This window comes from Streptomyces sp. NPDC005263, from assembly GCF_042872365.1.
GTDB lineage: Bacteria > Actinomycetota > Actinomycetes > Streptomycetales > Streptomycetaceae > Streptomyces.
Map to the genome: position 1 here is coordinate 57,672 of NZ_JBIAKJ010000010.1, position 57,361 is coordinate 115,032.

49 protein-coding genes and 2 pseudogenes (2 of these 51 only partly in view) are annotated in these 57,361 nt (G+C 71.2%); 34 read left to right on the forward strand and 17 right to left on the reverse strand.

The window, feature by feature from the left end; genetic code table 11:
• The 3 genes from ACFYRY_RS34980 to ACFYRY_RS34990 all read left to right on the forward strand — a co-directional run.
• A protein-coding gene (locus tag ACFYRY_RS34980; protein WP_389155027.1) for a DUF742 domain-containing protein crosses the window boundary here: on the forward strand, window positions 1-247 show its 3' portion. 218 nt of this gene lie to the left of the window's left edge; 247 of the gene's 465 nt are visible here — the last part of the coding sequence; its start codon lies beyond the left edge, outside the window; the stop codon is at window positions 245-247.
• Window positions 228-848, forward strand: coding sequence for an ATP/GTP-binding protein (locus tag ACFYRY_RS34985; protein WP_389155030.1), 621 nt, complete (start codon window positions 228-230; stop codon window positions 846-848). The genes ACFYRY_RS34980 and ACFYRY_RS34985 overlap by 20 nt, the downstream gene beginning before the upstream one ends.
• Before the next feature lie 159 nt (window positions 849-1,007).
• On the forward strand, window positions 1,008-2,564 hold the full coding sequence (locus ACFYRY_RS34990) for a cytochrome P450 (protein WP_389155033.1): 1,557 nt from the start codon (window positions 1,008-1,010) through the stop codon (window positions 2,562-2,564).
• On the opposite strand, the gene ACFYRY_RS34995 is transcribed toward ACFYRY_RS34990, so the two are convergent.
• The gene (locus ACFYRY_RS34995) at window positions 2,558-3,547 is read right to left on the reverse strand and encodes a pseudouridine synthase (RefSeq protein ID WP_389155036.1); all 990 of its coding nucleotides are present in this window, start codon (window positions 3,545-3,547) and stop codon (window positions 2,558-2,560) included. The two genes, ACFYRY_RS34990 and ACFYRY_RS34995, sit on opposite strands and share 7 nt — an antisense overlap.
• 175 nt (window positions 3,548-3,722) lie before the next feature.
• The gene (locus ACFYRY_RS35000; protein WP_389155039.1) at window positions 3,723-5,255 is read right to left on the reverse strand and encodes an amino acid permease; all 1,533 of its coding nucleotides are present in this window, start codon (window positions 5,253-5,255) and stop codon (window positions 3,723-3,725) included.
• A gap of 365 nt (window positions 5,256-5,620) precedes the next feature.
• Between ACFYRY_RS35000 and ACFYRY_RS35005 the strand changes: the two are divergent.
• Window positions 5,621-5,861 (forward strand): annotated as a pseudogene (locus ACFYRY_RS35005) (ABC transporter permease); the annotation flags it as partial.
• A 49-nt stretch (window positions 5,862-5,910) separates the two neighbouring features.
• Here ACFYRY_RS35005 and ACFYRY_RS35010 read toward each other — a convergent pair.
• Together ACFYRY_RS35010 and ACFYRY_RS35015 are read right to left on the reverse strand one after the other, a co-directional pair.
• Entirely contained in the window at window positions 5,911-6,756 is an 846-nt protein-coding gene (locus ACFYRY_RS35010; RefSeq protein ID WP_389155041.1) for a siderophore-interacting protein, read from the reverse strand.
• A gap of 142 nt (window positions 6,757-6,898) precedes the next feature.
• Complete coding sequence (locus ACFYRY_RS35015; protein ID WP_389155044.1) at window positions 6,899-7,828, reverse strand: 5'-3' exonuclease H3TH domain-containing protein; 930 nt, start codon at window positions 7,826-7,828, stop codon at window positions 6,899-6,901.
• Between the two features lie 303 nt (window positions 7,829-8,131).
• On the opposite strand from ACFYRY_RS35015, the gene ACFYRY_RS35020 reads away from it, so the two are divergent.
• From ACFYRY_RS35020 to ACFYRY_RS35045, 6 genes are all read left to right on the forward strand, one after another.
• Window positions 8,132-9,211 carry a glycine betaine/L-proline ABC transporter ATP-binding protein gene (locus ACFYRY_RS35020; RefSeq protein ID WP_389155046.1) on the forward strand — a complete coding sequence of 360 codons (1,080 nt, stop codon included), beginning with the start codon at window positions 8,132-8,134 and terminating at the stop codon, window positions 9,209-9,211.
• On the forward strand, window positions 9,204-11,819 hold the full coding sequence (locus ACFYRY_RS35025; protein WP_389155049.1) for an ABC transporter permease/substrate binding protein: 2,616 nt from the start codon (window positions 9,204-9,206) through the stop codon (window positions 11,817-11,819). Before ACFYRY_RS35020 ends, ACFYRY_RS35025 begins: the two co-directional genes overlap by 8 nt.
• A 488-nt stretch (window positions 11,820-12,307) precedes the next feature.
• A complete protein-coding gene (locus tag ACFYRY_RS35030; RefSeq protein WP_389155052.1) occupies window positions 12,308-12,874 on the forward strand; it encodes a helix-turn-helix domain-containing protein in 567 nt (188 codons plus the stop codon).
• Window positions 12,874-13,593: a helical backbone metal receptor gene (locus tag ACFYRY_RS35035; protein ID WP_389155054.1), complete on the forward strand. Its 720-nt coding sequence runs from the start codon at window positions 12,874-12,876 to the stop codon at window positions 13,591-13,593. Before ACFYRY_RS35030 ends, ACFYRY_RS35035 begins: the two co-directional genes overlap by 1 nt.
• 172 nt (window positions 13,594-13,765) lie before the next feature.
• Entirely contained in the window at window positions 13,766-14,713 is a 948-nt protein-coding gene (locus ACFYRY_RS35040; RefSeq protein ID WP_389155057.1) for a LysR family transcriptional regulator, read from the forward strand.
• Window positions 14,650-15,093 carry a hypothetical protein gene (locus ACFYRY_RS35045; RefSeq protein ID WP_389155059.1) on the forward strand — a complete coding sequence of 148 codons (444 nt, stop codon included), beginning with the start codon at window positions 14,650-14,652 and terminating at the stop codon, window positions 15,091-15,093. Before ACFYRY_RS35040 ends, ACFYRY_RS35045 begins: the two co-directional genes overlap by 64 nt.
• A gap of 15 nt (window positions 15,094-15,108) precedes the next feature.
• Here the strand turns inward: ACFYRY_RS35045 and ACFYRY_RS35050 are convergent, their stop codons facing one another.
• Together ACFYRY_RS35050 and ACFYRY_RS35055 are read right to left on the reverse strand one after the other, a co-directional pair.
• Window positions 15,109-15,798, reverse strand: a complete 690-nt coding sequence (locus tag ACFYRY_RS35050) for a gamma-glutamyl-gamma-aminobutyrate hydrolase family protein (RefSeq protein WP_389155062.1) — start codon at window positions 15,796-15,798, stop codon at window positions 15,109-15,111.
• Window positions 15,799-15,937: 139 nt separating this feature from the next.
• Window positions 15,938-16,672 (reverse strand): FadR/GntR family transcriptional regulator, encoded by a 735-nt coding sequence (locus ACFYRY_RS35055; protein ID WP_389155064.1) that lies wholly within the window; start codon window positions 16,670-16,672, stop codon window positions 15,938-15,940.
• An 86-nt stretch (window positions 16,673-16,758) separates the two neighbouring features.
• Here ACFYRY_RS35055 and ACFYRY_RS35060 point away from each other — a divergent pair, with 86 nt between their 5' ends.
• From ACFYRY_RS35060 to ACFYRY_RS35075, 4 genes are read left to right on the forward strand one after another with little or no spacing between them, the layout of a single operon-like run.
• Window positions 16,759-18,129: a glutamine synthetase family protein gene (locus ACFYRY_RS35060; protein ID WP_389155066.1), complete on the forward strand. Its 1,371-nt coding sequence runs from the start codon at window positions 16,759-16,761 to the stop codon at window positions 18,127-18,129.
• A 9-nt stretch (window positions 18,130-18,138) separates the two neighbouring features.
• A complete protein-coding gene (locus ACFYRY_RS35065) occupies window positions 18,139-19,518 on the forward strand; it encodes an aldehyde dehydrogenase family protein (RefSeq protein WP_389155069.1) in 1,380 nt (459 codons plus the stop codon).
• On the forward strand, window positions 19,515-20,297 hold the full coding sequence (locus ACFYRY_RS35070; protein ID WP_389155072.1) for a 3-oxoacyl-ACP reductase: 783 nt from the start codon (window positions 19,515-19,517) through the stop codon (window positions 20,295-20,297). Before ACFYRY_RS35065 ends, ACFYRY_RS35070 begins: the two co-directional genes overlap by 4 nt.
• Before the next feature lie 26 nt (window positions 20,298-20,323).
• Window positions 20,324-21,226: a DUF2510 domain-containing protein gene (locus tag ACFYRY_RS35075; RefSeq protein ID WP_389155602.1), complete on the forward strand. Its 903-nt coding sequence runs from the start codon at window positions 20,324-20,326 to the stop codon at window positions 21,224-21,226.
• A 15-nt stretch (window positions 21,227-21,241) separates the two neighbouring features.
• Here ACFYRY_RS35075 and ACFYRY_RS35080 read toward each other — a convergent pair whose 3' ends face one another.
• Window positions 21,242-22,444 (reverse strand): amino acid deaminase/aldolase, encoded by a 1,203-nt coding sequence (locus ACFYRY_RS35080; RefSeq protein WP_389155075.1) that lies wholly within the window; start codon window positions 22,442-22,444, stop codon window positions 21,242-21,244.
• A gap of 1,707 nt (window positions 22,445-24,151) precedes the next feature.
• On the opposite strand from ACFYRY_RS35080, the gene ACFYRY_RS35085 reads away from it, so the two are divergent.
• From ACFYRY_RS35085 to ACFYRY_RS35095, 3 genes are read left to right on the forward strand one after another with little or no spacing between them, the layout of a single operon-like run.
• Window positions 24,152-25,003 carry a hypothetical protein gene (locus tag ACFYRY_RS35085; protein WP_389155077.1) on the forward strand — a complete coding sequence of 284 codons (852 nt, stop codon included), beginning with the start codon at window positions 24,152-24,154 and terminating at the stop codon, window positions 25,001-25,003.
• Entirely contained in the window at window positions 25,000-26,250 is a 1,251-nt protein-coding gene (gene mycP, locus ACFYRY_RS35090; RefSeq protein ID WP_389155080.1) for a type VII secretion-associated serine protease mycosin, read from the forward strand. Before ACFYRY_RS35085 ends, mycP begins: the two co-directional genes overlap by 4 nt.
• A complete protein-coding gene (locus ACFYRY_RS35095; protein ID WP_389155605.1) occupies window positions 26,247-26,624 on the forward strand; it encodes a VOC family protein in 378 nt (125 codons plus the stop codon). Before mycP ends, ACFYRY_RS35095 begins: the two co-directional genes overlap by 4 nt.
• Window positions 26,625-26,628: 4 nt before the next feature.
• Here the strand turns inward: ACFYRY_RS35095 and ACFYRY_RS35100 are convergent, their stop codons facing one another.
• Window positions 26,629-27,705: a serine hydrolase gene (locus ACFYRY_RS35100; protein WP_389155083.1), complete on the reverse strand. Its 1,077-nt coding sequence runs from the start codon at window positions 27,703-27,705 to the stop codon at window positions 26,629-26,631.
• Between the two features lie 150 nt (window positions 27,706-27,855).
• On the opposite strand from ACFYRY_RS35100, the gene ACFYRY_RS35105 reads away from it, so the two are divergent.
• Window positions 27,856-28,587, forward strand: a complete 732-nt coding sequence (locus ACFYRY_RS35105) for an SseB family protein (RefSeq protein ID WP_389155086.1) — start codon at window positions 27,856-27,858, stop codon at window positions 28,585-28,587.
• Between the two features lie 103 nt (window positions 28,588-28,690).
• On the opposite strand, the gene ACFYRY_RS35110 is transcribed toward ACFYRY_RS35105, so the two are convergent.
• Entirely contained in the window at window positions 28,691-29,065 is a 375-nt protein-coding gene (locus ACFYRY_RS35110; RefSeq protein WP_356771802.1) for a DUF1844 domain-containing protein, read from the reverse strand.
• A 338-nt stretch (window positions 29,066-29,403) separates the two neighbouring features.
• Between ACFYRY_RS35110 and infC the strand changes: the two are divergent.
• The 9 genes and pseudogenes from infC (at window position 29,404) to ACFYRY_RS35155 (ending at window position 39,510) form a co-directional block, all read left to right on the forward strand.
• Window positions 29,404-30,103, forward strand: a pseudogene (gene infC, locus ACFYRY_RS35115) (translation initiation factor IF-3).
• 110 nt (window positions 30,104-30,213) lie between these two features.
• Window positions 30,214-30,408, forward strand: a complete 195-nt coding sequence (gene rpmI, locus ACFYRY_RS35120; protein ID WP_356771804.1) for a 50S ribosomal protein L35 — start codon at window positions 30,214-30,216, stop codon at window positions 30,406-30,408.
• 90 nt (window positions 30,409-30,498) lie between these two features.
• Window positions 30,499-30,882: a 50S ribosomal protein L20 gene (gene rplT, locus ACFYRY_RS35125; RefSeq protein ID WP_356771806.1), complete on the forward strand. Its 384-nt coding sequence runs from the start codon at window positions 30,499-30,501 to the stop codon at window positions 30,880-30,882.
• A 183-nt stretch (window positions 30,883-31,065) separates the two neighbouring features.
• Window positions 31,066-31,926 (forward strand): TrmH family RNA methyltransferase, encoded by an 861-nt coding sequence (locus ACFYRY_RS35130; protein ID WP_389155090.1) that lies wholly within the window; start codon window positions 31,066-31,068, stop codon window positions 31,924-31,926.
• A 65-nt stretch (window positions 31,927-31,991) separates the two neighbouring features.
• The gene (locus ACFYRY_RS35135) at window positions 31,992-33,128 is read left to right on the forward strand and encodes an ATP-binding protein (RefSeq protein ID WP_389155093.1); all 1,137 of its coding nucleotides are present in this window, start codon (window positions 31,992-31,994) and stop codon (window positions 33,126-33,128) included.
• Window positions 33,129-33,268: 140 nt separating this feature from the next.
• Complete coding sequence (gene pheS, locus ACFYRY_RS35140; RefSeq protein WP_389155096.1) at window positions 33,269-34,390, forward strand: phenylalanine--tRNA ligase subunit alpha; 1,122 nt, start codon at window positions 33,269-33,271, stop codon at window positions 34,388-34,390.
• Complete coding sequence (gene pheT, locus ACFYRY_RS35145) at window positions 34,390-36,900, forward strand: phenylalanine--tRNA ligase subunit beta (protein ID WP_389155099.1); 2,511 nt, start codon at window positions 34,390-34,392, stop codon at window positions 36,898-36,900. The genes pheS and pheT overlap by 1 nt, the downstream gene beginning before the upstream one ends.
• A gap of 647 nt (window positions 36,901-37,547) precedes the next feature.
• A complete protein-coding gene (locus tag ACFYRY_RS35150; protein WP_389155102.1) occupies window positions 37,548-38,888 on the forward strand; it encodes a transcriptional regulator in 1,341 nt (446 codons plus the stop codon).
• A 76-nt stretch (window positions 38,889-38,964) separates the two neighbouring features.
• Entirely contained in the window at window positions 38,965-39,510 is a 546-nt protein-coding gene (locus ACFYRY_RS35155; RefSeq protein ID WP_389155105.1) for an NUDIX hydrolase, read from the forward strand.
• 26 nt (window positions 39,511-39,536) lie between these two features.
• Here ACFYRY_RS35155 and ACFYRY_RS35160 read toward each other — a convergent pair whose 3' ends face one another.
• Entirely contained in the window at window positions 39,537-39,794 is a 258-nt protein-coding gene (locus tag ACFYRY_RS35160) for a hypothetical protein (RefSeq protein ID WP_389155108.1), read from the reverse strand.
• Window positions 39,795-39,975: 181 nt separating this feature from the next.
• Window positions 39,976-40,851 carry a 3-hydroxybutyryl-CoA dehydrogenase gene (locus ACFYRY_RS35165; protein ID WP_389155111.1) on the reverse strand — a complete coding sequence of 292 codons (876 nt, stop codon included), beginning with the start codon at window positions 40,849-40,851 and terminating at the stop codon, window positions 39,976-39,978.
• A gap of 171 nt (window positions 40,852-41,022) precedes the next feature.
• Between ACFYRY_RS35165 and ACFYRY_RS35170 the strand changes: the two genes are divergently transcribed.
• Window positions 41,023-42,243 (forward strand): glycoside hydrolase family 10 protein, encoded by a 1,221-nt coding sequence (locus tag ACFYRY_RS35170; RefSeq protein WP_389155114.1) that lies wholly within the window; start codon window positions 41,023-41,025, stop codon window positions 42,241-42,243.
• Between the two features lie 13 nt (window positions 42,244-42,256).
• On the opposite strand, the gene ACFYRY_RS35175 is transcribed toward ACFYRY_RS35170, so the two are convergent.
• The gene (locus ACFYRY_RS35175) at window positions 42,257-42,451 is read right to left on the reverse strand and encodes a DUF1918 domain-containing protein (RefSeq protein WP_389155117.1); all 195 of its coding nucleotides are present in this window, start codon (window positions 42,449-42,451) and stop codon (window positions 42,257-42,259) included.
• Window positions 42,452-42,542: 91 nt separating this feature from the next.
• Window positions 42,543-43,460, reverse strand: coding sequence for a DMT family transporter (locus tag ACFYRY_RS35180; protein WP_389155120.1), 918 nt, complete (start codon window positions 43,458-43,460; stop codon window positions 42,543-42,545).
• Between ACFYRY_RS35180 and ACFYRY_RS35185 the strand changes: the two genes are divergently transcribed.
• On the forward strand, window positions 43,459-44,955 hold the full coding sequence (locus ACFYRY_RS35185; RefSeq protein ID WP_389155123.1) for a PLP-dependent aminotransferase family protein: 1,497 nt from the start codon (window positions 43,459-43,461) through the stop codon (window positions 44,953-44,955). The genes ACFYRY_RS35180 and ACFYRY_RS35185 overlap by 2 nt on opposite strands.
• Window positions 44,956-44,996: 41 nt before the next feature.
• Window positions 44,997-45,590 (forward strand): histidine phosphatase family protein, encoded by a 594-nt coding sequence (locus tag ACFYRY_RS35190; protein WP_389155126.1) that lies wholly within the window; start codon window positions 44,997-44,999, stop codon window positions 45,588-45,590.
• Here ACFYRY_RS35190 and ACFYRY_RS35195 read toward each other — a convergent pair.
• Complete coding sequence (locus ACFYRY_RS35195; protein WP_389155129.1) at window positions 45,572-46,015, reverse strand: DUF6314 family protein; 444 nt, start codon at window positions 46,013-46,015, stop codon at window positions 45,572-45,574. The genes ACFYRY_RS35190 and ACFYRY_RS35195 overlap by 19 nt on opposite strands.
• 171 nt (window positions 46,016-46,186) lie before the next feature.
• On the opposite strand from ACFYRY_RS35195, the gene ACFYRY_RS35200 reads away from it, so the two are divergent.
• The 3 genes from ACFYRY_RS35200 (at window position 46,187) to ACFYRY_RS35210 (ending at window position 52,958) form a co-directional block, all read left to right on the forward strand.
• On the forward strand, window positions 46,187-48,670 hold the full coding sequence (locus tag ACFYRY_RS35200) for an alpha-L-arabinofuranosidase C-terminal domain-containing protein (RefSeq protein ID WP_389155132.1): 2,484 nt from the start codon (window positions 46,187-46,189) through the stop codon (window positions 48,668-48,670).
• Between the two features lie 237 nt (window positions 48,671-48,907).
• Window positions 48,908-51,460, forward strand: coding sequence for a discoidin domain-containing protein (locus ACFYRY_RS35205; RefSeq protein WP_389155135.1), 2,553 nt, complete (start codon window positions 48,908-48,910; stop codon window positions 51,458-51,460).
• Between the two features lie 628 nt (window positions 51,461-52,088).
• Window positions 52,089-52,958, forward strand: a complete 870-nt coding sequence (locus tag ACFYRY_RS35210) for an alpha/beta fold hydrolase (RefSeq protein ID WP_389155138.1) — start codon at window positions 52,089-52,091, stop codon at window positions 52,956-52,958.
• 196 nt (window positions 52,959-53,154) lie between these two features.
• On the opposite strand, the gene ACFYRY_RS35215 is transcribed toward ACFYRY_RS35210, so the two are convergent.
• A complete protein-coding gene (locus ACFYRY_RS35215) occupies window positions 53,155-55,044 on the reverse strand; it encodes a propionyl-CoA synthetase (RefSeq protein WP_389155141.1) in 1,890 nt (629 codons plus the stop codon).
• A 214-nt stretch (window positions 55,045-55,258) separates the two neighbouring features.
• Window positions 55,259-56,170, reverse strand: a complete 912-nt coding sequence (locus ACFYRY_RS35220) for an alpha/beta hydrolase fold domain-containing protein (protein WP_389155143.1) — start codon at window positions 56,168-56,170, stop codon at window positions 55,259-55,261.
• 122 nt (window positions 56,171-56,292) lie between these two features.
• On the opposite strand from ACFYRY_RS35220, the gene ACFYRY_RS35225 reads away from it, so the two are divergent.
• A complete protein-coding gene (locus ACFYRY_RS35225; RefSeq protein WP_389155146.1) occupies window positions 56,293-56,802 on the forward strand; it encodes a winged helix-turn-helix transcriptional regulator in 510 nt (169 codons plus the stop codon).
• Window positions 56,803-56,970: 168 nt separating this feature from the next.
• On the opposite strand, the gene ACFYRY_RS35230 is transcribed toward ACFYRY_RS35225, so the two are convergent.
• Window positions 56,971-57,361: the 3' portion of an SDR family oxidoreductase gene (locus ACFYRY_RS35230; RefSeq protein WP_389155148.1), read on the reverse strand. Its footprint extends 308 nt past the window's final position; 391 of the gene's 699 nt are visible here — the last part of the coding sequence; its start codon lies off the right edge, out of view; the stop codon is at window positions 56,971-56,973.

Genomic DNA, 57,361 nt, shown 5'->3' on the forward strand with positions numbered 1-57,361 from the left:
CGTGGCCGGTGCCGACCCACCGCCCTCCGCCACGCCGGAGCAGGCAGCGCTGCTGAGGCTGTGCACGGCCCCGCTGTCGGTGGCCGAGTTGTCGGCCTATCTGGGCCTGCCGTTCAGTGTGGTGACCGTGCTGGTCAGCGAGCTGCTGACCGCCGAACTGGTGACGGCGCGCGCCCCGGTCGTCCGCCGGGCGCTGGCCGACCGATCCCTTCTCGAAGCGGTGATGCATGGACTTCAAAAACTCTGACACCCTCACAGGTCCACGAACCGAGGACCACCTCCCGCACAGCGCCCAGGCGGCGGTGAAGATCGTCATCGTGGGCGGCTTCGGGGTCGGCAAGACCACCATGGTCGGCTCGGTCAGCGAGATCAAACCGCTGACCACCGAGGAGACCATGACGCAGGCCGGCGTCGGCGTCGACGACAACTACGGCTCCGAGACCAAGACGGCCACCACGGTGGCGATGGACTTCGGCCGCATCAGCATCACCGATCAGCTCGTGCTGTACCTCTTCGGCACCCCCGGCCAGGAACGCTTCTGGTTCCTGTGGAACGGCCTGTTCGAGGGCGCGCTGGGTGCGGTCGTGCTGATCGACACCCGCCGGCTCGAGGTCAGCTTCGACGTCATGGGGCGCCTGGAGGAACGCGGTGTGCCCTTCGTGGTCGCCGTCAACACCTTCCCCGACGGCCCCCGTTACCCCATCGAGGAACTGCGCACCGCGCTCGACCTGAGCGAGGACATCCCCATCGTCGAGTGCGACGCGCGTCGCCGCGCCTCCAGCCGGGACACCCTGATGACCCTCATGCGTTTCCTGCACTCCCTCGCGATGTCAGGCGCCCTGAAGTGACCGCCGTACCCGCCGCCCCCACCGGGCCGCCCAGGACAGCCCCCGGCCCCCGAGCCCGCGCTCCGGACCCGTCCGCATGCCCGCCCCCGTCCCCCACCCAGACCCAGACCCAGACCCAGACCCAGACACAGACACCGGATCCACTTCGGAGCGATCACTGTGACGCCTGAACCCCACGCCCCGGCCGGTACCGACGCCGGCCTCGCCCCGCCGCCCGGCTGCCCCGCCCACGGACGAGGCCCCGGCGGGCTGCGCCGGCTCTACGGCCCCGACGCGGACAACCTCAGCGGCCTCTACGAGCAACTCCGGGACGAACACGGCCCGGTGGCACCCGTGCTGCTCCATGACGACGTGCCGATGTGGGTGGTGCTCGGCCACGCCGAGAACCTGCACATGGTGCGCACGCCCTCGCAGTTCTGCCGGGACAGCCGCATCTGGACCCCGTTCCTGGACGGCATGGTCAAGCCCGACCACCCGCTGATGCCGCACATCGCCTGGCAGCCCATCGCCGCGCACGTCGAGGGCGACGAACACCTCAGGCTGCGCGGCGCGGTCAACGGAGCCATCTCGACCATCGACCCCCGCGGCATCCGCCGGCACATCAACCGCTACACGCAGCGCCTGGTCAACCGGTTCTGCGAGCAGGGCACCGCCGACCTGGTCAGCCAGTTCGCCGAGCACCTGCCGATGGCTGTGATGTGCGAGATCCTCGGCATGCCCGACGAGTACAACGACCGCATCGTCCAGGCCGCCCGCGACATGCTCCGGGGCACCGAGACCGCGATCGCCAGCAACGCGTACATCATGGAGGCCCTCGGCCGCCTCACCGCACGCCGTCGCGCCCAGCCCGAGGAGGACTTCACCAGCTACCTCATCAACCACCCGGCGCGGCTCTCCGACGACGAGGTCCGCGAGCACCTGCGGCTGGTGCTGATCGCCGCCTACGAGGCCACCGCCAACCTCATCGCCAACGTGCTGCGCATGGTGCTCACCGACCCCCGTTTCCGCGCCCAGCTCAACGGCGGTCAGATGACGGTGCCGGAGGCGGTCGAGCAGTCCCTGTGGGACGAGCCGCCGTTCAGCTCGATCTTCGCCTACTTCGCCAAGCAGGACACCGAGTTGGGCGGTCAGCGCATCCGCCGGGGCGACGGGCTGCTCTTCGGTATCGCGCCGGGCAACGTCGACCCCCGGGTGCGTCCCGACCTCGCCGCCCATATGCAGGGCAACCGCTCCCACCTCGCCTTCGGCGGCGGGCCGCACGAGTGCCCCGGTCAGGACATCGGCCGTGCCATCGCGGACACCGGCGTGGACGCGCTGCTGATGCGGCTGCCTGACGTCGAACTCGACTGCGCCGAGGACGAGTTGACCTGGACGGAGTCGATGTCCTCACGCCACCTGGTCGAACTGCCGTCACGGTTCGCGCCGAAGCCGCCGCAGGACGTGCTGCTCAAGCCGGGCCACCTGCCGGTTCCGTCGCAGCGCAACTCGTGGCAGGTCGGCACCCATCAGCCGGAGCCGGCGTCTGCGGCCGGGCCGCATCCGGCACCACGTTCACCGCATCCGACCGGCCTTGCATCGCAGCCGACAGCCGCCGCACCGCAGCCGACCGCCGCGCCACCGTCGGATGTCCCCCCGCCGCAGCCCGCCCCGGCGGCCGAACCGGCCCGCCCGCAGGGCGCCTGGCGCCGCTTCCTGCGCTGGTGGCGCGGCTACTGACCGCAGGCCCAACCGTCGTACGACGTCCAGGCCCGCAGGGCCCGACCGCTGCGGAACCGGTGCTCCACCCCCGTGACCGGATCGGTGAACTCCAGGACCCGCGCCAGTAGTTGGAGCGGTCGTCCGAAGTCATCGGCCGGCCGGGGGTCGGTCACCACGGGGTAGAGCGGGTCCCCGAGGATCGGCACGCCGAGGGTGTTCATATGGACCCGCAACTGATGGGTCTGCCCGGTGGCGGGGACCAGCCGGTAGCGGGCGAGCCCGTGCTCGCCGCCGCCTGTGCCGCTGCCTTCCCCGCGGCCGCCGCCGGGCCGCTCGGCGAGTTCGACGCGGCTGATCGCGTTCGGCTCGCCGGGCACCTCGTAGGCGGCGAGCACCCCGCGCTCCTTCACGATCCGGCTGTGCACGGTGTGCGGCAGGGCGAGTTCGGGGGCGTAGGGGGCGACGGCCTCGTACTCCTTGCGCACCAGCCGGTCGCGGAACAGCGACTGGTAGGCGCCCCGTTCCTCGGGCCGTACCGTGAACAGCACGAGCCCCGCGGTGAGCCGGTCCAGCCGGTGCGCGGGGCTGAGCGCGGGGATGCCCAGCTCCCGGCGCAGCCGGGCGAGCGCGGTCTCGGTGACATGGCTGCCGCGCGGGGTGGTGGCCAGGAAGTGCGGCTTGTCGGCGACGACGATGTGCTCGTCCCGGTGAACGATCTCCACCGGGAACGGCACCGGTACCTCAGCGCGCAGCTCCCGGTGGAACCACACGAACATGCCCGGCACGTACGCCGCGTCCACGGCCACCGCCCGGCCGTCCGCCCTGACGACCCGGCCCGTGTCGAACATCCCCTCGACGACACCGGCCTCGGCCGCGAGCCGCTCCACCAGATGCTCGCGCACCGTGGCCCAGGGCCCGTCGGCCGGCAGCCGCACCCGCACCGGATCCACCCCTTCGCGCTGCGGCAGGGGAGAGGGCGGGATCCGGGTCTTTCGTCTCATCGGAATCAAGCGTACGAGGCCGACGGCGCCGCCCTGTCCCGGGAGATCCCCACCCCGCAGCTCCGCTGCGGGACACCGTCCTCACGTCGGGGTGGACCTGGCGCGGAGTGGTCTTCGGCAAGCTGTGAGGTCGGCGGGCCCCCTCCCCGCCGCCTCGGTGCGTGGACAGGGCGACTCACAGACCTTCCGAAGCCGCGTGTCCTCGCTGTGCCCAAGTCCGGTATCCGACACCCGCGCCCACGGTGAGCAGGAGGAACAGCACCGTGAACCACTGGAAGTACCAGTGGCCGCCCGCCGGGTCGTACACCGCGGCCCTCGGCCAGGCCAGGTTGACCGTCATGAAGAGGCCGTAGAGGAGCGCGAGGGCGTTGACCGGGACGCCCCAGCGGCCGAGGGAGAAGAGCTTGGCGCCGGTCTCGTCCGTGCCCTCGACGGCGAACTCGCCGCGCAGGCGGCGGACCAGCAGCGGGCCGGTGACCATCGCGTAGGCCAGGTACAGCATCACGATGCAGGTGGTGCCGATAGCCAGAAACGCGTCCGGGGAGGCGAAGTTGAGCAGCAGCAGGACAGCCGCGAGGACGCCGACCACCAGGGCCGGGGCGCTCGGCATGCCGGTACGCGGGTTGACCTTCGCGAGCCGGGCGGAGAAGGGGAGCCGGCCGTCGCGGGCCATCGAGAAGAGCATGCGGCAGGCCGCCGTCTGGATCGCGAGGGTCGCCACCGCGATCGCCACCACCACGTCGGCCAGCAGGACCCGGCCCACGCCGTCGCCCAGGCTGCTGGTGAGGACGTAGCTCAGACCGTCGACGGACAGGTGCCCGTCGGTCAGGCTGGGGGCGGCGAGCAGGCCACCGAGGACGATCAGGGTGGCGAGCAGTCCGGCCGCGCCGAGCGCGACGAGGATGGTGCGGGGCGCGGTGCGCCGCGGGTGGTGTGTCTCCTCGCTCATCTCGCCCGCGCTGTCGAAGCCGATCATCACGTACGCCGCCGCGAACGAGCCCACCATCAGGGCCCCGAACAGGCCGGACTGGGCGGCGACCCCGGTGTGGAAGGTGATGCCGGGGGAGCGCTCGGAGTGGGTCAGCAGCAGGACGATGATCAGCACCGCGCCGATGATCTCGGCGGTGACGCCGACGCGGTTGATCACTGACATCACGCGGTTGTCGAGGATGTTCACCAGTGTGGTCAGCGCCAGCAGGATCACGCCGAGGACGGCGGCGTTGGCCGCGCCGTCCGCCGAGGTGACCGCCGTGTCGGTGCCGATCAGCTGGAAGCCGGACCAGATCGCCGGCAGCACCAACTGCAGCGCCAGCGCGGCCGCCGCGACCACCACGATCTGCCCGATCACCATGATCCAGCCGGCGAACCAGCCGAAGCCGGGGTTCGACAGACGCGACGACCACTGGTAGATCGCGCCCGAGATCGGATAGCGCGCGGCCAGTTCGGCGAAGCAGGCGGCCACCAGCAGCTGCCCGAGCAGCACGGCCGGCCAGGTCCAGAAGAAGACGGGGCCGCCGAACGCGTACCCGAAGGCGAAGAACTGGAAGACGGTGGTCAGGACGGAGATGAAGGAGAACCCGGCCGCGAACGACGCGTACCGGCCCAGGCTGCGGTGCAGTTCCTGGCGGTAGCCGAACTCCGCGAGGGAGTGGTCTGCGGAGGAGTGGGGCGGATCGGGGCGGACGTCGGAGGGAGCGGTTGTCGTCACGGCGGCACCTGCCTTCGGCGCGGAGGAGCGGAGGAGAGGAGCGGGGCAGAGCTGAGGAGGGCGGAGACCGGCCCGAAGCGAAGGAGAACGAACGCGGAGCCGGGGGCAGGAGCGGAGTTCCTGTCGGGTGACAGAAATTAGGGACGAGCTGTTTCAGCCGCGTCACGCGGTCATGTCCGCATCGGTCCCAAGTCCTCACGGCCTCGCCGCCCCGGCGTCATCGCGATACAGGTGCGGGCGAAGTGGGCGCAGGCTCCTGGAGGAGATCAGCGCAAGAAGGGGGTCCGCAGCAGACTCGCTGACGGGCGTCGAGGCGTGGCGGCGGCTCCACGGGACGGGGGAGTGGTCACCCAACGTCACCTGAAGGCGCGGCCGACTACCCCGGTGGCATCGGCGGGATCGCCGGCCTGGTGTTCGCGGCGGTGCGTCTCGGCGCGGTCTTCGGGGCGTTGTCCAACGCCCTGGACATGCGGGAGCGGGAGTCGATCATCGGATCAACTCCCGCGGCACATCGCCGACTTCAACCCGCTCGACCGGGCGATGGTGGCGGGTTGTTCGGCGATGTCGGGGGATGCGGAACGGGGCGATGTGCTCGGCCGGGGCGGGGAGGCCGGGGAGGCTCCTCGCACCGGCGGTCGGTGTGATCCGTCTCGGGTCAGGAGGTCGCGGGAGCGCCCTCCTGCTCCGCCTCGATGCGCGCGTTCCAGTCCCGCTTGGAGGCCTGCCAGCCGTCCTCGTTGTGACCCAGGCGCCAGTAACCCGAGATCGAAAGGTCCTCGCGCGCGACCCCGCGCTCGACCCGGAGCAGGTGGCGCAGTTCCTTCACGAAGTGCGCCTCGCCGTGCACGAACGCGTGCACCCGGCCCTCCGGGAACTCCAGCGACCGTACGGCCTCGACCAGTGCCTCGCCGACGGGCCGCTCGCCGCGGTGCAGCCAGACGACCTCCACGTCGGAGTCGATCTTCTGCTCCTCCTCCGGCCCGGAGACCTCCACGAAGGCATGGGCCCGGGCGCCGGCCGGCAACGCCTCCAGGGACCGCGCGATCGCGGGCAGTGCGCTCTCGTCGCCGACGAGCAGATGCCAGTCTGCGCCCGGGTCCGGGGCGTACGCGCCGCCGGGGCCCATGAACCGGACCGTCTCGCCCGGCCGCACCCGCAGTGCCCAGGGGCCGGCCAGGCCCTCGTCGCCATGGATCACGAAGTCGAGCGTCAGCTCGCGGTGTTCGGCATCCCAGGCGCGCACGGTGTACGTCCGGGTCACCGGCCACTGCTCACGCGGGAACTCCTCGCGGATCCGCTCCATGTCGAAGGGCTCCGGGTACACCGCCCCGCCGGACGGGAAGAGCAGCTTCACATAGTGATCGGTGCAGGTGTCCAGTGAGAGCTCGGCCAGGCTCTCGCCGCCGAGCACCACACGCTGCATATGGGGAGTCAGCCGTTCGGTGCGGATGACCTGCGCGGTGTGCGGTGTGCGCGGCTTGCGTCCCGGTCGTTCTGCCATGGCGGCCTCCCTGATCTAAGTTAGGCTAACCTAACTTAACATCTCCCCGGGTGGAAGCTCCCCATGCGAGAGACCTCGGTCTCTTTAGCGGATGTTTGCCCGCCTTCCGGGGAGACTCGCCCAGGGGAAACGGGGTCACTTCTCACGCCGCGAGAGTGGCGAGCACTCGCTGCAATGATCCCCCCAGCCCCCAGCGTGCCGCCAGCTCGTCCAGCGCGACCCGATCGCGCGGGGTGCGCGGCAGCGCCGTGTCGACCTCCGGCAGCGGGACGTCGTCCGCGACCCGGATGACCTTCGGGGCCACCGCCACATACGCCCGGGACTCATCCAGGCGCCGCCGCTGCGACGGCGTCAGCTTCGCCTTCGGGTCGTCGACCGCGGCCATGATCCCGGCCACGTCACCGAACTCGGCGAGCAGTTTGGCGGCCGTCTTCTCACCGATGCCGGGCACGCCCGGCAGGCCGTCGCTGGGGTCCCCGCGCAGCAGCGCCAGATCCGCGTACCCCCTGCCGTCGACGCCGTACTTCTCGCGCAGCCACGCCTCGTCCGTCACCTGCAGCGTGCCGACGCCCTTGAGCGGGTACAGCACGCGCACGCCGCGCGCGTCGTCCACCAGCTGGTACAGGTCGCGGTCGCCGGTGACGATGTCGACCGGGCCCTTCGCGCGCGCCGTGAACGTTCCGATCACGTCGTCGGCCTCGTACCGGGCGACGCCCACGCGCGCGATGCCGAGCGCGTCGAGGACGGCCTCGATGATCGGCACCTGCGGCGAGAGGGTGTCCGGCACCTCTTCCTCGTCCGGACCCACCTCGCGCTCCTCGGCGACGCGGTGCGCCTTGTAGGAGGGGATGAGGTCGACCCGCCACTGGGGCCGCCAGTCGGCGTCCATGCACGCCACCAGATGGTCGGGGCGGTGGTCCTTGACCAGACGGTCGATGAACTCGAGCAGTCCACGCACGGCGTTCACCGGCGTGCCGTCGGGGGCTTTCACGGACTCCGGGACACCGAAGTAGGCGCGGAAGTAGAGCGAGGCGGTGTCAAGCAGAAGACATTTTCCTGGACGGGTCGACATGCGCACAGCATGCCACCGCCTCCCGGCGGTCACGCGGAAGCAGGCTTGCGGGCCAGTTCGTAGGCGAAACTGACCGTATCGGTGAGGCGGTCGTCGACGGTACGGCGACTGAGTTCGTCGGCGAGGGCGGCGTCGAGGCGGCCGCCACGTCGAAGCCGGACGTAAACGTCCTGTGAAGTGGACCACCTCTGCGTTTGGCCGAAAGGCGTCTGGGCAGGCGCGGACTCGGAGAGAAGCCGGTTGCCCTTTCAACTGATCGCGGCCCTTCGTCTCCGCTTCTGCCCGCTGAGACGAGAGGTACGCGTGTCATCCAGACTTGAGGCCGCTGAACTTTACAAAGTGTTCGGAAGACGACCGGACAACGCTGTCGAGCGGCTCCGGAACGGAGCCGACCGGGAGGAACTGCGTTCCGACGGCGCCACCGCCGCCGTGATCGACGCCTCCTTCACCGTGGAACCCGGCGAGATCTTCGTCGTGATGGGTCTGTCCGGCTCCGGCAAGTCCACCCTGCTGCGGATGCTCAACGGGCTCCTCGAGCCGACCGCGGGCCACGTCCGTTTCGACGACCAGGACCTGACCGCCCTGAGCGACCGCGCCCTGCGTGAGGTCCGCGCGCACAAGATCAGCATGGTCTTCCAGCACTTCGCGCTCTTCCCGCACCGCAGTGTCCTGGAGAACGCCGCCTACGGCCTGGCCGTCCAGGGCGTCGCCCGGCGCGAGCGTGAGGAGCGGGCCGCCGAGGCGCTCGCCCTGTGCGGACTGGCCGGCTGGGAGACGTCCTGGCCCGACGAGCTGTCCGGCGGTATGCAGCAGCGCGTGGGCCTGGCCCGCGCCCTCGCCACCGACGCCGACCTGCTGCTCATGGACGAGTCCTTCAGCGCGCTGGACCCGCTGATCCGCCGTGACATGCAGGACCAGCTCCTCCAGCTCCAGCAGTCCCTGAGGAAGACGATCGTCTTCATCACCCACGACCTCAACGAGGCCATGCGGCTCGGCGACCGGATCGCCGTCATGCGCGACGGCCGTATCGTCCAGATCGGCACGGCGGAGGACATCCTGGTGCGGCCCGCCGACGACTACGTCGCCTCCTTCACCAAGGACGTCGACCGCTCCCGCGTGCTCACCGCCTCCTCCGTCATGGACACCTCCGTCTCGGGCGGCGGCCCCGGCTGCAGTTGTGAGACCGCCACGGCCGACACCCCGTTCGCCGAACTCTGCGCGATCAGCGCCCGCCTGTCGCACCGCGTCTCGGTGGTGGACAAGGACAACCAGGTCATCGGTGTCGTGCCGCGGGAGCGGCTGATCCGTTTCCTCGGCGACGAGACCAGCGAACCCGTCACGTGCGACAACCCTGACGGCGAGAAGGTGGTGACCCTTGCCTAGGATCCCGCTCGGCGACTGGGTCAACGACGCGGTCAACTGGCTGCTCGGCCACATGTCCTGGCTCTTCGACTTCCTCAAGTCCGTCTTCACCGGCACCTACGACGGCATCAACGCCGTCCTCCAGGCGCCCGAACCCCTGCTGCTCGCGGGCATCTTCGCGGTGCTCGCGTTCTGGCTGCGCGGCACCCTCGCCGGTGTCCTCACCTTCGCGGGATTCGCCTTCATCGACTCCCTCGAACTGTGGGACGACGCGATGGTGACCCTCTCGCTGGTCCTCGTCGCCACGATCATCGCGCTGGTGATATCCGTGCCGGTGGGCATCTGGGCGGCGCGCTCCGACCGGGTCAGCGGACTGGTCCGGCCGGTCCTCGACTTCATGCAGACGCTGCCCGCGATGATCTACCTCATCCCGGCGATCCTGTTCTTCGGCACCGGCGCCCCCGCGGGCATCGTCGCCACCCTGATCTTCGCCCTCGCCCCGGGCGTGCGCATGACCGAGCTGGGCATCCGCCAGGTCGACAAGGAACTGGTCGAGGCGGCCGACGCGTTCGGCACCAGCCCCCGTGACGTCCTGCTGCGGGTCCAGCTGCCGCTGGCGCTGCCCACGGTCATGGCGGGCGTCAACCAGGTCATCATGCTCGGCCTGTCCATGGCCGCGATCGCCGGCATGGTCGGCACCGGCGGCCTCGGCGGCGACGTCAACCAGGCCATCGGCCAGCTGAACGTCGGCCTCGGCTCCGAGGCCGGTGTCGCGATCGTGATCCTCGCGATCTACCTCGACCGCATGACCAGCGCCCTGGGCACCCAGGTCTCCCCGCTGGGCCGCCGGGCCGCCGCCAAGGCGCGTGCCGCGCAGGGCCTGAAGATCTGGTCGTACCGGCCCCGCCCGCAGTTCGCGGTGATCGGAGTCGTGGTCCTCGCCCTGGTGGCGGGCGGCATGAGCGTCTTCGGCGGCGACGGAGGCGGGTCCGCCGTCGCCGACGGCAAGGACGTCGGCAAGGGCAAGAAGGTCACCATCGGCTACATCCCCTGGGACGAGGGCGTCGCCTCCACCTTCCTGTGGAAGGAGATCCTGGAGCAGCGCGGCTTCGAGGTGGAGGCCAAGCAGCTCGACGCCGGTCCGCTCTACACCTCCCTCGCCCAGGGCAGTGTCGACTTCCAGACCGACGCCTGGCTGCCGACCACCCATGAGCAGTACTGGAAGAAGTACGGCAGCAAGCTCGACGACCTCGGCGCCTGGTACGGCCAGACCTCCCTGGAGCTGACCGTGCCCTCGTACATGAAGGACATCAACTCCCTGGCGGACCTCAAGGGCAAGGGCGCCACCTTCGACGGGAAGATCACCGGCATCGAGTCGAGCGCCGGCATGATGTCCCTGCTGAAGAGCAAGGTCCTCAAGGCGTACGGCCTCGACAAGGAGTACAAGGTCGTCGACAGCTCCACGCCGGCGATGCTGGCCGAGCTCAAGCGGGCGTACAGCAAGAAGGAACCGATCGTCGTCACGCTCTGGTCGCCGCACTGGGCGTACAGCGACTACGACCTGAAGAAGCTGAAGGACCCCAAGGGCGCGTGGGGTAAGGGCGACGCGGTGCACACCGTCTCCCGCAAGGGTTTCGCGGCCGACAACCCCGTGGCCGGCAAGTGGCTGAAGAACTTCAAGATGGACGAGAAGCAGCTCACCAGCCTCGAATCCGAGATCAACAAGGCGGGTCAGGGCAAGCAGCAGGACGCCGTCCGTGCCTGGCTGAAGCAGAACCCGGGCGTCGTCGACAAGCTGGCCCCGGTGTCCGGCGGTTCCGGCTCGACTCCCGCGGAGGCCAAGCGTTCCCTGAACGTGGCCTGGTTCCCGTGGGACGAGGACATCGCCGTCACCTACCTCTGGAAGAACGTCCTGGAGCGGCGCGGCTACAAGCTCAACCTGAAGCAGATGGACGTCGGCCCGGTCTACACCGGCCTCGCCGCCGGTGACCTCGACCTCAACTTCGACGCCTGGCTGCCGTACGCGCAGAAGAACTACTGGGACAAGAGCAAGGACAGACTCGCCGACCTGGGCACCTGGTACCAGCCGACCTCGCTGGAGGTCGCGGTGCCCTCGTACGTCAAGGGCGTGAAGTCCTACGAGGACCTCAAGGGCAAGGCCGACCTCTTCGACGGGAAGATCATCGGCATCGAGCCGGGCACCGGCGAGATGAACCTGCTGAAGACGAAGGTCCTGCCCGGCTACGGCCTGGACAAGGAGTACGACGTCGTCGACGGCTCCACGCCCGCGATGCTCGCCGAGCTCAAGCGCGCCTACGCCAAGAAGGAGCCGGTCGCGGTCGTCCTGTGGTCGCCGCACTGGGCGTACAGCCAGTACGACCTCACCAAGCTGAAGGACGACAAGAAGCTCTTCGGCGAGGGCAACACCATCCGCACGATCGCCAACGAGAAGTTCCCCGGGCAGTACCCGCAGCTCACCAAGTGGATCAAGAACTTCAGGATGAGCGAGGACGAGCTCGGCAGCCTGGAGGCCGAGATCACCGAGCGCGGACAGGGCCAGGAGCAGGAGGCGGTCGCCGCCTGGCTGAAGGAGCACCCGGAGATGGTCGACCGGATGACCCCGCAGTAACGGCCGTACCGTAGTCGCCCGAGGGGTGGGCCTCCCCACGCGTCCTGACAGCGTGTGGCGGGGTCCACCCCTCGGGTCATGTCCAGGTCCCACGGTCATGTCCAGGCCCCACGGAAAGGTTCCGGCCAACCACATAGAGCTATGCCCCTGCCCGAGCTTCGACATACGGTGTGAACAGGCAGTGGAGGTACGCCCGCCGACCCCGCGGGAGGACGGCGATCCGGGTGTCCGCCCGGCTGGTCCGGGGCCGATCCGCTGGCGCGAACCGTGAGTCCGACCGCGGACAGCGGGAGGCAGATGTGACGGCCGCGTGAAACAGTCCGCCGAACATGCGTAGGGTGCAGAGAGGTCAGCAGGAGCAATGTGCGCCGGCCGGGGCACAAGAAGAACAAGCCGCAGCGCACGAGGAACAAGCCGGGGCGCGGGAAGAACAAGCCGCGGCGCACGAAGAACAAGTGGACCGACGAGCCGAGGAGGGAGCCGGAGCGATGGGCGACCACAAAGAACAGCCTCTGCGGGTGGGCGCGGCCGTGCGCCGCCGACGCCGGGCGCTCGAACTCACCCTCGCCGTCGTGGCCGAACGCAGCGGTCTGTCGGTCCCCTTCCTGAGCCAGATCGAGAACGAACGCGCGCGCCCCAGCCAGAGCTCGCTCGAAAAGGTCGCCGACGCGCTGCGCACCACCGCCGTGGAACTCCTGGCCGCCGCCGACCCGGCGTGCAGCGTCGACGTGGTCCGCGCGGAGGACGGCGAACCGCTGCTCGCGCCCCAGGTGCGGTCGCTGGTGCGCGGCCACCACCAGATGCACGCCTCGGAGTTCACCGGCGACCACGAGGCGGGCCGTGAGTTCCAGTACCGCAACGACCAGTTGATGTACGTCGCCGACGGCGCCGTGGAGATCGAGGCGGAGGGACGTGCGTACCGGCTGGGCCGCGGCGACACCCTGTACCTCACCGGCGGCGTGCGCCACCGCTGGCGGGCGACGGTGGCCGACACCCGCGTGATCGTCGTCGCGGTCGCCGAGCACATCGAGGCGGTCCGGGACCGGCGGCGGTAGTGCGGGTCGTCTCGCTCGTCCCCTCGCTCACCGAGGCCGTCGCCGCCACCGTCCCCGGCGCGCTCGTCGGCGCCACGGACTGGTGCGCGCATCCGGCGGACCTCGACGTCGCCCGCGTCCGGGGAACCAAGAATCCCGACCTCGAACGGATCGTCGCGCTGGCCCCCGATCTGGTGATCGCCAACGAGGAGGAGAACCGGGCCCCCGACCTGGCGGCGCTGCGCTCGGCGGGCGTCGAGGTGCTGGTGACGGAGGTGCGCGAGGTACCGCAGGCCCTGAGCGAGTTGGCACGGGTGCTGGAGGCGTGCGGGGCGCGGCACCGGCCCCGCTGGCTGGCGGAGGCGGAGGAGGCCTGGTCGGCCCTGCCCGCACCCGAAGCCCGTACGACGGCGGTCGTGCCGATCTGGCGTCGGCCGTGGATGGTGCTGGGCCGGGACACCTTCGCCGGCGACGTGCTGGCCCGCCTGGGCGTCGACCACCTGTACGCCACCCACGCCGAGCGCTATCCGAGGGTCCCGGTCGACGACCTGCGGGACGCCGCCCCTGACGTGGTCGTCCTCCCCGACGAGCCCTACCGCTTCACGGCCGACGACGGTCCCGAGGCCTTCCCGGGCGTGCCCTGCGCGCTGGTCAGCGGACGGCACCTGACGTGGTACGGGCCGTCGCTGGCCGAGGCGCCACGGGTGCTGGGCGAGGCGCTGCGAGCAGCTCGCCGCTGACCGGACCGCGCGGTGTCCGCGCCTGTGCCGCGGTGAGGCGGTGACGGTCGGACGGGTGAACGCTCTGCGGGGCGTCGGTGGGGTGCCGGTTCGGCTCGATGTGACGGACGGCGGCGGTCGGGGGTGGGCTGTGACCAGTCAGTTTCACCCGGTCAGGGCATAAGCTGTCCTTATGAGCGGCGCGGAGCGGCAGCAGGGCCAGGCACACGCGGGGTCGGTGGCGGGCGGCGGCTCGCTCGCGCACCGGGTGCCCGATCTGGGGGCGCTGGAGCTGTTGCTGGCGGTGGCGCGGCTCGGCAGCCTGGGCGGGGCGGCGCGGGAGCTGGGGATCACCCAACCGGCCGCCAGCAGCCGGATCCGTTCCATGGAACGCCAGCTGGGGGTGGCGTTGGTGGACCGTTCGCCGCGCGGCTCCCGGCTGACCGACGCCGGCGCGCTGGTGACGGACTGGGCGCGGCGGATCGTGGCGGCGGCGGAGGCCTTCGACGCGGGCGCGCAGGCGCTGCGGGACCGTCGTGACTCCCGGCTGCGGGTGGCGGCGAGCATGACGATTGCCGAGTACCTGCTCCCGGGCTGGCTCCTCGCGCTGCGCGCCCAGCGGCCGGACACCGCGGTGTCGCTGCTCGCGGGCAACTCGACGGTGGTGGCGGAGCGGTTGCTGGCCGACGAGGCCGACCTGGGCTTCGTGGAGGGGCTCACGGTGCCGACGGGCCTGGACTCCGTGGTCATCGCGCACGACCACCTGATCGTGGTGACGGCACCGGGTCACCCCTGGGCCCGCCGTCCCAGCCCCTTGGAGGCCTCGGAGCTCGCGGTGACACCGTTGATCCTGCGGGAAAAGGGATCCGGGACCCGGCAGGTCCTGGACTCGGCGCTGGGCGGCCTGGCACGGCCCCTCATCGAACTGTCGTCCACCACGGCCGTCAAGGCGGCGGCGGTCGGCGGCGCCGGACCAGCGGTCCTGAGTGAACTGGCGGTCGGGGAGGAGCTCGCGATGCGCCGTCTGGTGAGGGTCCCGGTGGAGGGCGTCGCCCTGGCCCGGGACCTGCGCGCGGTATGGCCGACGGGGCACCGCCCGGTGGGCCCGGCGAGGGACTTGCTGTCCCTGACGCGGGGGTAGGGGAAGCTGCGAAAGGTACGTCCAGTACGAGGGCTCGCACCCGGCACGCCGACAACATCCTGCTCACCGACGACGACCGGGTCGTCTTCGTCGACTGGCCGCACGCCCTGCGCGCCGCCCCGTGGTTCGACCTGCTCGTCATGCTGCCCTGCGTCCGCGCCCAGGGCGGTCCGGAACCGGAGGACGTGTTCACCGGCCATCCCCTGGGCCGGCGGGCCGACTCGGACGCCGTCACCGCCGCCCTCGCGGGCCTGGCCGGTTTCTTCCTGCGGCACTCTCTGCTGCCCCCGCCCCCGGGCATCCCGGCCCTCCGCGCCTTCCAACGGGCCCAGGGCGACGCCGCCCTGACCTGGCTCAGGCGCCGGCTCACCTGGTATTAGGCACTGTCTGACGGTTCAGCGGCGCGTGGCGGCCTCGACCAGCGCCCGCATCACCCGCAGATCGTCAGCCATCTCCGGATGCCACTGCACGCCCATCACCCAGGTCGGGCCGGGCAGTTCGACGGCCTCCACCGTCCCGTCGGCCGCGTAGGCGGAGGGGACCAGATCCCTGCCGAGACGGTCCACGGCCTGGTGGTGGAAGGTCGGCACCGACGACTCCTCGGGGATCACCTCGGCCAACGACGTGCCCGGCACCGGTTTCACCAGGTGCCGCCCGAAGACCCCGGGCACCTCCGCGTGCCCGTCGATGTGCTGGACGAGCGTGCCGCCCAGGGCGACGTTCAGCAGCTGCATGCCCCGGCAGACCCCCAGCAGCGGGAGACCGACGGCGAGGGCCGCGTCGATCAGGGCGAGCTCCCAGGCGTCCCGCGCGGCAGCGGGCGGGCCGGTGCGCGGGTCGCGTTCGGCGCCGTAGCGGTACGGCTCCACGTCCGGGCCGCCGGCGATCACCAGGCCGTCGAGGCGGGCGACGGCCGCGGCGGCGTGCTCCGGAGCGTCCGGCGGGAGCATCGCCGCGAGTCCACCGGCCCGCTGCACGAGCCGCGGATACCCGGCGGGCAGCAGCGCGGCCTCCAGCTCCCACAGGCCCCAGCCTGCCCCGGCCTCCAGATACGTGCTGACACCGATCAGTGGTCTGCCCGACATGTACCCCTCCGACCCTTCAATGGACTGCGTTCAAACCTTTTCATCCCGGCAGCCTCGGCGACAGCCCCACTGCCGGGCCGGTCCCGTCGGGTCCCGCCGTCGCCCGGCTCCCGTCACGTCACGCCCGTCACGCACCCCGTCACGTCAGGAACCCCCGCAGCAGCGCCGCCGTCCCCGCGCAGTGCTCCCGCATCATCTCCCGGGCCCCGTCGGCGTCCCGGTCGAGCACCGCCTCGACCAGCGCGGTGTGCTGACGCTGGGAGTGCTCAAGGTTGCGCACCAGCAGCGGGATGCAGTCGAGGAGGTCGTTCACCGAGGCCCGTACCGCCGCGTACCGCGCGGTCAGCGTGGGCGAGCCGCACAGCTCGGCGAGGGTGAGGTGGAGCAGGGTGTCCAGGCGGCGGTAGTCGGACAACGGTGCCTCCCGGGTCGCCGCCAGAGCCCCCCGCAGCCGGTCCGCCTGCTCTTTCGACAGGCCGTGCGTGGCGCACAGCCCGGCGGCTCCCACCTCCAGCACCTCACGGAAGCGCAGCACGTCCTCGATGTCGACCTCGGCGACCCGCCGCCGCAGCTCGTCCTCGCCGCCGACGTCGGTGCGCGGCACGACGAACGTTCCGCCGTACCGCCCCCGCCGTGACTCGACCAGCCCCTGGTCCTGGAGCACCTTCAGTACCTCGCGCAGCGTCACCCGGCTGATCCCGAGCCGCTCCGCCAGCTCCCGCTCGGCCGGCAGCCGCCCACCACCCGGCACCAGACCCAGCCGGACGACCTGGAGGATCTGCTCCAGCGCCTCCTCGAAGCCGTTGCCGGCCCGCACCGGCCGCAACACCGGCGTCAGCCGGTCGCCCGGGCCGCCGTCAGCGTCCAGCGCCATATGGCCGCGCCCCCTTCCCAAGCAATGGTTCACCGCAATACCTTATGGCTTCCGGCTGAACTGTAGAAGCCGAAGGAGGCATTCCCGTGGCAGACCGCACACCCCCGCTCGGCGTCGAGGAGCTGCACGCCCTCGTCGCCGGCGGTGAGATCGACACTGTCGTCCTGGCCTTCCCCGACATGCAAGGGCGGCTCCAGGGCAAGCGGTTCGCCGCCCGTTTCTTCCTCGACGAGGTCCTCCACCACGGCACCGAGGGCTGCAACTACCTCCTCGCCGTCGACACCGAGATGAACACCGTCGACGGGTACGCCATGTCCTCCTGGGACCGGGGCTACGGCGACTTCGCGATGCACCCGGACCTGTCCACGCTCCGCCGCGTGCCCTGGAACGCCGGTACGGCGATGCTGATCGCCGACCTCGCCTGGAACGACGGCTCCCCGGTGGTCGCCGCCCCCCGCCAGATCCTGCGCCGCCAGCTGGAGCGTCTCGCCGAGCACGGCCTCACCGCGCAGGTCGGCACCGAGCTGGAGTTCATCGTCTTCAAGGACAGCTACGAGCAGGCCTGGGACGCGAACTACCGAGGGCTGACGCCAGCCAACCAGTACAACATCGACTACTCGGTGCTGGGGACCGGCCGGGTCGAACCCCTGCTGCGCCGCATCCGCAACGAGATGGCCGCCGCCGGCCTCACCGTCGAGTCCGCCAAGGGCGAGTGCAATCCCGGCCAGCACGAGATCGCCTTCCGCTACGACGAGGCCCTGGTCACCTGCGACCAGCACGCCATCTACAAGACCGGCGCCAAGGAGATCGCCGCCCAGGAGGGCGTCTCCCTCACCTTCATGGCCAAATACAACGAGCGCGAGGGCAACTCCTGTCACATCCACCTCTCGCTCACGGACCCGGCCGGCGCCAACGCCATGGTCGGCTCCGACCAGGACGAGGGCGGCATGTCGGAGGTGATGCGGTACTTCCTCGCCGGTCAGCTGGCCGCGCTGCGGGACTTCTCGCTCCTCTACGCCCCCAACATCAACTCGTACAAGAGGTTCCAGCCGGGCTCCTTCGCCCCGACCGCCGTCGCCTGGGGCTACGACAACCGCACCTGTGCCCTGCGGGTCGTGGGCCACGGCCGTTCCCTGCGCTTCGAGAACCGGCTTCCCGGCGGCGACGTCAACCCGCACCTCGCGGTGGCCGGGCTGGTGGCGGCGGGCCTGTACGGCATCGAGCAGAAACTGGAGCTGCCCGAGGTCTGCACCGGGAACGCCTACGCCGGCGACTACGCGCACGTCCCCAGCACCCTCCGCGAGGCCGCCGAACTCTGGGAGCACAGCCCGATCGCCAAGGCCGCCTTCGGCGACGAGGTCGTCGCCCACTACCGCAACATGGCACGCGTCGAACTGGACGCCTTCGACGCCGCGGTGACCGACTGGGAGCTGCGCCGCTCCTTCGAACGCATGTGAGGTTCTTCCGTGTCGCACGAGCTTGAGCTGCAGGTCCTCAACCCGGCCACCGAGGAGGTGGTCGCGACCGTCCCGGCCGCCACCGCCGCCGACGTGGACACCGCCGTCGTACGCGCCACCAGGGCACAGACCGGCTGGGCCGCCCTCGCGCCCGGCGACCGGGCCCGGCTGCTGCGCCGGTTCGCCGTCGCCGTGGACGAACACCTGGAGGAACTCGCCCAGTTGGAGGTCCGGGAGGCCGGACACACCGTCGGCAACGCCCGCTCGGAGGCGGGCAACGTCCGCGACCTGCTCGACTACGCGGCAGGGGGAGTGGAGCGGCTGACCGGGCGCCAGATCCCGGTGCCCGGCGGTCTCGACGTCACCATCCTCGAACCGCTGGGCGTGGTCGGCGTCATCGCGCCCTGGAACTTCCCGATGCCGATCGCGGCCTGGGGCACGGCACCGGCGCTCGCGGCGGGCAACGCGGTGATCCTCAAGCCCGCCGAGACGACCCCCCTGACCGCCCTGCGGCTGGCCGAACTCGCCCTGGAGTCGGGCCTGCCGGAGGGCCTCTTCCAGGTACTGCCCGGCCACGGCGCCGTCACCGGCAACGCGCTCGTCGAACACCCCGGCGTGGCGAAGATCGTCTTCACCGGGTCGACCGCGGTGGGCCGAAAGGTGGCGTCGAAGGGGGCCGCGCTGCTCAAGCCGGTCACCCTCGAACTCGGCGGCAAGAGCCCCAACATCGTCTTCGCGGACGCCGACCTCGAAGCCGCGGCGGCCGCCGCACCCATGGCCTTCCTCGACAACTGCGGCCAGGACTGCTGTGCCCGCACCCGCATCCTCGTCCAGCGCTCCGCCTACGACCGCTTCCTGGACCTCCTCGCGCCCGGGATCGAGTCGGTCCGCGTCGGTGACCCGGCCGACGAGCAGACCCAGATGGGCCCCCTGATCTCCAAGGCCCAACGGGACCGCGTGCGTTCCTACGTCGACCCGGACGCCCCCGGCCTTCGCGGCAAGGCCCCCGAAGGCCCCGGCTTCTGGTTCCCGCCCACCCTCCTGACCGGCGTCGACCCGCACGCCCGGGTGGCCGTCGAGGAGGTCTTCGGCCCGGTCGCGGTGGTCCTGCCCTTCGAGGACGAGGCGGAGGCCGTGGCCCTCGCCAACGCCACCGACTACGGCCTCTCCGGCTCCCTGTGGACCCGGGACGTCGGCCGCGCCCTGCGTGTCTCCCAGGCGGTCCGGGCGGGCAACCTGTCCGTCAACTCCCACTCCAGCGTCCGCTACTGGACGCCCTTCGGCGGCTTCAAGCAGTCCGGCATCGGCCGTGAACTCGGCCCGGACGCGCTGACCGCCTTCACCGAAACCAAGAACGTCTTCATCAGTACGGAGGGCTCCACACCGTGACATCGCAGAACATGTGCCGGCGGCTCGTCGGCCGCACCGCCGTCATCACCGGAGCCGGCAGCGGCATCGGCCTCGCCGCCGCGCGCCGGCTCGCCTCCGAGGGCGCCCACGTCGTCTGCGGCGACGTCGACGAAGTCCGTGGCAAGGCGGCCGCCGACGACGTCGGCGGGATCTTCGTGAAGGTCGACGTCACCGACCCCGAACAGGTCGAGGCCCTTTTCAAGACGGCATACGACACCTACGGCAGCGTCGACATCGCCTTCAACAACGCCGGTATCTCCCCGCCCGACGACGACTCCATCCTGGAAACCGGCCTGGAGGCCTGGAAGCGCGTCCAGGAGGTCAACCTGACCTCCGTCTACCTGTGCTGCAAGGCCGCGATCCCCTACATGCGGCGCCAGGGCAAGGGCTCCATCATCAACACCGCGTCCTTCGTGGCCCGGATGGGCGCGGCGACCTCGCAGATCTCGTACACCGCGTCCAAGGGCGGTGTCCTGGCCATGTCCCGTGAACTGGGCGTGCAGTTCGCGCGGGAGGGCATCCGGGTCAACGCGCTCTGCCCCGGCCCGGTCAACACCCCCCTGCTCCAGGAACTGTTCGCCAAGGACCCCGAGCGGGCCGCCCGCCGCCTGGTCCACATCCCCGTCGGCCGGTTCGCCGAGGCCGAGGAGATCGCCGCCGCCGTCGCCTTCCTGGCCAGCGACGACTCCTCCTTCGTGAACGCCACCGACTTCCTGGTGGACGGCGGGATCTCGGGGGCGTACGTCACCCCCCTGTAGGCGCGTCCTACAGTTCCGGAATGAGCATGACGCCTCCGCCCGGCTGGTACCCCGACCCCTCGGCCCCGCATCTGGAGCGCTGGTGGGACGGGGCCACGTGGACCGACCACCGGCGCTCCCCGCAGACCCCGGGGCAGCCGCGGGCGGCCGACGGGACCTCCGGTCGGGCCAAGGCCCTCGCCCTGGGCACCGCAGGGGTCGTCCTGGTCGCCGCGATCGTCACCGGGGCGTTCGTGCTCCGCGAGAACGGCGGGGCCGGTACCGACGTGAACGCCGCGCCGACGCCGGTGTCCCCCACCTCGGAACCGGCGGGCGAAAACCCCCCACCGGCCTCCTCCACGCCGTCCGCCGACGACCCGGCCGTCGTGGTGGACCAGCTCAACGGCATTACCCTGCCGTTGCGCGACGGCTGGACCAGGCCGGAGAACGTCGCCGAGGACGACGTCGTCATGACGACGGACGACGGGACGTACGACTGCCCGGCCGGTGTCGGCCTGTGCCGGCACGGCCTGGTCCTGACCCGCACGGTCACCGAGAACGACGTGCGCTCCCCGAAGGCCCTCGCCCTGGCGGACATCTCGAAGGCGGCCGACACGGCCTACGACCGCGACTCCCTGGACCGCCGCCCCTACGGCGGCATCACCTCGCACCAGAAGGCCGGGTCCGGGCAGGTCGCGGTGGCGGGCCGCGCCGGGTACTTCGTGCGCTGGCGGGTGCGGACGGCCGACGGCCCCGGCGGCTATGTGCAGTCGCTGGTCTTCCCCTCCAGCGTCGGCAGCGAGTCGCCCGTCCTCGTACGGTTCGTCTTCGACGCGGGCCCGGACGGACCCCCGCTCGCCGACATGGACCGGATCACCAAGGGGATCCGGTCGATCGGCGACGCGAGCACGGGCGGCGGCGTGGGCAGCAGCCTCGGGCCGTCGAGCTAGTGCCGTGCCGTGGCACTAGAGGAACGTCTGGCCCTCCCCGCGATACGTCGGGACCGTCGCCGTCACCGTGTCCCCCTCGATCAGGTGCAGCGCGTCGAACCGCTCGCACAGCTCGCCGGCCTTGGCGTGCCGGAACCACACCTTGTCGCCGACGAGGAGGTCGTCGGCGGGGGAGCCGAGCAGCGGCGTCTGCACCTCGCCGGGCCCTTCCTGGGGGTCGTACTTCAGCCCCTCCGGCAGATACGGCACCGGCAGCCGGTCGGGTCCGGGCGCGCCCGAGGCGGGGTAACCGCCGCCCAGGACGGTCACGACCCCGACACCCGGACGCCGGACCACGGGCTGGGCGAAGAGCGCGGCCGGGCGCCCGCTGAACGACGTGTAGTTGTCGAACAGCCGCGGTACGTACAGTCCCGACCCCGCGGCGATCTCGGTGACCGCGTCCTCCGCGGCGGTGTGCTGCACACTGCCCGTGCCGCCGCCGTTGACGAACTCCAGGTCCGGCACGACGGCCCGTACCGCGCGCACCACCGCCGCGCGCCGCTCGGCGAGTTCCCGGCGCGCGGTGGCCTGCATCAGCCGTATCGCACGCGAGCGCAGCGGCCGTCCCGCGACGGCGTCCCCGACACCGGCGATGTGCCCCTCGTACGCCATGATGCCCACGACCTTGAAACCCGGCCGTCTGGCCACGGCGCGGGCCATGTCGGCGACCTGGGCCGGGGAGCGCAGCGGGGAGCGGCGGGCGCCGACCCGTATCCGGCCGCCGAGGAGCTTCAGCGCGGTGTCCAACTCCAGGCAGACACGGATGACTTCGCGTCCGCCGCCGCGGGCCTCGTCGATCAGCGCGAGCTGCGCGGGATCGTCGACCATCACGGTCACGGCGGCGGCGAGCTTGGGGTCGCCGGCCAGTTCGGCGAACCCGGCGCGGTCGGCGGAGGGGTAGGCGAGCAGGACGTCGTCGAATCCACTCCGGGCCAGCCACAGGGACTCGGCGAGGGTGAAGGACATGAGGCCCGCGAAGCCGTCCCGCGCCAGCACGCGGTCAAGCAGGGCCCGGCAGCGTACGGACTTGCTGGCGACCCGGACCGGCTTGCCGTCGGCTCGGCGGACGAGGTCGTCCGCGTTGGAGTCGAAGGCGTCCAGGTCAACGATCGCGAGAGGGGCGTCGAGATGGGCGGTGGCCCGGTCGTAACGGGCCCGGTCGGCGGCGCGCGCAGTCATGAACGCAGCCTGCCAGACAGGATTACCGCAGGGTAGGGGGATGTTCCGGGCAGATGCCGCGGGGGGCGCGGACTGGTTCCCGTTCGCCCGCCGACAACCCGTAGAGTGACGCGCACGCACGGAGGACCGCTCCGTCTTCGGCCGCACGTCCGCGCCGGGATGCCGGTCCGTCGATGCGGGTATGGGTGCCCGGGACGGCCGAGTCCACGCCGGGCCCGGCCGACGGTGACAACGGCCCGTGCGCGTGGAGACGGCCGGGCGCGAGGAAACGGGGGGTGCATGAGCACGGAAGCGCGGCGCGCCCCCATCCCCCCACGCCCGCCCCAGCCGCCGACGGCGGGGACCGGGGAGAGCGGTCCGTCGAAGCCCGGTTCACGAACGGGATCAGGGACCGGCGGGGACGCCGCTCCCGAGTCCGCTGACGGCTCGCCCCCGGGGAACGGGAGCGTATTCGGGGGGCGCTCGACGCCGGTGAGCGCAGCGGCGCCCATCGGCGGCTCCGGGCCGGTCGGTGCCGGGCCTTCGACGCCGGACGCGTCGGGAACGGGTTCCGCGTCCTCGGCGGACGCGGTGCGGGGTGTGTTCGGCGAGAGTGATCACGGGCCTGGTTCCGGGGCGGCCGGTCGACGTGGCGCCGGTTCCGGGGGAGGCGTGTCCGCTCGCCGTGACAGCGGCTCCGACGTGGACGAGACCAGCCGCGCGTCCTCCGCGCGGCGCACCGGCCCCCGCACCCCGAACCTGCGGACACCGGCCTTCGGGACCGACGGAGCCTCCGCCGCCCCGCCGCCCCCGCCCAAGGCCTCGTCCCGCTTCCCCGACACACCACCGACGACCGACCGCGTGCCGCCCCGGCCGAGCGGAGGCCCGCCCTCGGCGGGACACCTGCCGCCCCGACCGACGTCCGGGACCCCGGCGTCGGACCCCATACCGGCCCGCCCGAGCCATCGGCCTCCGGTCCGGCCGTTCCGCCTTTCGGCACCCGCCGAGACCGCGTCGGAGACGACGTTCCGCCTCAACCCCGTCCCCCCGTCCCCCGCACAGCCGCGCCCGAGGCCGGACTCGGACCCGCGTGCCCAAGGGGCGGGGTCACGGGGAGGCCGGGCGGCCGGCTCGCAGGCGCCCGGGTCCGCCACCTCCGGCGGGCCCCAGCGGCCCGACTCGCGCCCCGGTTCGGCCACGTCGGCATCACGGCCCGGCGCCCGCCCCGATTCCCTGGCCGATCACCGCCCCGGCTCCGCGATTCCCGGGGCTCGGCCCGGCGCCCGCACGGATGCCGTGACCGACCGCGACCGTGACCGCGACCCCGGCTCCGCCGCGCAGCCCGGCGCTCGCCCGAGCGCCCCGCCCACGCCCGCCCGCCCCGTCTTCCCGCCCCGCCGACCCCGGAAGACGCCGGGCGCCCCCGGCACCGACAGCGCCACGGACAGGCCGTTCGCGACGCCCCCCGCACCCAGGACTGCCCCGTACGTACAGCCCACGCCCCCCAGACCCCGGAGCCGCCCCCAACCGTCCTCCACGCCACCGTCCTCCACGCCCGTCGGCCCTGAGAACGGTTCGCGCTCCCCGTCGACGTCGACCGGCTTCCGGATCCCTCCGCAGCCCCCGTCGGCACCCCCGACCCTCGGCGGCGACGCGCGCACGTCCTCGCCCGAGGTAACCGACGCGCCCCGCCGGGAGCCGGATCCCGCGCTCTCCTGGAGCGCGCCCATGAACCCCGGTGGCACCCCTGGCGCGGGGCGGCCCATCGTGTCGTTCGCGGAGCCCGAGGGGTACCGCGAGCGGCCACGCCCGCGGGCGCTCCCGACGTGGGTCCGGCCGCGGGTCGCCGCCGCCGCGGCGTGCGTGGTGCTCGGCCTGGGACTCATCGGCGGTGCCGTGACCGGGAGTTGGCTGGTCGGGGACTCGGGACAGAGCGGGACGCGGGACAGCTTCGCCGCGGCCGGCGGGCTGTGGCACAGCATTCCGGTGGACCACTTGTTCCCGCCCACCCTGGAGGGCAAGGGCGCCGGACCCGGCGGTGCCGACCGCACCTGGACGCGCGTCGCCGTCGCCCCGGACACCGACTGCGACAACGCCTTCGACCCCCTGCTGAGCAAGGCGCTCGCCCCCGTCGGCTGCCAGCGGCTGCTGCGCGCCACCTACACCGACGCCACCCAGAGCTACGTCACCACCGTCGGCCTCCTCTTCACCGAGGGCGACGCCACCGCGATGAGCGCCCTCGCGAAGGCGTTCAAGAACCAGGACCTCGCCGACCGCACCGACCTCATGCCCCACCCGTACGCCGCCCAGGGCACCGTCGCCGCCCGCTTCGGCACCGAACAGCGGGCCTCCTGGACCATGTCCGTCCTCACCGACGCCCCCGTCGTCGTGTACGCCGTCTCCGGCTGGGCCGACGGCCGTACCGTGGACGACCCGCAGCCCGCCGCACAGGCCATGACCTCGGGCGCCACCACCGCCCCCGCCCAGGCCGGCCTCGGCAACGAGGCGCAAGGCCTCGCCGACCGCGTCGAACGGGGCCTGCGCAAAACCGTCAGCTCACCCACGGAGCCGCCCTCATGAGCCGCGTGAGCCGCAAGAGCCGTGTGAACCCGGCAGGCGGAGTGAGCGTCAGGACCCGCCGGGCCGGCCTGCTGAGCGTCCTCCTCACCGCCTCCGTCGCCCTTGTGCCGCCCACCGCCGCGCACGCCGACAGCATCCGCGCCGAGCAGTGGGCCCTCAGCGCCATGCACACCGAGCAGGCCTGGCGCACCACGAAGGGCGCCGGCGTCACCGTCGCCGTCCTGGACACCGGCGTGGAGGCCGACCACCCCGACCTCGTCGGCAACGTCCTGACCGGAAAGGACATGATCGGCTTCGGCGCGAAGGACGGCGACCGCGCCTGGGCCCGCCACGGCACCTCGATGGCCGGGATCATCGCCGGCCACGGACACGGCACCGACAACGCCGACGGCGTCATGGGCATCGCCCCCGAGGCGAAGATCCTCCCGGTCCGGGTGATCCTCGAGGACAAGGACCCCGCCCGCGCCCAGGCCCGCAGCACCCGCGGCAACGCCCTCGCCGAAGGCATCCGCTGGGCCGCCGACCAGGGCGCCGACGTCATCAACCTCTCCCTCGGCGACGACTCCGCCTCCGCACACCCCGAACCCACCGAGGACGAGGCCGTCCAGTACGCCCTGAAGAAGGGTTCCGTCGTCGTCGCCTCCGCGGGCAACGGCGGCGCGAAGGGCGACCACATCTCCTACCCCGCCGCCTACCCGGGCGTGATCGCCGCGACCGCCGTCGACCGCTTCGGCACCCGGGCCTCCTTCTCCACCCGACGCTGGTACGCCACCGTCAGCGCCCCCGGCGTCGACGTCGTCATCGCCGACCCCGACCACAAGTACTACGAGGGCTGGGGCACCAGCGCCGCCTCCGCCTTCGTCTCCGGCGCGGTCGCGCTGATCAGGTCCGCCGACCCCGATCTGACCCCCGCCCAGATCAAGAAGCTCCTGGAGGACACGGCGCGCAACGCCCCGGCCGGAGGCCGCGACGACTCTCGGGGCTTCGGCTTCGTCGACCCGGCCGCCGCCCTCGCCGAGGCCGCCCGCCTCAAACCGGAGGGCCTCAAGTCAGCCGCGTACGGCGACACGTACTTCGGCTCCGGCCCGGACAGCGCCGACGACGGCGACGGCCCGGCCGGCTGGGCGGCTCCCCTCGCGGGCGGCGCCGGGGTCCTGCTGCTGGCCGGCGCGGTGGTCCTGTGGCGCGGCCGCCGCCGGGAACCGCGCCCCGTGGACGACTACGAGTCCAAGGACGGCTGGACCTGATCGCCGACCTCCAGTGCGTGGTGCTGGACTGCCCCGAGCCCGCACGACTGGCCGAGTTCTACCGGACGTTGCTCGGCGGGACCGTCAACCGGCCGGACCGGCGGTGGGCGGTCGGCGACGACTGGGCCACCCTGCACACGGCCTCGGGTCTGGTGCTCGCCTTCCAACGGGTGACCGACCACCAGGCCCCCCAGTGGCCGGACCCCGCCCGGCCCCAGCAGTTCCACCTGGACTTCGCCGTCCCGGACCCCGACCGGGCGCAGGAGGAGGTGCTGGCCGCGGGCGCGACCCTGCTCGACGCGGACTCCGACAACCGGAGTTGGCGCGTCTACGCGGACCCGGCAGGGCATCCTTTCTGCCTGGTCCGCCACTGACCGGTCACCGCGCCGACGACACCGCTGCGGCCGAGGCCGAGGAAGCCGACGACGCCGCGGCCGAGGAACCGGACGCCCCGGCGGCCGTGAACACCGACACCGCCGCCTTCGCCGCCGCCTCGACCAGCGAAATCCCCCGCGCCTTCGTCGCGTTGCCCTTCGACAGCACGGCCACCAGACAGCCCTGCCCGTCCACGGTCACCCGCCCGATGCTGTTGATGTCCCACAGACCGGTGGTGCCACGCGGCAGCCAGCCGTTCTTCAGCGCCCACGCGGAACCGTCGGCCACCACCGACACCCCCCAGCGCTGATCGGCGGCTATCCGCCCCATCAGCCCCCGCAGATACGTCCGCGAGGCCTCGCTCAGCTCCGAGTCCGCCCCGAACACCTGCTGGAGCAAGGTGAGTTGGTCGGCGGCCGTGGTCTGCGTGAGCCCCCACAGCGGCCCCTCGCCGCCCTGTGTGCCGGTGAGTCCGAACCGTTCGTTCGCGGCGTTCAGCCCGTCCGCCCGGCCGATGTCCCGCCACAGCGCCGACGCCGCGTCGTTGTCGCTGTCCTCGATCATCGCCGTTGCGTACGACTTCTCCCGCGCGGTGAGACGCGTGCCCGCGTCCTGCGCCTGGAGCAGCAGCGTCGCGAGGATGTCGACCTTGACGATGCTCGCCGTGTCGAAGGCCTCGTCGCCGTATGTGGCGCTCACGCCGGAATCCAGGTCCAGCACCGCCACCGACACCGTCGCGGTGTCCGCCACGCTCACCGCCTTCATGGCGGTGGCCAGCAGGGCGTCGTGATCCACCGTCGGCTCCGCCACGGGTTCCACCGATGCCTCCCCCTCCTGCGACCCCTCGTCCGAGGCCGAGGCCGAGGCCGAAGCCGCGGTCGGACCCGGCGCCGTCGACGAGGCCGACGCCGCCTCCGTCGACGATACGACGCCCGTAGCGGGGTGCGCCCCCGCCTTCACATACACCGTGCCCGCGGCCGTGACGCCGACGAGCGCGACGCAGGCGAGCGCGGTGTACAGCGGCGGGCGCCGCATCGAGGGGCGGGAGCGGTGACGTCGCGCGGCTCTGGAGGACTCCATGCCCGCGATGCTGGAGGCGTCGACTGTGCGTGGTGTTGGCCGGAGGTTAGATGTGTGTCAGGGAATTCTGAGAATCCCGTGAAAGCGGTCACCGGCAGGTTTCCGGACCCGCACAAGCCCAGCAGCATCCCCCCGATAGGGTCGGTGACCGTGGCGAACAAGAACATTCCCGACCCCGGCTTCTCCGACGACGACGGCACGGCCGACCCTCGGCTGAGCGCGGCGCTGGCGGCCTGGGCCGACGACCACGGCGCCGAGGGGCCCGTCCTGGAGGCGCTCAGGGACGCCCGGCTGCTCGTCCCCGTCGTGGCCGTGCTCGGCGAGGTGGAGGAGGACGAGAAGGGGCTGCGCCGCGAGAAGACCAGCGACATGGCCGTACCGACGTTGAAGGCCGGCCACCGCACCGCCCTGCCCGCCTTCACGTCCACCGAGTCGCTGGCCCGCTGGGACCCCGAGGCCCGCCCCGTCGCCGTACCCCTGCACCAGGCCCTCCAGGCAGCCGCGCACGAGAAGGCCGACACACTCGTGCTCGATCTGGCCGGGCCGGTGCCGTACGAGCTGACCGGGCCCGCGCTGCTCGCGCTCGCCGAGGGCCGTACGACGGCCGACCCGCTCGCCGATCCGGCGGTGCGCGACGCGGTACGGACCGCGGTGGCCGCCGAGCCGGGCGTGCTCCGCGCCCACCTCGGTCCCGGACAAGCCGACGGCACCCTCGCCCTCGTCCTGGACGCGTCCGCACCCCCGGCCAAGGCCGCCCGCGCGGTCGCCGAGCGGCTGGCCGCCGACCAGACGCTCAGGGCCCGCCTGGTGCGCGGCCTCGACCTGGCACTGCTGCCGGCCGGGGCGACGCCACCGGGCGAGCCCTTGTACGTACGCGGATGAGTCCGCCGTAGAGCGGACCGGTTGTGGAACGGAGCGGAGCGGGCGGAGGACCTACCGGCCGCAGGGACGGACTGGCCGTAGGACGGACCAGCCGTTGGACGGACTAGCCGTAGATCGGGCCGGTGTACTTCTCGCCCGGCCCCTGGCCCGGCTCGTCCCGGACGAGGGAGGCCTCGCGGAACGCCAGCTGGAGCGACTTCAGGCCGTCCCGCAGCGGCGCCGCGTGGAAGGAGCTGATCTCGGTCGCGCTCGCGTCGAGCAGACCGGCGAGGGCGTGGATCAGCTTGCGGGCCTCATCGAGGTCCTTGTACTTGTCGCCCTCCTCAGTCAGGCCGAGCTTCACGGCGGCGGCGCTCATCAGGTTGACGGCGACCGTCACGATCACCTCGACGGCGGGGACCTCGGCGATGTCGCGGGTCATCTCGTCGAAGTCGGGGCCCGCGGCGGACTCGGCGAACTCAGCAGGGGTGTCACTCATGCCCCACACGATAGAGGCCGGTGTACGACGGTTCGCACCACCCCCGGGCAGCTGCTAACCTTATGTGACGACCGGCCGGACAGCATTGCCCGGCCCACAAGTGGAGGCTCCGATCTCCCACCTGACCGTCCCCCGGGACGGCGGGTCACCCCGGTCAGGCGGCCACCATCGTTCCGTACGGACGATGGAGTCGCCCGAATGTGCGCCCCGCGGCATCACCGCGGCGGTGCTCCGGTAGTGCTTGGAGCCCCGCCTGTGATCGTCCCGGGGCATTTTTGTTGCTTCGGCGCGGTTAGGTCTGTCTAGAAGAGACATACGCGGCTGTCCGCCAGACCGCCGTGTGGTGCTAACCGAGGAGGATCCATCAGCGCCGAGCCCCGCATCAACGACCGGATTCGCGTTCCCGAGGTGCGACTTGTCGGTCCCAGTGGCGAGCAGGTGGGCATCGTCCCCCTGGCCAAGGCACTGGAGCTTGCGCAGGAGTACGACCTGGACCTGGTCGAGGTCGCGGCGAACGCCCGTCCGCCCGTGTGCAAGCTCATGGACTACGGGAAGTTCAAGTACGAGTCGGCCATGAAGGCCCGTGAGGCGCGCAAGAACCAGGCGCACACGGTCATCAAGGAGATGAAGCTCCGGCCGAAGATCGACCCGCACGACTATGACACCAAGAAGGGTCACGTCGTTCGGTTCCTCAAGCAGGGCGACAAGGTCAAGATCACGATCATGTTCCGTGGTCGCGAGCAGTCCCGGCCCGAGCTGGGCTACCGACTGCTGCAGCGTCTCGCGGAAGACGTCCAGGACCTCGGTTTCGTCGAGTCGAACCCGAAGCAGGACGGCCGGAACATGATCATGGTTCTCGGTCCGCACAAGAAGAAGACCGAGGCGATGGCCGAGGCTCGCCAGGCGCAGGAAGCCCGTAAGGCAGAAGCGAAGGCCAACCCCGGCAAGTCGCAGAACGCCGCGGAGTCCGACGACGTGGAGATCGACCACGTCGTGGAAGACGCCGAGGCCCCTGCCGAGGCTTCCGCCGACGCGTGATCCCAGGGACGCGAGTCCCCAGGACGTAACCGATACACAAGCGACGCTCCACCGTGCCCGGTTTTCGTGACCGGGCATCGGAGCGCCACCGACGAGGAGAGAACGGCGCCATGCCGAAGAACAAGACGCACAGCGGTGCCAAGAAGCGCTTTCGGGTGACCGGCTCGGGCAAGGTGCTCCGCCAGCGCGCGGGCCGCCGCCACTACCTGGAGCACAAGCCCTCGACGCTGACCCGCAAGCTGGCCGGCACCGTCGAGCTGGCGCCGGGCGATGCCGCCAAGGCGAAGAAGCTCCTCGGGATGTAGTGCGCGCCCTGCGTGGGCAGGGCGCAGCCGATAACCGGGACCAAGCCGTTCTCGGGTCACCCTCGTGACCCAGCTACAAGGAGTTAACAAGTGGCACGCGTCAAGCGGGCAGTCAACGCCCACAAGAAGCGCCGGGCGATCCTCGAGCAGGCCTCCGGCTACCGCGGTCAGCGTTCGCGCCTGTACCGCAAGGCCAAGGAGCAGGTCACCCACTCGCTGGTCTACAACTACAACGACCGCAAGAAGCGCAAGGGTGACTTCCGTCGGCTGTGGATCCAGCGCATCAACGCCGCTGCCCGCGCCAACGGCATCACCTACAACCGCTTCATCCAGGGTCTGAACGCCGCGAACATCGAGGTCGACCGCAAGATCCTGGCTGAGCTCGCCGTGAACGACGCCGGTGCGTTCGCCGCGCTCGTTGAGGTTGCCCAGAAGGCGCTGCCGTCGGACGTGAACGCGCCGAAGGCCGCGTGACGCTGCGCTGGCTTCAGGCCGACGCGAATGGACCCGCAGGTTTCTGACCTGCGGGTTCTTTGCTTCTGACGTGATGGCCGTCGTTCGGGTGCGGGCTGTCGTGGGCTGGTCGCGCCCCGCCGCGGAGCCGCTCATGTCAGAGCCCCGCGCCCTGAAGGCCCTGTACTGAAGGTGATGCTGAACATGCCCCCCACCGCCCCCGAGCTGATCTCCCCCCGTTCCTCCCGAGTCTTGGCCGCCCGGCGGCTGGCCAGGCGGAACTTCCGGGGCAAGGAGCGGCTGTTCCTCGCGGAGGGGCCGCAGGCCGTGCGGGAGGCGGCGGCGCATCGCAACGGCGGCAGCGGCACCCTCACTGATCTGTTCGCCACCGTCGAGGCCGCGGAGCGGTACGCGGACATCATCGGTGCGGCCCGGACCGCCGGCGCCCGGGTCCATCTCGCCGCCGACGACGTCATCGCCGACATCTCGACCACCGTCACCCCGCAGGGCCTCGTCGGCATCTGCCGGTTCCTCGACACGCCCTTCGAGGACGTGCTGCGGGCCCGGCCCAAGCTCGTCGCCGTGCTCGCCCACGTGCGGGACCCCGGGAACGCCGGGACCGTGCTGCGGTGCGCGGACGCCGCGGGCGCCGAGGCCGTCGTCCTCACCGACGCCTCCGTCGACCTGTACAACCCCAAGACCGTACGGGCGTCCGTCGGGTCGCTGTTCCACCTTCCGGTCGCCGTCGGTGTGCCCGTAGAGCAGGCCGTCGCCGGGCTCAAGGACGCCGGTGTGCGCATCCTCGCCGCCGACGGTGCCGGGACCGACGACCTCGACGACGAACTGGACCGGGGAACCATGCGCGGGCCGACCGCCTGGGTGTTCGGGAACGAGGCCTGGGGGCTGCCGCAGGAGACCCGCGCGCTCGCGGACGCCGTGGTGCGCGTCCCGATCCACGGGAAGGCCGAGAGTCTGAACCTCGCCACCGCGGCCGCCGTATGTCTCTATGCGTCAGCCCGTGCACAGCGCGCCTCCGGAGGGTGCCGTACGGTCACCGAGAGCTAGTAGGGTGACCAGCTCGGGGGCCCAACGCGCCAGCTGAGCGGCCGTCTGAGAGGTGGGTTACGGGGATGAGCGTCGGCACGAGCAGCGCACCGGGGGCGCGGGACGCGCGGCACCCGTCCGCGGCCCGGCCCGGTGATCTCGCCGAGCTCGGCATCGACCCCGACCAGCTGCCCGACGGCCTGGTCGTCGCCGACGAGCACGGGCTCGTGATCTGCTTCAACGCCGCCGCCGAACGCATCACCGCCGTCCCCGCCGCCGACGCCCTCGGACAGCGACTGGACAAAGCCCTCCCCTTAGAGGACCTGGAGGGACGCCGCTGGTGGCAGGTGACCGACCCGTACGGCGGGCTCGCCATCCGGGTCCGTCAGCCCGAGCGCAACCTCCTCCTGCCCGGCGGCCGTGAGGTCCTCGTCTCCGCGCGCTACGTCCGCACCGCGCCCACCGGGCCCGTCCGCCGTGTCGTCGTGTCCCTCCGCGACACCGAGGCCCGCCGCCGCACCGAACGCAGCCACGCCGAGCTGATCGCCACCGTCGCCCACGAGCTGCGTTCCCCGCTCACCTCCGTCAAGGGCTTCACCGCCACCCTCCTGGCCAAGTGGGAGAGGTTCACCGACGACCAGAAGCGGCTGATGCTGGAGACCGTCGACGCGGACGCCGACCGGGTCACCCGGCTCATCGCCGAACTCCTGGACATCTCCCGGATCGACTCCGGGCGTCTGGAACTGCGTCGCCAGCCCGTCGACATCGGCGCCGCCGTCGGCCGGCACATCCAGGCCTACGTCGCCGCCGGGCTGCCCGCCGACCGGTTCCTGCTGCGTCTCGAACAGCCGCTGCCCGACCTGTGGGCCGACCCCGACAAGATCGACCAGGTACTCAGCAACCTGCTGGAAAACGCGGTGCGCCACGGCGAGGGAACCGTCACGATTGACATCACGCCCGCGGCGTCCCCCCGAGAGGGCGAGGACACCGGCACGTCGGTCACGGTGAGCGACGAGGGGTCCGGCATCCCGGAGGAGTCCATGAACCGCGTCTTCACCCGCTTCTGGCGGGGCAGCAAGCGCGGTGGCACCGGCCTCGGGCTCTACATCGTCAAGGGCATCGTCGAGGTCCACGGCGGCACCATCACGGTCGGCCGCGCGCCCGGCGGCGGCGCCGAGTTCCGATTTACGTTGCCCGTGAGCGCTCCGGCCTATCTGACCTGAGCGCCCGCGGGCGTATCCGCCCATCCGTACCCCGTTAGACTCGGCCTCTGGCACCTTTGTGTCCCATGGGACGGCCCTCCGACCTCTGAGTGAGTCGGCGACGGGGACCTTCAGCCAGCCAATCGGAAGCACGGGAAGAGATGTCGGCACCGAATAAGTCGTACGACCCGGTAGAGGTCGAGGCCTTGAAACCGGAACAGATCGAGCGCACGCGGGACGAGGCGCTCGCCGCCTTCGCCGCCGCGGGTTCCCTCGACGCACTCCAGGAGGCCAAGGTCGCCCACACCGGCGGCACCTCCCCGCTGGCCCTCGCCAACCGCGAGATCGGCGCCCTGCCCCCGCACGCCAAGGCCGCCGCCGGCAAGCTCGTCGGCCAGGCCCGCGGCGCGGTGAACAAGGCCCTCGCCGCCCGCCAGGCCGAGCTGGAGGCCGAGCGGGACCAGCGCGTGCTGGTCGAGGAGGCGGTGGACGTCACACTGCCGTACGACCGCGTACCGGCCGGCGCCCGCCACCCGCTCACCACCCTGTCGGAGCGCATCGAGGACATCTTCGTGGCCATGGGCTACGAGGTCGCCGAGGGCCCGCAGGTCGAGGCCGAGTGGTTCAACTTCGACGCCCTGAACATCGGCCCGGACCACCCGGCCCGCGGTGAGGCCGACACCTTCTTCGTGCAGGGCCCCCAGGGCGGCGCCGACTCCGGCGTCGTGCTGCGCACCCACACCTCGCCCGTGCAGATCCGCTCGCTGCTCGACCGTGAGCTGCCGGTGTACGTGATCTGCCCCGGCCGCGTCTACCGCACCGACGAGCTGGACGCCACCCACACGCCCGTCTTCCACCAGGTCGAGCTGCTCGCCGTGGACGAGGGCCTGACCATGGCCGACCTCAAGGGCACCCTGGACCACATGGTCCAGTCCCTGTTCGGCGAGGGCATGAAGACCCGGCTGCGGCCCAACTTCTTCCCGTTCACCGAGCCGTCCGCCGAGATGGACATGGTCTGCTACGTCTGCCGCGGCGAGTCCGTCGGCAACCCCGACCGGCCCTGCCGCACCTGCTCGTCCGAGGGCTGGATCGAGCTCGGCGGCTGCGGCATGGTCAACCCGCGGGTGCTCACCGCCTGCGGCGTCGACCCCGAGAAGTACAGCGGATTCGCCTTCGGGTTCGGCATCGAGCGGATGCTGATGTTCCGCCACAACGTCGAAGACATGCGAGACATGGTCGAGGGTGACGTCCGGTTCACCCGGCCGTTCGGGATGGAGATCTGATGCGCGTCCCGCTTTCCTGGCTGCGGGAGTACGTCGACCTGCCGGCGACCGAAACCGGCCGTGACGTCCAGGCCAAGCTCGTTTCCGCGGGTCTCGAGGTCGAGACCGTCGAGCACCTCGGCGCCGACCTGAAGGGTCCCCTGGTGGTCGGCCAGGTGCTGACCATCGAGGAGCTGGAGGGCTTCAAGAAGCCGATCCGCTTCTGCACCGTCGACGTCGGTCAGGCCAACGGCACCGGTGAGCCGCAGGAGATCGTCTGCGGCGCCCGCAACTTCGCCGTCGGCGACAAGGTCGTCGTGGTGCTGCCCGGCGCCACGCTCCCGGGCGGCTTCTCGATCTCCGCGCGCAAGACGTACGGCAAGACCTCCCACGGCATGATCTGCTCCGGCGACGAGCTGGGCATGGGCGACGACGGCAGCCACGGCATCATCGTGCTGCCGCCGGAGACCGAGGTCGGCAAGGACGCCATCGAGCTCCTCGAACTGGTCGACGAGGTCCTCGACATCGCCGTCACCGCCAACCGCGGCGACTGCCTGTCGATCCGCGGTGTCGCCCGCGAGGCCGCCATCGCCTACGGTCTGCCGCTGAGCGACCCGGCCCTGCTCGACGTCCCCGCGCCGAACGCGTTCGGCTACCCGGTGCGTGTCTCGGACCCGATGGGCTGCGACCGCTTCACCGCGCGTACGGTGACCGGCCTGAGCCCGGAGGCCCGCTCCCCGATCTGGCTCCAGCGCAGGCTGCAGAAGGTCGGCATGCGTCCGATCTCCCTTGCCGTCGACGTCACCAACTACGTGATGATGGAGCTGGGCCAGCCGCTGCACGCCTACGACCGCGGGCTGGTCCAGGGCACCATCGGCGTGCGCCGGGCCGAGGAGGGCGAGAAGATCGTCACCCTCGACGGCACCACCCGCACCCTGCACGCCGAGGACCTGGTCATCGTGGACGACCGCGGCCCGATCGGGCTGGCCGGTGTGATGGGCGGCGCCAACACGGAGATCGCCGACCACCAGGAATCCGAGGGCACCACCGACGTCGTGATCGAGGCCGCGCACTTCGACGCCGTCTCCATCGCGCGCACGGCCCGCCGCCACAAGCTGTCCTCCGAGGCGTCGCGCCGCTTCGAACGCGGGGTGGACCCGCAGGCCGCCTCCGCCGCCGCGCAGCGCACCGTCGACCTCCTCGTGCTGCTCGCCGGCGGCACCGCCGAGGCCGGTGTCACCGAGGTGATCGCCCCGTCCGGGCCGCACACCATCACCCTCCCGGCCGACCACCCCGACAAGGTCGCGGGCGTCGAGTACGGCCGCGAGATCGTCGTACGCCGGCTGCAGGAGGTCGGCTGCGACGTGTACGGGCAGGACGAGCTGATCGTCACCGTGCCGTCCTGGCGCCCCGACCTGCGCCGCCCCAACGACCTGGCGGAGGAGGTCATCCGCCTGGAGGGCTACGAGAACCTGCCCTCCACCCTGCCCAGGCCCCCCGCGGGCCGTGGCCTCACCCACCGGCAGCGGCTGCACCGCCGCGTCGGCCGGGCCCTGGCCGGATCCGGGTATGTCGAGGCGCCGAACTACCCCTTCGTCAACGAGCAGGTCTTCGACCAGCTCGGCCTCGCGGCCGACGACCCGGCCCGCCGCGTCGTCAAACTGGTCAACCCGCTCAACGACGAGGAGCCCGCGCTCCGTACGACGCTGCTGCCGGGCCTGCTGGCCGCCCTGCGACGCAACGACGGCCGCGGCTCGCACGACCTCGCGCTGTTCGAGACCGGTCTGGTCTTCCAGCCGCGTGAGGAGCAGCGGGTCGCCGCCGCCCTGCCGGTCGACCGGCGTCCCACCGTCGAGGAGATCGCCGAGCTGAACGCCGCGCTGCCCGAGCAGCCGCGCCATGTCGCCGTTGTCCTCGCGGGCGCCCGCGAGCAGGCCGGCTGGTGGGGCAAGGGCCGTCCGGCGGACTGGGCCGACGCGGTCGAGGCGGCGCGCACCGTCGCCCGGGAGGCCGGGGCCGAACTGGTCGTCCGCGGTGGGCAGTACGGGCCGTGGCATCCGGGCCGCTGCGCCGAGCTGGTGGTGACCGGCGAGGGCGGCGAGCGGATCGTGGGGCACGCGGGCGAGCTGCACCCCCGCGTACTGAAGGCGCTCGGACTTCCCGCGCGCACCTCCGCGATGGAACTCGACCTGGACGCGCTGGAGCTGGCCGGCACCGCGACGTTGCAGGCGCCCAGCATCTCCACGTTCCCGGTCGCGACGCAGGACGTCGCCCTGGTCGTCCCGCGGGACGTGCCGTCCGCCGAGGTCGAGGCCGCGTTGCGTGAGGGGGCCGGTGAACTGCTGGAGGCGATCCGGCTGTTCGACGTGTACGAGAACGACGAGCAGCTCGGCGAGGGACGCAAGTCACTCGCGTACGCCCTGCGGTTCCGGGCGGCCGACCGGACGCTGACCGTGGACGAGGCATCAGCGGCCAGGGACACCGCGGTGGCCCTCGCGGGCGAGCGGACAGGGGCAGTGCTGCGCGGCTGATCGCCGTCCAACCCGCCAACAGAATCGGACCGGCCTCTCGAGGCCGGTCCGATTCTGTTCAGGGGCGCGGGGAACTGCGCGCCCAGCCCCCACGCACCGGCGTCCGACAACGCACCGCACCAGCGGGCGACATGGCCGTACCCGCCCTCCTTGACGCCGGATCAGACCAATGCCGCCCAGGGGCGCGGGGAACTGCGCGACCGGCCCCCACGCACCCGCGCTCAACAACGCACCGCACCGGCGGCCGACATGGCCATACCCGCGCTCCGTGACGCCGGATCACCCCGATGCCGCCCAGGGGCGCGGGGAACTGCGCGACCAGCCCCGACGCACCCGCGCCCGACAACGCACCGCAACCGCGACGGCGATCAGTACCCGGCGTAGGCCAGCGCAGCGAACCGGCGGAGCCGTCCGCCCCGCCACGGAGTGTCGGGCAGGCAGCTGGGCGGACGGCGCGGGATCGGGCCGCCGCACTGTACGAGGGGGAGAGCCGGCGGCCCGGCCGGCCTCTTGCGAGGTATTTCAGTCAACCGGCCGGAAACTCTGAGCGACAGTGCGCACACGCTACGGATTCGAGTACTCCGTTCACACCCCGTGTGAAGGCGCAACCACTACTCTGACGGCACTGAGCCACCGGGGGGCCTCCCATGCAGCCCAACACTCTGCTCGACGCGATCCTGGACGAGGCGGGGATCTCCCACGCGGGTCTCGCCGCCCACGTGAACCAGGCGGGCCGGACCCGGAGCCTGACCCTGCGCTACGAACACACCGCGGTGGCCCGGTGGTTGAAGGGGCAGCGGCCCCGCGGCCAGGTGCCCGACCTGATCTGCGAGGTGCTCGCGGCCCGGCTGCAACGCCCCGTCACCCTCGACGACATCGGCCTCGGCGTCCCCGGTGAACCCGCCGCACCGCACGGCACCTCCCTGTCCGGCTTCGTCGAGCGGGCCACCGCCCTGTGGCGCTGCGACGAGCAGCAGCGCCCGCACGTCCTGGGCGCGCCCGCGGTGACCGGCACACCCGCGGTCATGCCCGTGTGGGAGTGGGAGAACCCGCCCGAGGACGTCGACGTCTCGCGCGGCGGCCGGCACCGGGTGACCTCCGCCGACATCGAGATGCTGCGCGCCGCCCGCGCCCACTACGAGCAGATGTACCGCAAGGCGGGCGGCGTCGCGACCCGCACCCGGATCGTCGGTTTCCTCAACGCCGAGGCCGCACCACTGCTGCGCGGCAGCTACACCGACGAGAGGGGCCGCCAACTGCACCGTGCCACCGGCGGGTTGGTCGCGGTCGCCGGGATCTGCGCCTACGACTCCGACGCGCACGGGCTCGCCCAGCGCTACTTCCACCAGGCGCTCAGGCTGGCGAAGGCCAGCGGGGACCGGGGGCTGGGCGCCTATGTGATCGCGCTCCTGGTCAACCAGTCGTTGTTCATGCGGGAGTACCGACAGGCCGTGGCCTTCGCGGAGGCCGCGTTGCGCGCCGCCGGCAAGCACATCACCCCGGCGCTCGCCTCCGACCTGTACGCGATGCAGGCGAAGGCCTACGCCCACCTCGGTGACGGCAGCAGCGCGCTGTCCTGCATCCGGCGGGCCGAGCAGGCCGCCGAACGCATCCGGCGCGGACACGAGCCCGACGAGACGGGCTATGTCCAGCCGGGACTCGTCAACGTCCAGGTGGCGGAAGCCCTGCTCAGCCTCGGCGAACTCGCGGCGGCGTGGGAGCACGCCGCGGCGGCCGTGGACAACCCGGCCCACGACCGCGGGCGGGTGCACCGGCTCGCCATGCTCAGCACGATCGAGCTGCGCCGGGGCAACGCCGACAAGGCGGTGGCCACGGCGGTGCAGATGGCCGAGCAGGCCCGGGGGATGGAGTCCCAGCGCCTGCGCGACAGACTCAGAGCGGTGCGCGAACACCTGGTGCGCAGCGGCTGCGCGGGTACGTCCGAGGCAGCCGAACTCATCGACGGGGCACTGCGCGTACCGCTGTAGACCGGCCATCTGAGCACCGGCACTTCCTAGTCCCTGCTGCGATATTGCCACTTACTCGACGGAAGGTGGCAGAACCGTGCAGTGGACGAAGCAGAGCGAACAAACTGTGTATGAAAACCGCTGGTTCACCGTCAACCTGGCAGATGTGGAGCTGCCGGACGGGCGGCGCCTGGACCACTTCCTCATCCGACTGCGGCCCGTCGCGGTGGCCACGGTGGTCAACGACGCCAACGAGGTGCTCCTCCTGTGGCGTCACCGCTTCATCACCGACAGCTGGGGATGGGAACTCGCGGCGGGCGTCGTCGAGGACGGCGAGGACATCGCGTACGCGGCCGCCAGGGAACTCGAGGAGGAGACCGGCTGGCGGCCGGGGCCCCTGCGCCACCTGATGAGCGTGGAGCCGTCCAACGGACTGACCGACGCCCGGCACCACATCTACTGGACGGACGAGGGCGAGTACGTCGGACACCCCGTGGACGACTTCGAGTCGGACCGCAGGGAATGGGTTCCCCTCAAGCTCGTCCCCGACATGGTCGCCCGAGGGGAGGTCCCGGCCGCCAACATGGCGGCCGCGTTACTACTGCTGCATCATCTGAGGCTCGGCCAGGACGCCATGCCCTGAATCCCCCACGCGTCCCGGAAACGCACCTAGCGCCCCAGGGCCTGCCATATCGTCACGACGAGCGCGCCCACGGCGGTGAGTACCGCGACCGCGGGCAGCGGCCAGCGGGCGTGCTCCAGGGCGACCACCCGGGAGTTCAGGTCGTCGACCTCCTTGTCGGTCTCCTCGGTGCGGTGGCTGAGCAGGGCGAGCCCTCCCTCGACACGCGCGTAGGCGACGTCGAGGCGACGGCGTAACTCTGCGAGTTCTCCATGAACCACGGGATGCTCGGGGTCGGCGGTCACGAGTCCGCTCCTTTCCGTAGTCGTCACATCCCTTGCATGCGCATGGAGAGTCAACTCGCCTGGTGGGCAGGTGGGGAGAGTGTGCGACAGGCATATGCGGGCCCGGCGCGCACACGGTGTGTGAATGCCACGGGCCCGGCGCTCCGAAGAGTGCCGGGCCCTTTCCGGCCACCGTGCGTAGTCAGCCGTAGGTGTAGAAGCCCGACCCGGACTTCCGGCCCAGCCGGCCCGCGTCGACCATGCGCTGGAGCAGCGGGGGAGCGGCGTACAGCGGCTCCTTGTACTCCTCGTACATCGAGTACGCGACCGAGGCGACCGTGTCCAGGCCGATCAGGTCGGACAGCTTCAGCGGGCCCATCGGGTGGGCACAGCCGAGCTCCATGCCGTTGTCGATGTCCTCGCGGCTGGCGATGCCGGACTCGAACATCCGGATCGCGGACAGGAGGTACGGGATCAGCAGCGCGTTCACCACGAAGCCGGAGCGGTCCTGGGCGCGGATCGCGTGCTTGCCGAGCACCTTCTCGGCGAAGGCCTGGGCGCGGCTGAGGGTGCCCTCGGAGGTGGTGAGCGCGGGGATCAGCTCGACCAGCTGCTGCACCGGCGCCGGGTTGAAGAAGTGCACGCCGATGACGTGGTCGGGACGTGCGGTGGCGACCGCCAGCTTCACCAGCGGGATGGAGGAGGTGTTGGAGGCGAGGATGGCGTCCGGCCGGGTCACGACCTGGTCAAGGACCTGGAAGATCTCCGTCTTGACCTGCTCGTTCTCGACGACGGCCTCGATCACCAGATCACGGTCGGCGAACTCGCCGAGGTCGGTGGTGAAGCTCAGCCGCGCCTGCGTCGCCGCCAGCTCCTCCTCGGTGATCTTGCCGCGCTCGGCGGCCTTGGCCAGGGAGTTGAACAGCCGCGTCCGGCCGATCTCCAGGGCCTCGCCGGTGGTCTCGGCGACCTTCACGTCGAGGCCGGAGCGGGCGCTCACCTCGGCGATGCCCGCTCCCATCTGACCGCAGCCGACCACGCCGACCCGCGTGATGTCTCCCGCCGGGATGTCCGTCACATCGTCCCTTTCGCTGATCTACGGCTGTGGCAGGATCGCCGCCTGTCCGGTGCCTGCTCCGTTCGTGCACGTTACTCCCAAGTATCGATGATCGATCGCGGGGGTACGGGCATCCTGGGGCCCGGAGACGATCCGTGACCGCACGGATCCGCGGTGTATGGGGGTGTCCGGGTGGGGCGACTGTCACGTCGGGGGTTCGCGCTGGCCGCGTTGTCGACGCTCACCTCGGCCTCGGGTGCGACGGCCGCGCCGCGGCGCCGGGCCGGCACCGAGATGCGCGGGGTCTGGGTGGCGACGGTGAGCAACCGCGACTGGCCCTCGCGGCCGGGACTGCCGGCGGACCGGCAGCGGACCGAACTGCTCGCGCATCTGGACCGGGCCGTCGGGGCCCGCCTGAACACCGTGGTGTTCCAGGTGCGTCCGACGGCCGACGCGCTGTGGCCCTCGCCCCATGAGCCCTGGTCGCAGTACCTCACCGGCACCCAGGGCCGGGACCCGGGCTGGGACCCGCTCGGCACGGCGGTCGAGGAGGCGCACGCGCGGGGTCTGGAACTCCACGCCTGGTTCAACCCGTACCGCGTCGCCAACCACACGGACGTCACCAAGCTGGTCGCCTCCCACCCCGCCCGCAAGCACCCGGAGTGGGTGGTGCCGTACGGCGGGAAGCTCTACTACAACCCCGGGCTGCCCGAGGTCCGCGCCTTCGTGCAGGACGCCATGCTGGACGCGGTGCGCAGGTACCCGGTGGACGCCGTGCACTTCGACGACTACTTCTACCCGTACCCGGTGGCGGGCCAGACCTTCGACGACGACGCGGCCTACGACCGCCACGGCGGCGCCTTCCCGAACCGGGCCGCCTGGCGGCGCGACAACATCGACAGGCTGGTGCGGGAGACGGCGGCCCGGGTCAGGAGCACCCGCCCCGCCGCCCGCTTCGGCGTCAGCCCCTTCGGGGTGTGGCGCAACTCCGACACCGACCCGCTGGGCTCGGACACCCGGGCGGGCGTGCAGACCTACGACGACCTGCACGCGGACACCCGCACCTGGGTGCGTGAGGGCTGGATCGACTACCTCGTCCCGCAGCTCTACTGGAACGTCGGCTTCGCCGCCGCCGACTACGCCGAACTGCTGCGCTGGTGGGCCGAGGTGGCGAAGGGCAGCAGGACCAAGCTGTACCTGGGGGAGGCGCTCTACAAGGCCGGTGATCCGGCCCAGCCCGCGGCCTGGCAGGACCCGGCCGAGCTGTCCCGGCACCTGACTCTCGCCCGGACTCACCCGCAGGCACGCGGGCACGTCTTCTTCGCGGCCAAGGAGGTCGCGGCGGACCGCATCGGGGCGATGGCGCGGGTGGTCGCCGACCACTACCAGCGGCCGGCGAAGCCCCCGCGCTGAAAGGACCCCTGAGTCACCGGTGGGTTTCCCGGTGCCGGATCTCGGTGTCGGGGCCGGGTGAGCACACGCCCTCGTGACCGTCCTGGAAGCGGACGCGGTACGGGGGGTTGCCCTCGGGGCCCATCACTTCGACGATCTCGCCGACCTTGTCCTGCTGTCCGACCACCCTGCCGTGCTGGACAAGCTGGTCGCCCACGGTTGCATGCATCTGTCGGGCCTCCTCACCTGGTGCGGGAGCAGCGTCCGTGGCCCTGGGGCCACGGCGCCGGGCCCGGTCGAGACCGGCGCGTGCGCGCCGCTCAGCTCCGGGCCCGCTGGGTGACCGCGATGCACACCAGCACCGCCGCGGCCGTCAGTGGGGCGGCCACCGTCAGGTGCTCGCCCAGCAGCAGCACCGACCACACCAGTGTGAGCAGCGGCTGGGCCAACTGCAACTGGCTGGCCCGGGGGATGCCGACGGCCGCCATGCCCCGGTACCAGACGACCAGGCCGAGGAACTGCGAGCCCGCCGCGACCCACAGCAGCCCGGTGACGCTGTGCGCCGTCAGCCGGATGGGCTCGTACGCCAGCGCCACCGCGGCGACCGGCACGGTGAGCGGCAGGCACAGCACCAGCGCCCAGCCGATGACCTGCCAGCCCGGCATCACCCGGGCCAGCCGGCCGCCCTCGGTGTAACCGGCCGCGCACACCAGCAGCGCCCCGAACAGGTACAGATCGGCGGTGGTGAGGGCGCCGCCGCTCTGCTGCACGGTGAACGCGACCACCGCGGCGGCGCCCGCGAGCGCCGCCGCCCAGAAGGCGCGGGAGGGACGGGTACCGAACCGCAGCGCGGACAGCAGCGCGGTGGTCAGCGGGAGCAGGCCGACCACCACGGCGGCGTGCGCGGTGGTGGACGTCTGGAGTGCCAGGGTGGTCAGCAGCGGGAAGCCCACCACGACCCCGGCGCCGACGACAGCCAGCCCCGGCCGGTGCCGGCGGTCCGGCAGCGGCACCCGCAGGGCCAGCAGGCACCCACCCGCCACGAGCGCCGCGAGCACGCTGCGCAGGGCGACGAGCGTCCACGGGCCGAAGCCCTCCAGGCCCCAGGCGGTGGCGGGGAAGGTGAGGGAGAAGGCGACGACGCCGAGGGCGGCCAGCAGGGTGCCGGTGACCGGCGGCTTGGCCGGAGTGGTGACCGCTATCCGGGTCGGCGCGGTAGCGCTACTCTGTACTCTCATGCAAGAGCGTAGCAGCGTGGGTGAACTGGCGGAACGGCTGCGAAGGGAGTTGGACCGCTACTCTCCGGGTGGAAAGCTCCCGTCGAGCCGCGCACTGGTGGAGCGGTTCCGGGTGAGCCCGGTGACCGTGTCGCGGGCGCTCGCGCAGCTGGCCGCCGAGGGCCTGGTCGTCACCAGGCCGGGCGCCGGCGCGTTCCGGGCCTCGCCGCGGACGATTGCCGCCGCGACGGCCGGGGACACCTCCTGGCAGGAGGTGGCGCTGAGCGCGGACGGCGCCGCCGACCTCGTACCCCGGTCGGTGGACGCGTCCGGCGTCCTGGTCTCGCTGGCAGCGCCGCCGCCCGAGGTGATCGAGTTCAACGGCGGCTACCTCCATCCCTCGCTGCAACCGGAACGCGCGATGTCCGCGGCCCTGGCGCGCGCGGCACGCCGGCCGGGCGCGTGGGGGCGGCCGCCCATGGAGGGGCTGCCCGAGCTGCGGGAGTGGTTCGCGCGCGGCATCGGCGGCCTCACGGCGGCGGAGGTGCTGATCAGTTCGGGCGGCCAGGCCGCACTGACCACCGCCCTGCGCGCCCTCGCCCCGCCGGGTGCGCCGGTGCTGGTCGAGTCGCCCACCTATCCGGGCATGCTGGCCATCGCCCGCGCGGCCGGCCTGCGGCCCGTCCCGGTGCCGGTCGACGCGGACGGGGTACGGCCGTCCCTGCTCGCCGACGCGTTCCGGGCCACCGGCGCCCGGGTCTTCGTCTGCCAGCCGTTGTTCCAGAACCCGACCGGCGCGGTGCTCGCGCCCGAACGGCGCGGGGAGGTGCTGGGCATCGCGCGCGCGGCCGGCGCGTTCGTCGTGGAGGACGACTTCGTACGGCGGCTGGTGCACGAGGACGCCGGTCCGGTGCCGCGTCCGCTCGCCGCCGACGACCCCGACGGAGTCGTCGTGCACGTCGGCTCGCTCACCAAGGCGACCTCGCCGAGCTTCCGGGTCAGCGCGCTCGCCGCGCACGGCCCGGTCCTGGAACGGCTGCGCGCCATCCAGGTCGTCGACAGCTTCTTCGTACCGAGGCCGCTGCAGGAGGCGGCACTCGAACTGGTCGGCTCGCCGGCCTGGCCCCGCCATCTGCGGGCGGTCTCGGCGGAGCTGAAGGCGCGACGGGACGTCATGACCGCCGCCCTGCGGCTCAACCTGCCCGAACTCTCCCTCCCGCACATCCCCTCGGGCGGCTACCACCTCTGGCTGCGGCTGCCCGACGGGGGCACCTCCCCGGCGTTCGGCTCCGGCGCGGAGTGGGCCCTGACGGCGGCCGCAATGCGGGCGGGCGTCGCGATCACCCCCGGCCGCCCGTACTTCAGCGCCGAGCCGTCCGCCGGACATGTCCGCCTGAGCTTCGCGGCGGTGGCGGGAGCGGGGGAGATCGCGGAGGGCGTACGACGTCTTCGCGCTGCCTGCGACGAGGTGACCCCCGGCCACGCCCCGCGGGCGGCCCGCACACCTCACGACTGATGCCTATTGACCCTTGCACGCGCGGGGCTCACCATCGCCGCATGCATCTTCGGGTCACGTTCGTCGCCGCGGCTCGCAGTTCCCCGTTGCTCGCGGAGCGCTTCGAGGACGACCGTCCGCTGGACCGGGCCGGCTGGGACGAGGTGCAGCGCGTCGTCCAGGATCTGCTCCCGCTCGCGGCGGCCGAGCTGCGCTACTGTTCGCCGACCCCGCGCAGCCGCGCCACCGGGGACGCCCTCGGTTACGCGCCGCTGGTGCAACTCGCCCTGCGGGACTGCGACATGGGCCGGTGGCGCGGGCTGACCCTGGGCGAGGCGATGGCCCGCCAGCCGGAGGCTGTGGACGCCTGGCTGGCCGACCCGCGGGCCACCCCGCACGGCGGCGAGTCGCTGCTGGCGTTCATCTCGCGGGTCGGGAACTGGCTCGACACCCGTCCCGTCGAGGACGCCGGCCGGATCGTCGCCGTGGCCGAACCCTCGGTGATCCGGGCCGCGATCGTCTACGCCCTGAAGGCGCCGCCCTCGACGTACTGGAACATCGACGTACGGCCGCTGTCGACGACCGCCGTCATCGGCCGGATGGGCCGTTGGAACCTCCGCTTCGACGGGGTGAAGGCTCAGCCCTCGCGGGCGTAGTCGGTGGTCAGGACGAGGTCCTTGGCGGGCCCGCGGACCCGCCACACGGTTCGCCAGTGGTCCTGGTCGCGGACGGTGAACTCGCCCCGGTAGAGATCGGCCGAGCAGGGGTGGTCGGCGACATGGCGCCCCGCGGTCAGGTCCAGGTCGTGGAAGGGGCGGCCGTCGGCGAAGCGGACGTCGACGGCTCCCGGTGAACCGCCGGGCAGGAAGAGAAGGGTGCGCTCCGCGGGGCGAGGGACACCCCGCCAGGTGAAGGTGCCCCTCTCCTGGTGCAGCAGCCCACCGTCGTCCAGCCGGCCGAACGTGGTCGTACCGCCGAAGTGCCCCTCGTCGCCGCCCGCCAGATCCCGCACCGAGCGTTCCACCCGCCAGCTCCCGGCGAGATACGCCAGCAGGTCCGGTACCGGCCAGAACTCGCCCACCCGTTCCTCCCTTCCGACTCTCCCGACTCTTCCGACTCTTCCGACACTTTCGGTACCGCGCGACCCGTTGACCTCCTGAACTCCCCTCTCTATCTTGCCGTTCGAAGTGCTGATCATTGTCCGGTATTTCGAATGACGTGGGGTTGCCCCCACTTGAGCCGCGGAGTATCCATGTCACGCACCAGCACCCGCTGGAGACTCGGTCTCACGGCCACCGCCTTCCTGGTGGCGGCCGGTCTGGTCCCCGCATCCGCCCACGCCGAGGATGTCACCGACTACGCGATCACCGTCGACCCCGCCACCAAGGGCGCGACGATCGACGACACGATGTACGGCGTCTTCTTCGAGGACATCAACCGCGCCGCGGACGGCGGCCTGTACGCCGAACTCGTGCAGAACCGGTCCTTCGAGTACTCCGCCGCCGACAACTCCTCGTACACGCCCCTCACCTCCTGGACGGTCGACGGCACCGCGAAGGCCGTGGACGACGGCGGCCGGCTCAACGAGCGCAACCGCACCTACCTCTCCCTGAACGCCGGTTCGTCCGTCACCAACGCCGGCTACAACACCGGCGTCCACGTGGCCGAGGGCAAGAGGTACGACTTCTCGGTGTGGGCCCGCGCCGACGCCGGCACCACCCTGACCGTCAGCCTCCAGGACGCGGACGGATCCCTGGCCACCGCCCGCAAGGTGGCCGTACGCAAGAGCGGCTGGGCCAAGTACACCGCCACGTTCACCGCGACCCGCACCAGCTCCGTCGGCCGCCTCACCGTCGCCTCCTCGGCCGACGCGGCCCTGGACATGGTGTCGCTGTTCCCGCGTGACACCTACCGCAACGAGCCGAACGGCCTGCGCAAGGACCTCGCCGAGAAGGTCGCCGCCCTGCACCCGGGCTTCGTGCGTTTCCCCGGCGGCTGCCTGGTCAACACCGGCTCCATGGAGGACTACAGCGAGGCCTCCGGCTACCAGCGCAAGCGCTCCTACCAGTGGAAGGACACCATCGGCCCGGTCGAGCAACGGGCCACCAACGCCAACTTCTGGGGCTACAACCAGAGTTACGGCCTCGGCTACTACGAGTACTTCCGCTTCGCGGAGGACATCGGCGCGATGCCGCTGCCCGTGGTCCCGGCGCTGGTGACCGGCTGCGGCCAGAACCGGGCCGTCGACGACGAGGCGCTGCTCAAGCGGCACATCCAGGACACCCTCGACCTCATCGAGTTCGCCAACGGCCCGGTGACCTCGACCTGGGGCAAGAAGCGCGCGCGGATGGGGCACCCCAAGCCGTTCCACCTCACGCACCTGGAGGTCGGCAACGAGGAGAACCTCCCCGACGAGTTCTTCGCCCGATTCAAGCAGTTCCGCGCCGCCATCGAGGCGAAGTACCCCGGCATCACCGTGATCTCCAACTCCGGCCCGGACGACACGGGTTCGACGTTCGACACCGCCTGGCAGCTGAACCGGGACGCGAACGTCGCCATGGTCGACGAGCACTACTACAACAGTCCGCAGTGGTTCCTGCAGAACAACAACCGCTACGACTCCTACGACAGGAAGGGCCCCAAGGTCTTCCTCGGCGAGTACGCCTCACAGGGCAACGCCTTCAAGAACGGCCTCGCCGAAGCGGCCTACATGACCGGCCTGGAACGCAACGCCGACGTCGTGAAACTCGCCTCCTACGCCCCGCTGTTCGCCAACGAGGACTACGTCCAGTGGCGCCCGGACCTGGTGTGGTTCAACAACCACGCCTCCTGGAACTCCGCCAACTACGAGGTCCAGAAGCTGTTCATGAACAACGTCGGCGACCGGGTGGTGCCGTCGAAGGCCACTGGGACACCGTCCCTGCTCGCCCCGATCACCGGCGCCGTCGGCCTGTCGACCTGGGCGACCAGTGCGGCGTACGACGACGTGTTGGTCACCGACGCCGACGGGAAGACGCTGCTCACGGACGACTTCTCCGGGGACGCCGCCCAGTGGAACCACACCGGCGGCGGCAGCTGGAGCGTCCAGGACGGTCAGTACGTGCAGACGGACACCGCCGCCGAGAACACCATGGTCTCGGCCGGGGACGCCGGCTGGCACGACTACGACCTGCACGCGAAGGCCACCAAGAAGTCCGGCAAGGAGGGCTTCCTCGTCGCCTTCGGCGTCAAGGACACCGGCAACTTCTACTGGTGGAACCTGGGCGGCTGGAACAACACCCAGTCCGCCGTGGAGCAGGCCGTGGACGGCGGCAAGTCGACGCTGATGTCCAAGCCCGGCTCGGTCGAGACGGGCCGCGCCTACGACATCGACATCAAGGTGCGGGGCCGTCAGGTCACCCTCTACCTCGACGGCAAGGAGTGGGGCAGCTTCACCGACGACAAGCCCGCCGAGCCGTTCCGCCAGGTCGTCACCAAGGACAAGAAGAGCGGTGACCTGATCGTCAAGGTCGTCAACGCCCAGTCCTCGGCGGCCCGTACGGCGATCGACCTGGGCGGCACGAAGGTCGCGTCCGAGGCGAAGGTCACCACGCTGGCCGCGGCCCCGGACGCGGTGAACACGGAGACGTCCACGACGGTGGCGCCGGTGTCGTCCACCTTCTCGGGGGTGGCCGACAGGTTCACGTACACCTTCCCGGCCAACTCGGTCACGTTCCTTCGGATCAAGCAGAGGTAGCAGGCCCCGGTGTGGGCCGCTGTCCGGCGGCAGCGGCCCACACCCGAGGGTGACGGCGACGACACCGAGCACGCGCACGGTTCAGAAGAGCAACTGACGTTCATCCCCTTGTCCGGTACCGCCCGCAGTGCCATGCTCGCGACACATGTTTGCGTAAACATGCCTCGACGGACGACGTCCGGGCACCGACCGATCTGTTCGCGCCGCACGACACGACAGAGGGGATCTGACTCAGACATGCCCAGACCTGGAAGGGCGGCGGCCGTGGTGGTGACCGCCGCCTTGCTGACCGGCCTGCTTCCCACCGTCGCGGGGGCCTCCGCGTTCGGGAGCTCCGCCTCGCGTCCGCGGTACGACGCCATCCCGAACGGTCAGACGTACTACGACACCGACGGCGACCCCGTCGAGGCCCACGGTGGGGGCTTCCTCAAGCGAGGAGACACCTACTACTGGGTGGGGGAGGACAAGTCCCAGGGCAACGCCCGGTTCAACGGACTCAATCTGTACAAGTCCAAGGACCTGGAGAACTGGGAGAAGGTCAAGCAGATCCTCACGGTGGACTCCGAGGACACCCGGGGCAACAAGATCCTCACCCACGCGAAGGTGGAGCGCCCGAAGCTGCTCTACAACGAGAAGACGAAGAAGTACGTGCTGTGGGGTCACTGGGAGATGGCCGCGGACTACTCCGCCTCGGAGGTCCTCGTGGCGACCTCCAGCACCATCGACGGCCCGTACACGATCACCTCGAAGGGCCATTTCCGCCCCGGTGCGGGGAACGCCGCAGCGGAGGCGATGGGCGACCGCGTCGGTCAGCCGGTCGAGGACTTCGACACCTCGGCGAAGGACACCGCGAACAAGCAGCACGCCTACAAGCCCGTGCAGGCCGACTATCCGGCGAAGATCCTCCAGTACAAGGCCCCGGACGCCCGCACCCCCGAGAAGCTCGGTTACGTCGGTGACGACGACTACGGCACGAGCCAGGCCGGCAACTCGTGGACGTACCAGTTGAACGACATCACCCACGACACGACCGTGAAGGCCAAGGCGGTCCGGATGACCGGCTTCGACACGTCGGCGTACGACCGCTACGCGAAGGACTACAACGTCTCCACGAGCGGCTACATCGTGCGCTACCCGACGGACACGGCGTCCGACACGATGACCGCCCGGTACACGATCGGTGATCCGGGGACCTCCCACGACCAGCTGGTGGCGCCGGTGGTGTCTCCCACGCTGAAGGAGTCCTCCGACCCGTCGGTGGTGCTGGTCAACAGCCAGGACGTCGCCTTCGTCACCAGTGCGACCGCCGACTCGGTCTCGTACGTCACGACGGACGGGTCCGACCCGGCCGCCCCGGACAACACCCAGCGCCGCCGATACCGCGACGGGATGCGGATCTCCCTGGCGGGCGCCCCCGGCAAGCGGACCGTCGTCAAGGCGGTCACCGAGAAGGACGGCAAGGCCAGCGCGGTCACGTCGGTGACGTACCAGGTGGCCGAGAACGCCTCGGACGTGCCGGTGTTCGCGCCGGTCATCAACCGTGTCCCCGGCACGTACGGCACCTTCGGCTACAAGGAGTTGCGGATCTACTCCCCCTCCTACGGCGCGGAGACGTACTACACCATGGACGGCCAGGACCCGGCCCCCGCCCAGAAGGGCGACAACATCGGGTACGGCTCACGCGACCTCACCGTCCACCAGGACGAGAAGACCGGCGAGGCCTACCTCGTCACCGCGCAGGACCACATCTACATGCGGGTGTGGAAGCTGAACGACTCCTTCACGGACGTGGTGCCCGACAAGGAGTACGACATGTACGTCGGCGAGCACCGCGAGGCTCCCGCCCTCGTCCGCAACGGCGGCAGGAACGGCAGGTACGTCTACCTCATGACGTCCTACCAGTCCGGCTGGTACCCCAACCAGTCCCAGTACGGGCGTACCGAGGACCTGGACGCGGGCTTCGGCGAGCCGCGGGACGCGTACGGCTACCGCAACGGCCAGAAGGCGTGGAGCTCCCTGCAGCTCGTCGGTGACAACACCACCTACGGTTCCCAGCCCACCAAGATCCTCAACATCGGTACCGACAGCAAGCCGAGCTACGTGTACATCGGCGACCGCTGGCGCCCGGACCTCCTGCTGAAGTCGACCTATGTGGCCATGCCCCTGACCATCAGCGACAGCGGCAACGGCGGCAAGGGTCTGATGAGACTCCAGCCCACCCCGCGACTCGACCTCGACGTCAAGAACGGCAAGGTCAAGCAGCCGGACTGGAAGCTGCTCTCCCTGAACAAGCCGGTGACCGCCTCGCCCAAGGTCCGTGCCGCGGTCGGCGCGCCCACCGAGAGCCAGAGCGACTGGGAGACCACCCCCGAACAGGAGAAGACCGGGATCTACCGGCACTACGACGCCACCGAGGCCAATGACGGCAAGGACTCGGACGTCAGCGTCTACGACGACACGGAGCAGTACTACAAGAGCGCCGGGCTCCCCTTCTCCTGGCAGGTCGACCTCGGCGGGCGCCACAAGCTGGCCTGGATCGGGCTCTCGTTCAAGACGGTCGGCGGCTCGGACAACGTCCACCGCTACACCGTCTCCGCCAGCACCGACGGACAACGCTGGACGGAACTCGTCGACAACACCGAGAACAACCGGGTCGGCCACCAGATCCACGAGCTGACCGGCTCGTACCGGTACGTCAAGCTCGACGTGTACAAGTCGTTCGACCTCGCGCACGGCAAGGACGCCGACTGGTCCCGCGGGCTCTACGAGGCCTCCGTCTACGGAAAGTGAGAACCGGCGCACCGGGCCCGGCCGTGTGGTCACCGTGACCGAGAAAGGTCACTTCAGGAGACTCGAGTGTCGGGGACGGTGCCTGGCTACACAGGCCGGGCACCGTCCCCGATCCCTTCCCCGCCCGGCTCCCATGTCGCGCAGTCTCGTAGTGGTCAGCAGTAAAATGAGGGTGAGGGGCGCGGTGGCCTCAGCCCATGTGTGCGGCGAGTGCACCATCGGAGCTTGGCTCGTCTCCCAGCTGCGGGCACGCCTGTGATGCGCCGGCGACGCGCTGGAGCGTCGAAATGCGGCGGCGTCCATGGCCGGGCAGCCCGCGGGCGGTGACGCAGCGAATCCCGCTCAGGAGGTAAGGAGCCGAGACCTCCGGCAGGCCGGTCCACTGCCGACATCGATGCCGACGCGTTTCAATGCGTAGCTTGCCCTCCAATAGAATTACGGTCATACTTCAATGGTCGGCGCGTTACTGAGGGACCCGACCGCGCAAGGTTCCCGCTCCCACGGTCTTCGATCGTCGATCCCGCAGGCTGCAGCCGCAGTCGAGACCAGGCAACCGCGCCGTACCGACCCCGTCAGGGAAAGAGGGGGCGTCGCAGGTCGCAGAAACCGCACGCTGAAGGGCACGACCATGAATGACGCACAGGGCGTACAAGGCGACGTGGTGACGTCGTACAAGCTCGCGCCGAACCGCACCGTGACCGCAGGCGGGCTGACCTTCGCCTACCGCGATCTCGGCCCCAGGACCGGTACACCGGTGGTCTTCTTCAACCATCTCGCCGGGGTTCTCGACAACTGGGACCCCCGTGTCGTCGACGGTTTCGCGGCGAAGCGCCGGGTCATCACGTTCGACAACCGGGGGGTCGGCGCCACCAGCGGCACCACGCCGAAGACCATTCAGGAGATGGCCGAGGACGCCGTCACGTTCATCCGGGCGCTCGGGCTCGAGCTCGTGGACATCCACGGCTTCTCGATGGGCGGCATGATCGCCCAGGTGGTCGCGCAGACCGACCCGCAGCTCGTCCGCAGGCTGATCCTCACGGGCACCGGTCCGGCCGGCGGCGAGGGCATCAAGGACGTCACCCGGCTGTCCAACATCGACACCGTCCGGGCGCTGTTCACCCTTCAGGACCCGAAGCAGTTCCTCTTCTTCACCCGTACCGCCAACGGGCGTCGGGCCGGCAAGGAGTTTTTGGGCCGTCTGAAGGAGCGCACCGAGGACCGGGACAAGGCGATCTCCCTCACCGCCTACAGATCCCAGCTCAAGGCCATACACCGCTGGGGGCTGGAGCGGCCCCAGGACCTCTCCGTCATCCGTCAGCCCGTGCTCGTCGCCAACGGCGAGAGCGACCGGATGGTGCCGTCGAAGAACTCGTACGACCTGGCGGAGCGAGTGCCGAACAGCGAGTTGGTGATCTACCCCGACGCCGGCCACGGCGGCATCTTCCAGTTCCACCAGCAGTTCGTGGAGACGGCTGTCGAGTTCCTCGAAAGGCGGTAGCCGCCTGCTTGGCCCCCGACCCCGTTCGCGCCCGCCGTGAGGCGGCGGAAGCGGACGCGGCGCGGGTGGCTGGGCAGATCCTCGGCCCGTTCCACGGCCTGCCCGTCACGATCAAGGACAGCTTGGAGACGGCAGAGATGCGCGCCGTCCGCAGCCGTACGGATCTACGGGCGACGGGGTGGCCGTCAGGCGACGTTCACGGGGTGGGATCCTCGCGTCGAAGCACAGGGCGTAGAACCTCGATGACGCTGGCGTCGTCCACGGTGGAGGGGATCGGTTCGTCGTGGCCGTCGGCGATGCCGCGCATCGTCCTGCGAAGGATCTTTCCCGATCGGGTCTTGGGCAGGGCGGCGACGACCGCGACGCTCTTGAGCGAGGCGACGGCGCCGATGCGGTCGCGTACGAGTTGGACGAGTTCGGCCTCGACCTCGGTCGCGTCGCGGCTGACGCCGGATTTGAGGACGACGAAACCGCGCGGCACTTGTCCCTTCAGCGCATCGGCGACGCCGATGACGGCGCATTCCGCGACATCGGGATGAGCCGCCAGGGCTTCCTCCATGCTTCCGGTGGACAGTCGGTGGCCGGCGACGTTGATGACGTCGTCGGTGCGGCCCATGACGAAGACGTAGCCGTCCTCGTCGATGTGCCCGCTGTCCCCGGTGAGGTAGTAGCCGTCGAAGGCGGAGAGGTAGGAGGCGATGTAGCGGTCGTCGTCGTTCCAGAGGGTGGGGAGCGCGCCTGGCGGCAGGGGCAGCTTCACGACGATGGCACCCTCGACGCCCGCGGGTACCGGATCGCCCGACCGGTCGAGGACGCGCACGTCCCAGCCCGGCAGGGGACGGGTCGAGGAACCGGGCTTGACGGGCGCGGCTTCGATGCCCATGGGGTTGGCGACGATGGGCCAGCCGGTCTCGGTCTGCCACCAGTGGTCGATCACCGGGATGTCCAGAAGGGCGCTCGCCCAGTGGTACGTCTCGGGGTCGAGGCGCTCACCCGCGAGGAAGAGGTGGCGCAGGCCGGTCAGGTCGTAGTCCGCGGTGAGCGAGCCGTGCGGGTCCTCCTTGCGGATGGCCCGGAAGGCGGTCGGGGCGGTGAACATCGTCTTGACGCCGTACTCGGCGGCGACGCGCCAGAACTGGCCCGCGTCCGGGGTGCCGACCGGCTTGCCCTCGTACAGGACGGTCGTGGCGCCGGCCAGCAGCGGCCCGTAGACGATGTACGAGTGCCCGACGACCCAGCCCACGTCCGAGCCGGTGAACATCGTCTCGCCGGGGCCCACGTCGTACACCGCGCCCATCGACCAGTGCAGGGCCACCGCGTAGCCGCCGCAGTCACGCACGACCCCCTTGGGTTTTCCGGTGGTTCCGGACGTGTAGAGGATGTACAGGGGCGCGTTCGCGGGGACGGAAACGCAGTCGGCCGGTGGTGCCGCGGCGACCAGGTCAGCCCAGTCGAGGTCGTCGGTCCCCAACTCGGCCCGCTCCTGCGGGCGTTGTAGGATCACGCACTTCTCCGGCTTGTGGGCCGCGAGTTCGATCGCGCGGTCGAGCAGCGCCTTGTACGCGATGACCCTCTTGCCCTCGATGCCGCAGGAGGCGGAGACGACCACCTTCGGGGCGGCGTCGTCGATGCGGACCGCGAGCTCGTGCGGGGCGAACCCGCCGAAGACCACCGAGTGGACCGCGCCGATCCGTGCACAGGCCAGCATCGCGACGGCGGCCTCGGGGACCATCGGCATGTAGATCACCACCCGGTCGCCCTGTTCCACACCGAGTCGCGCCAGCCCTCCGGCGAAGGCCGCCACCTCGTCCCTCAGCTGCGCGTAGGTGAAGGTGCGGCGGGTGTCGGTCACGGGTGAGTCGTAGACGAGCGCGGGTTGATCGCCCCGCCCCGCTTCGACGTGCCGGTCGAGCGCGTTGAAGCAGACGTTGAGCCGCCCGTCGGGAAACCAGCGGTAGAAGGGTGCGCCGGAGGCGTCCAGGGCGCGGTGCGGAGCGACATCCCAGTCGATGCCCTCCGCCGCCGTCAGCCAGAAGCTCTCCGGGTCTTCGGTGCTGGCGCGGAAGACGTCCTCGTACATTCCCATGTGCGCACTCCTTTGTGGCATCCAGGGGCCGGCGGTGGCGGCAGGCGGCATGCTGTCGAAACGCATACCCGATGTGGCCGGAATGGTCGAGCAGGATGGGATGCCGGATGCCGGATGCCGGATGCCGGATGCCGGATACCGGATTCCCGGGCACCGGCATCGCGGTGGGGCCGGCGAGTTCTGTCGGCAGCGGGCCTCCGCCATCAGGTGCCGGTCAGGCGCCGAGGTGCGTGCGGAGCCACTGCCCCATCCGCCCGATCGCCTCGTCCACCTCGGGCACGCGGCCCGCGCCCAGGACGAACGAGTGCTGGCCCTCGGGAACCCCGTGGGTCTCGGAGGTGACCTTGAAGTCGGCGAGCCGGCGCCCGAGCTCGGCACCGTCGTCGGCGAGGGTCTCGTACTCGCCGTAGAAGACGAGCGTGGGAGGCAGGCCGGTCAGGTCGGCGTTGGCGATGCTGACCTGGGGGTCGGCGATGTCCAGGGCGGGGTCCTGCACCCAGGCCCCTCGGAAGAGTTCGAGGATGGCGCGGCTGAGCATCTTGTCGTTCGCCTCGTTGGCGTCCACGGACTTGTTCTGGAGGGTCAGGTCGGTCCAGGGCGAGACGCTGACGATCGCACCGGGGGTGGGCTCGCCCTTGGCCAGCAGGCGCAGCGGCAGCAGGATCGCGAGCGTGCCGCCGATGGAGTGGCCGGTGCTGCCGATGTTACGGGGCTCGTATCCCTGGGAGAGCAGCCACCGGTAGGCCGTCTCGACGTCGTCCAGCTGCGCCGGGTAGGGGTACTCCGGCGCCAGGCGGAAGTCCACCACCAGGGAGCGGACTCCGGCAGCCTTGGCGATGTGGCCGGCTGCCTTGCGGTCGGAGTGCATCGAGGCGGTGACCGATCCACCGAAGTGGAAGTGGAGCAGCGCCTTGCCGGGGGCGGCGCCCTCGGGGATGGCCCACAGGGCGGGTACGCCGTCCGCGTCCACCTCGGCGTACGTGACGCCTTCCGGTTCGGTCGACGCCCTGTGGTTCGAGTCGACGATGTCGCGGACGATCCCCAGGTCGAGACCCGGCGTCGCGGACTTGGCGCTCACGCCGGCGAGGAACTCCGCGAACTCGTGTGCTTCTTTGCTGACGCCCATGATGGCGCTCCTTCTCGGATGGGTGCCGGGACGGGCTCTCCGCGCGGCAGCCGGATCAATGTGCCGGTGACGCTACCGTCTGAGTATCGGAAAGTAAACTCAGCTTCGGTTAGTATTCCTCCATGGATGTGTGGAATGAAGGTCGCGCGGATGCCGAGATGGCCCCTGGCCGTGAGCGGGATATGTCGAACTGCACGATTGCGCGGACCCTGGAGATCATTGGGGAGAAGTGGACGATCCTGATCCTTCGGGAGATCTGGTACGGCTCGTCCCGGTTCAGTGACTTCGAACGCGTCCTCGGATGCCCTCGCAACCTGCTCGCGACACGACTGCGGATGCTGGTGGAGGAAGGGATCCTGGCCACCGAGACGTACAAGGAGCCCGGCTCGCGGAGTCGGCCGAAGTACGTGATCACCCCCAAGGGCATCGATCTGGTGCCGGCCGTGATGGGGCTCATGCAGTGGGGTGATCAATACTGCTCCGCCCCGGACGGGCCCCCGGTGCTGATGCGCCATCACGCGTGCGGCGCGCAGGTCGAGGTCCAGCTGCGCTGCCAGGAAGGTCATCCTGTGCCTGTGGAAGAGTTGGACCGCGTCCCCGGCCCTGGATTTCGCACGAAGCCGGTCGGGTGAGCCCGGCGAGCGGTGTACGGCCGCGTCCCTGACCGCGCTGCACCGCGGTGCGCCCCATGCGCGGCCGCCGGGTGAATTCTCGCCCGCGCCCGCGCCGGCTTGCGGGCTCGACGGGGAGGTCCGTACCGCCCATCACCTCGGCTGCTGAGAAAACCATGACGCCCCTCTTCAGGGGAGCTGCGGGTAGAGCGCCGAGACGCCTCCGGACAGCGCGGCCTGCGCCTGGCGGGCGGCGTCGTCCGCGAGGATCTCGTAGTCGCCGGCGGCGAGGCCGTCGACGGCGATCCGGGCGATGTCCGCGGGGTCGGACTTGGCCGCGTCGACCGCCCGGACCATGTCGGTGTCCATGTAGCCGACGTGCAGTCCGGACACCCGGATGCCGCGGTCTGCGAGCTGCACGCGCAGGGTGTTGGTGAGCGACCACTCCGCGGACTTGGCGGCGCAGTAGGCCCCGAGTTCCGGGAAGCTGACCCAGGACAGGCCGGACAGGACGTTCAGGATCGCCCCGCCGCCGTTGGCCGCGATCTGAGGCGCGAAGCTCCGGACCACCGAGAGGGTG

Excerpts from the sequence above, each read along its gene's own strand:
- ACFYRY_RS35100 (WP_389155083.1), bottom strand. The coding sequence starts at position 27,705 with ATGGAGTCCTCCAGAGCCGCGCGACGTCACCGCTCCCGCCCCTCGATG.
- ACFYRY_RS35130 (WP_389155090.1), top strand. The coding sequence starts at position 31,066 with ATGCCCCCCACCGCCCCCGAGCTGATCTCCCCCCGTTCCTCCCGAGTC.
- ACFYRY_RS35200 (WP_389155132.1), top strand. The coding sequence starts at position 46,187 with ATGTCACGCACCAGCACCCGCTGGAGACTCGGTCTCACGGCCACCGCC.
- ACFYRY_RS35225 (WP_389155146.1), top strand. The coding sequence starts at position 56,293 with ATGGATGTGTGGAATGAAGGTCGCGCGGATGCCGAGATGGCCCCTGGC.
- ACFYRY_RS35045 (WP_389155059.1), top strand. The coding sequence starts at position 14,650 with ATGGCCGACGGGGCACCGCCCGGTGGGCCCGGCGAGGGACTTGCTGTC.
- ACFYRY_RS35220 (WP_389155143.1), bottom strand. The coding sequence starts at position 56,170 with ATGGGCGTCAGCAAAGAAGCACACGAGTTCGCGGAGTTCCTCGCCGGC.
- ACFYRY_RS35015 (WP_389155044.1), bottom strand. The coding sequence starts at position 7,828 with ATGTCGACCCGTCCAGGAAAATGTCTTCTGCTTGACACCGCCTCGCTC.
- ACFYRY_RS35180 (WP_389155120.1), bottom strand. The coding sequence starts at position 43,460 with ATGAGAGTACAGAGTAGCGCTACCGCGCCGACCCGGATAGCGGTCACC.
- pheT (WP_389155099.1), top strand. The coding sequence starts at position 34,390 with ATGCGCGTCCCGCTTTCCTGGCTGCGGGAGTACGTCGACCTGCCGGCG.
- ACFYRY_RS35110 (WP_356771802.1), bottom strand. The coding sequence starts at position 29,065 with ATGAGTGACACCCCTGCTGAGTTCGCCGAGTCCGCCGCGGGCCCCGAC.
- ACFYRY_RS35175 (WP_389155117.1), bottom strand. The coding sequence starts at position 42,451 with ATGCATGCAACCGTGGGCGACCAGCTTGTCCAGCACGGCAGGGTGGTC.
- ACFYRY_RS35010 (WP_389155041.1), bottom strand. The coding sequence starts at position 6,756 with ATGGCAGAACGACCGGGACGCAAGCCGCGCACACCGCACACCGCGCAG.
- ACFYRY_RS35190 (WP_389155126.1), top strand. The coding sequence starts at position 44,997 with ATGCATCTTCGGGTCACGTTCGTCGCCGCGGCTCGCAGTTCCCCGTTG.
- ACFYRY_RS35210 (WP_389155138.1), top strand. The coding sequence starts at position 52,089 with ATGAATGACGCACAGGGCGTACAAGGCGACGTGGTGACGTCGTACAAG.
- rpmI (WP_356771804.1), top strand. The coding sequence starts at position 30,214 with ATGCCGAAGAACAAGACGCACAGCGGTGCCAAGAAGCGCTTTCGGGTG.
- pheS (WP_389155096.1), top strand. The coding sequence starts at position 33,269 with ATGTCGGCACCGAATAAGTCGTACGACCCGGTAGAGGTCGAGGCCTTG.
- ACFYRY_RS35185 (WP_389155123.1), top strand. The coding sequence starts at position 43,459 with ATGCAAGAGCGTAGCAGCGTGGGTGAACTGGCGGAACGGCTGCGAAGG.
- ACFYRY_RS35030 (WP_389155052.1), top strand. The coding sequence starts at position 12,308 with ATGGGCGACCACAAAGAACAGCCTCTGCGGGTGGGCGCGGCCGTGCGC.
- ACFYRY_RS35135 (WP_389155093.1), top strand. The coding sequence starts at position 31,992 with ATGAGCGTCGGCACGAGCAGCGCACCGGGGGCGCGGGACGCGCGGCAC.
- ACFYRY_RS35215 (WP_389155141.1), bottom strand. The coding sequence starts at position 55,044 with ATGGGAATGTACGAGGACGTCTTCCGCGCCAGCACCGAAGACCCGGAG.
- ACFYRY_RS35150 (WP_389155102.1), top strand. The coding sequence starts at position 37,548 with ATGCAGCCCAACACTCTGCTCGACGCGATCCTGGACGAGGCGGGGATC.
- ACFYRY_RS35040 (WP_389155057.1), top strand. The coding sequence starts at position 13,766 with ATGAGCGGCGCGGAGCGGCAGCAGGGCCAGGCACACGCGGGGTCGGTG.
- ACFYRY_RS34985 (WP_389155030.1), top strand. The coding sequence starts at position 228 with ATGGACTTCAAAAACTCTGACACCCTCACAGGTCCACGAACCGAGGAC.
- ACFYRY_RS35085 (WP_389155077.1), top strand. The coding sequence starts at position 24,152 with ATGAACCCCGGTGGCACCCCTGGCGCGGGGCGGCCCATCGTGTCGTTC.
- ACFYRY_RS35055 (WP_389155064.1), bottom strand. The coding sequence starts at position 16,672 with ATGGCGCTGGACGCTGACGGCGGCCCGGGCGACCGGCTGACGCCGGTG.
- ACFYRY_RS35075 (WP_389155602.1), top strand. The coding sequence starts at position 20,324 with ATGACGCCTCCGCCCGGCTGGTACCCCGACCCCTCGGCCCCGCATCTG.
- ACFYRY_RS34995 (WP_389155036.1), bottom strand. The coding sequence starts at position 3,547 with ATGAGACGAAAGACCCGGATCCCGCCCTCTCCCCTGCCGCAGCGCGAA.
- ACFYRY_RS35080 (WP_389155075.1), bottom strand. The coding sequence starts at position 22,444 with ATGACTGCGCGCGCCGCCGACCGGGCCCGTTACGACCGGGCCACCGCC.
- ACFYRY_RS35205 (WP_389155135.1), top strand. The coding sequence starts at position 48,908 with ATGCCCAGACCTGGAAGGGCGGCGGCCGTGGTGGTGACCGCCGCCTTG.
- mycP (WP_389155080.1), top strand. The coding sequence starts at position 25,000 with ATGAGCCGCGTGAGCCGCAAGAGCCGTGTGAACCCGGCAGGCGGAGTG.
- ACFYRY_RS35050 (WP_389155062.1), bottom strand. The coding sequence starts at position 15,798 with ATGTCGGGCAGACCACTGATCGGTGTCAGCACGTATCTGGAGGCCGGG.